Below are 57671 nucleotides of genomic sequence, written 5' to 3'. Positions count from 1 at the left end.
CTTTTTGCCTGCTCGCGTGCCAGATACTTGGTTGCCACGCCGCTGCTCGCGCCTGTCCGCAGAACGGTCAAATAGCTGGCATCCATCATCGCGACATGCTGGCCGGTCTTGGCTTCGGTCAACAGGATGACGCTCTGCAGCGCCTTGATCCCGGCCGCATGGTTTTCCGGAAAAATACTGATCACCTTTACCGCAACGTAATCAGCCGCTTCCAGGTAGGAGGGCATGTACAGGCTGGTCGCCCCGTACTTTGGATGGTCAATGGCAGTACGCACCGGGGTGTGGACGAGGCCGGCGGCATTGTCCCGGAATACTTGTTCGACATCCCGCAAGCAATCCTGCATCGTGTAGAGCTGGCGAATATCCTTCTGGGTCAAAACGAGCATGTGGATCATCCTTTCCTGGCGAAATAGGGGAGGACCTCCGGGAGGCTGCAGAGCGGGGCTCAGAAGTGTCGGTGCGGTCCTCACGAATCAGTGGCTTTTCAGCTATATTTTTCTACGGATTATCCAGGTCCAAGTCCTTTGTCTCCTTGGTCGCTCCGATGGCGATCAGGGAGATGACACCTGTCAATACAATGTAGAGGGCCACCGGTACCCATGAGTTATCGAAAGCGGCCAGCAAGGCGGTAGCGATCAGCGGAGCCGTCCCTCCGGCCAACGCGGCTCCTAGCTGATAGCCGACAGTCACACCGGTGTAGCGAACATTGGTGCTGAAGATTTCCGAGAACATCGTCCCCAGAACGGCCGTGACCGGCGCCCAGAGAATGCCCAGTCCGATAATGGTCGCAATCGTCAGTATTACGCCGGACTTTAGCGACAGCAGGTAAAAATAAGGGAAGGCGTAGAGGATGATCAGAATGGTTCCGCCGATGTACAACGGCTTCCGGCCGAGTTTGTCGGACAGCTTGCCCATATAGGGGATCATGATCGTCGTCACCAGAGTGGCAATGGTCACGGCATTTAGCGCAGTCACGCGGTCATACCCCAAATACCCTGTCGCATAGGCGATGACAAAGGTGGAGAAGATGTAGAACGGCCCTGTTTCCACGACTTTGGCGCCGACAGCGATCAAGACGGACTTCCAGTGATAGCGGAATGTGTCGATGATCGGGACCTTGGCGATATTGCCGCTTTCTCTCGCCGCCTGGAAAGCGGGTGTCTCATCCAGCCCGTTGCGAATCCACAAGCCGAGAAATACCAGTCCGGCGCTCAGGATAAACGGTACGCGCCATCCCCACGACATGAATCGTTCATCCGGCAGAGAGCTCATGACCGTGACGGCCAGTGTTCCGAGCAGCATTCCGATCGGTACGCCCATTTGCGGGATGCTGCCAAAGAAACCGCGTCTCCCTTTTCCCGAATATTCCACGGCGAGCAATAGTGCGCCGCCCCACTCTCCGCCGATGCCGAGGCCCTGGATCAGGCGCATCGTGACCAGCAGAATGGGAGCCCACACGCCGATCGCGTTGTAATCGGGGAGAAGGCCGATCAGGACAGTGGCTCCGCCCATTAGGGACAAGGTGAGAACCAATGTTTTCTTCCGTCCGATTTTGTCGCCGATATGGCTAAAGATGATTCCGCCCAGCGGCCGAATAAAGAAAGGAAGACCGAATGACAGGTAAGAAAGCAGAAGCCCTACGGTTGGATCTGTGGATGGAAAGAACAGCTTGTTGAATACGAGCGAGGCCATCGTACCGTAAAGAAAGAAATCGAACCATTCGATGGAGCTTCCGACCAGGCTTGCGACTAACGCTTTGTTTTGCAACCGTTTGGAAACCTCCGTTTGAACGTGTGCCATCTTGACAGCTACCTCCTTTGTACTGTAATCGCTACTGAATGAGGTCAGAATGAGCGGCCATCTCTTGCTGTACAGACTGAGAAGCAATAAATTGAAGTGTCACTTCAATTCGGCGTTAAAAGAATTATAAGACTTGTTGATATATGTTTCAATAATCAAAATATTTTATCGAGAGAAACTTTTGTTTCTGAGTTGTGAAAAAGGAGAACGATCTGTCGGGCACCCGTTTTCTTGCACTGTTTTCAAGAGTCAGGTGTGATAGGATAGGGATAACTCAGTAACCTTGCGAGGGAAGTCTATGGAACAAAACATCGGAAAACGAATGAAAGCGCGTCGTCTGGAACGAAAGCTGACGCTCAAGCAGGTGGCGGAGAAGACAGAATTGTCCATCAGCTTTCTGTCCCAGGTGGAGCGATCCAAGTCATCAGTCACTTTGGAGTCTCTCACGAAAATCTCGGAAGCGTTGGATGTGAGCCCCAGCTATTTTTTCCCGCAGGAAAAGAGTCCGAAATCATACATTTTGCGCAAGGGAAGCGGGGACGAGCTTCACTCAGAGCAATCGCGTTTTATGTACAAAGACTTGTCAGCCGATCTTCCCGCACCTTTGTTTGAGCCGATCTTGGTCACGCTGCTTCCGGATGACGAAAAAGGGGCCCCTTTTGCACACAAAGGGCAAGAATTTCTTTATGTGTTGGAGGGCATACTTACGCTCCTGATGGGAAGCGAAGAACACGACTTGTATCCGGGCGACAGCGTCCATATGGAATCATCCACGCCGCACAATTGGTACAATCGAACGGACAAACCGGTCAGATTTCTGATGGTCAGCTCGCCTGCCAGGTTTCTGAAAAATAGCGGGAAATGATAGCTTGCAGTCATAAATAGATATCCCCGGTTCAAAATATTTCGCCATCTGTAATAATTGTCGCGGCTCTCGCCGATATAAAAAGATAATACAATTTTTCATTACTTCACGGAGGGGACATCCAATGAAAAAACTGGTTTCCGCAAGTTTGATCCTGGCTCTGCTCGTTGCAGCTCCTATCGGCGCGGTGCACGCTGATAAGCCGGTAAAAGAGGAAAAAGAGAAAGCTGAAAAAGAGAAAGAAAAAGCAGAGAAGGAAAAGGAAAAAGCACAGGAAAAGGCCGAGAAGGAAAAACAGAAGGCCGAAGAAGATAAACAAAAGGCAGAAGAAAAAGCGAATAAGGAACTGGAGAAAGCCAAGAAGGAGCTTGAAAAAGCTGCCGAAAAGGCTGCTGAAGATGCCAAGAAGGCACAGGAAAAAGCTGCTGAGGATGCAAAAAAAGCACAGGAAAAAGCAGCAGAGGCTGTGAAAAAGGCTGAGGAAAAGGCCGCAGAAGCAGCAAAAAAAGCCGAAGAAAAGGCGGTAGAAGCTGCCAAGAAAGCAGCGGAAAAGGCAGCCGGTGCGATCGATCCGGCCACAGGGCTTCCGAGCAGCCAAGCTGGCAAAAAAGAAGCGATCCAGCAAGCGGTAAAAACAAAAAAAGAGCTGATCGAGCTGCGGGTTCAACTGAAAAAAAGCCAGGAAGTGACCGAAGAGCTGCGAGCGAAATACGAGGAGCTGACCAAGCAGCTGGAAGCACAGTCTGAGCTGAAGCAGGCGCTTGAGGTCCAGAAGGAGCTGCTCGACCGTTTCTACAAGCCCGGTGACAAGGAAGTCTATCAAAAATTGGGCGAGCTGTACCAAAAATCAGGTGAAGCGGGACTGAAGACGTTCATCAACGGCAAAGAGGTCGTAATGGATACAGCTCCTTTCCTTGAAAAAGGACGTGCACTGGTGCCGGTACGCGCGATTAGCGCTTCGCTGAAGGCAGAAGTGAACTGGAGCCCGGAAACCCGCACAGTCGAAGTAGTGCGCGGCGAAAACAAGATCGTTCTTCATCTCGACTCGGGAGAAGCAGTCGTAAACGGTGAGAAGATCAAGCTGGACACCAAGCCAATCGTGAAAAACGGCCGCGTCTTCCTGCCGCTGCGGTTCATCGGTGAAAAGCTGAACGCGAAAGTCGACTATCAAGAGACAGGCGACATCATCATCATCGAAGATCAGCAATCGACTGAAACGGCAACGGGTACAGAAGCGCCGGCTGCAGAAGGAACCAAAGCCCCATCAACTACAGAGTCTTCCGCTGGACAAACTGCCGATGGTTCTGCCGCTGCGACAGGAACGGCTGCAAGTGCTGGAACGGTCGATATCGAGAAGCCGGCAGGCGATGCGGCAGCGACAATCTCTGGAAGCAGTACAACGACCGTGAATGCGGAAGCTGTGCAGCAGTAACTGGTAAAACTGCTCTTTCGCTGATCACCTTTTGAAAAGAGGGCATGTCTTGTTTTGAGACAGCCCTCTTCTTCATACCAGTCAAAAGTCCATCGGGCATTGTCAAAAGCCGTGCTGAACCAAGCTGCGGATATCGTGCGGCGAGCTGCTGTCATTTTCTGTCCGGTTTTCCGCGACTCTTTTGGCTTTGATGCGTCAAATAGTATATTGGAAGAATTATCTACTATGCAGCTGGATACCAAGTTTTCGATGTTGCATTGGGGTTTCACTGTGCTATAGTGGAGAACGAGTAGAATCTCTATATAGATGTAGAGAAAAGTTGGGAGCGAAGATATGCTATCCTTTTTGAAAAATCTGATGGGGAAAACACCGACACCGGAAGAAATAAAGGAACAGCTGCGAGAGGAGTCGATCCTCTCCGCTCAGGATACAGGCCTGCCTGCTGACAAACCGGCAAGCGCCGCCAAGAAACCGGCAGGGGCTGTCGGAATAACAAAGCTGTCCTTGCATGAATCTTGGGAGCAGCGCCTGAATGCATCGGAAAAGTACGCATTGTCCTTTACGGCACAGGAACTGCCGCCGTTGGAGCCCGGCAATATATCGCTGGCAGGCATTTCTCTCGTGCCCCATGAACAGGGGGTTGAGGTAACGGCCTTTCTGCGCAACGGTACGGATCGTCCTGTGCGATTGCAGAATATGACGCTCGTGATCCTGATTGGCGAAGAAGAGCTGTTTACCCGTCAGACATTTGATTTGTCCGAAGCAGGAGAAATACCGGCTCATTCGGCACGTCCGTGGTCGTTTGTATTCCGTAGTGAATATTTCCTGAAAGTGGATGTCCTGCTGCAAAACTGGAAAATTGCGTTTGAACTGGCCCAGAAAAAGATGGTGCTTCCGCAGCAGCTTGAATTGGAGGAGTCCTGGATTCGGACGCTTTCCGACGAGCAGAAGGAAGGCCTGATCGAGCTGGCGAAACGTCTGCCGGCGCTGAAAGAAGGAGAGGTCAACATTCAAAGTGTGCAGGTCCAACGTTCCAAAGAAGGCTCCCTGCATGTGATTCTGTTGATCCGCAATGGTTCCGTGCAGTCGCTCTCTTTCGAAAAGCTTCCGCTCGCGCTCTACGATGCCAGCGGACAAAAGGTTGCCGTCGGCTTGTTTGAGCTCGGCGGTCTTACCGTCAACGCAAATACGAGCAAACCGTGGATGTTCATCTTCCCAAAAGAGAGCATACTGATAGAAGAGCCGGATCTGTCCCGCTGGAAGGTGAGTATTCCCCAAGAAGCACAAATAGAGTAAAACTGGATTTGACCCCGTTTGGGCAAAACCTTTATCATAGAAAAAAGTCATCGTTCGTGCTTCGGACAGGTGAGGAGGATGTACATGTTTTCTTTTTTTAAAAACTTGGTGAACAAAGAACAGGGCCAAAACCTTTCCGAGGAAGAATTGAAGAAAGAGCTTCGGGAAGAGGCACCTATTCATCTCGATGAGCTGGATGAACAGGAGATCGAGAAAGAAACTCCAGTACAGCCAGAAGCTGCAGGGGTTTCGGGAGAAGTCAGCACAGAGCTCTCTCTGCATCCATTATGGGAAGAGCAGCTTGATAACGAGAAAAAGTATACGCTCCGTTTTCAGCAGGCTGAGCTGCCAAAGATAAAGTACGGGTCTGTCAGTGTTATCGGATTTAGCATGATTCCACAGCCGACTGGCGGCGTCAACGTGGCATTGTTTTTCCGCAACGGGACTCCGGCTCCGGTCAAATTTAAGAACATTCGGCTGGCTATCTACTTCGATGACACTCCGTTTGCGCGTCAGCGGATCAATTTGTCTGACATGGGCACAATTCCTCCGTTCTCAAGCCGTCCGTGGGAAGTGCACTTCCCGCCTGAAAGCTTCCTGCATGACAACTTCGATTTCAAGAACTGGAAGGTTTTGATGCGGGCGAACAAGAGCCCGTACGTATGGCCCAATGAGCTTGAGCTCGACCCGCAGATGGAAGCGCGCATGACAGAGCGGCAAAAAGACCGTTTGGAGTATTTCACGAAAGTCTTGCCGCCAATCAAGGCTGATACGGTAGAGATTACCGGTTTTGATATCGGAAAGACAAAGGATGGGCGTCTGGTGGCCGGTCTGTTGTTCCGCAACGGAATCCCGTTTGACTTCACTCCGAAGGCCTTGAGGATTACCATATCCGATATGGAAGGCGATGTGGTAGCTACCGGCTTGGTCGATGCCAGCACGGTTAAGGTTCGCCCCAAAACGAGCCGTCCATGGCTGGTCGTGTTCCCGGCGGAAATGGTGAAAAAGCCGGATGCCGACATCCGCAGATGGGCTTTGGAAGTTACTACCACGTAAAGCGAACAGATGGCAAGCAGATTGCTGTGGTATGAGGAGGATACTGCATGAGTTGGTTATTGGAAAACTGGTTTGGCTCCAAGGAAAGCTTGGAAGCGGTGCGTGAGGAAATTCAGGAGAACCTGCACAAGGAGATTTATCTCGGAGTGTCCGGTATTGAGAATCCTGAGCAATCCTCCAACCGTGTGCCATCGAAGGAGCTGTTTCTCAGCCTCCACGGCCCGTGGGACACCCTCGATGAGCAAGAAGCGGAGCTGCTTCGTTTTGTTCACGATGAGCTTCCAGCAGTCGTTCGGGATGAAGTCGGGATTTTCCCGTTCTACACCCAGGTGACACAGGAAGGCTACCTCGTGCTCACTTATATTCGCAATTCGACGCAGCAAAGCATTTTGTTGGATCGTCTGCGCCTGAACCTGGTGACACCCGAGGGGAAGGTTGTAGCCACCAAGAGCTTTGAAATGATGACCTTTGGACCGATTGGCGATGAGTCCAGCCGTCCTTGCGAGTTTTTGTTCCGTTGGGATGAATTTGACGATCTTCCGGAGAAGGAAGTTCCGCTTACTCTCGGTTATCAAAGACCGAGTAAACAATCGGGTGAATCTGTATTGGCAGGAGGAGAATTGGAAATGGATGAAATCGAATACTACCGCCAGCAAGTCGCGGACAATCCAGTAGAAGAAGGCAAGGTAGACCTGAAGGCATTGGGCCTGAAGGAAGGGGAAAAAGGCGGTTTGAAAGTGGTTGTGCTGTTCCGCAACGGCTTGGATAAACGTCTGGAATTTACCGAAGTTCCGATCATTGTCCTTGATGCAAACGGCGATGATATCGCCCGTGTCAGCTACACATTGGAAAACATGAAAGTAGAACCAAAGGATTACCGCGTTATCGCGTTTGAGATCCCTGCTTCTTCGATCAAGAAACAAGGATACACTTTGGACGAATGTACCGTCTTTATTCCGAAGGCGCATCAACAACAGAAGGAATCTAAGGTATTCGACGCAACCAAGTCGAAAGGATTCCTGCAGTAGGAAGCTCCCCCTTTTCGTGCCGCGAAAAGGGGGTTTTCTATCGTTTTTTTCAATCCCAGCAATTTCCTGAATAGGGTTGCGTTTCTCACTTTCGTTCCGCTATGCTAAATGAATAGAATAAGAGTGTAAGGGAGCGGGGCTTTTTCTTTTTTACAAGGACAAGCGTTGAACAACCTGCATTCCTTTTTTCGGTCGGAAAAAGGGAGGAAGGACTGTAGTTCATGAAGAGATTAATTATGGCGGCTCTCGCCGTCACAGTGGGAATATCGGCTGCGTTTGCAGGGGGTCAGACAGCAAAGGCGGCGCTTCCCTCTGACAGATATATCAATAACCAAAGCCACCTGAAGAAGATCAAGGCTGATTTGGCCTGGACAAAAGTCACCGGAAACGACAATATTACCATCGCCGTTCTCGATACCGGAGTGGATTATAGCCATCCCGATTTGAAAGGAAACGTCCTTCCAGGAGTCAATCTGGTGCAGCCCGGAAAGCCTGCCCAGGACGACAGCGCGAACGGACATGGCACAGCTGTTGCGGGGGTTTTGGCCGCCAGGGGAAACAATGGGATCGGAGTCTCCGGCGTGTTGTGGAATGCGCGGATTATGCCGATAAAAGTGTTGGACAAGTACGGGGAGACAGATGTGGAGCTGCTCGCAAAAGGGATCAATGCAGCGATTGACCGAGGAGCTAAAATCATCCTGATGTCAGTCAGCAGTCTGTCCTATTCGAAAACGTTGACAGCGGCCATCCAGCGGGCGGAAGCGAGCGGGGTAGTCGTCGTCGCCGCCAGCGGGAACGAAGCGAACCGCGTCGCCTATCCGGCAGCGTATCCGACGGTAATCGCCGTTGGAGCCGTCAAAGAAAACTTAAAGCCGCTCTACGATTCGAACTCAGGACCGGAATTGAATCTCGTCGCCCCAGGGTTCAATATCTACACAACCAAGCCAAAGGGGAAATACGGAATGTTTAGCGGCACCTCAGCAGCTGCGCCCCAGGTAGCGGGTGCTGCGGCATTGGTGCTTGCGCGCAATCCGAATATGACGCCCCTGGATGTGCGCCAATTGTTGTACCAGACGGCTGCAGACCTTGGAGAGCGCGGCTGGGACAGGCAAACGGGATACGGGCTGCTCGATGTCAATCGAGCCGTCAGTGAAAAGCTGTCGATGGATTTTCATGAACCAAACAATACGCGAAATCAGGCAAAGGCATTTCCGATTGAATCACAGCTGAGAGCGAAATTATCAGAGTCAGACAAAACCGACTGGTATTATATGGATATCCCTTACGACGGAAAAGTCACACTGGTCTCAACCGTCACTTCAACGAATACAACTGCGCTGGCTGCTACTTTCTTCCCTGAAAATCGCGAAGCTTCTACCTATTACATAGGGAACGGAGACACGCTGACTGTACCGGTGAAAGCTGGTAGAATGTACATCAGGATGGAGCGAAGCTTCGGTGTGAAGGGCTTTACCTATCTGTTGACCAGCCGGTTTACGATCAATCCGGACAAGTATGAGCGCAACAATACAATGGATACGGCCCGCCCGCTGGTAGGCAACCAAATTTCCGTAATCGGGAACTTCCATGAAGAGGGCGACGAGGACTGGTTTTCTTACTATGTCCGCGAATACGGCCGGCTAAACGTAACAGTCACTGCCGATACCAAGCGGATCGACCTGAACATGAAGATCGGCAAAGAGGGACAAGCCTTTGAAGAATTTGACAAAGGCGACCGGAATGACCCGACCGAGCGCGCCCAAAAGGAAGTATCGCCGGGCAAATACTACATCAGGCTGACCGAGTACTGGCGAAATCAGGTGAACGGCGAGTACAAGCTGGACGTGTCCTATACGCCGATTCGGAAGGATACCAATGAGCCCAACGATACATATCGCCAGGCGTCACCTTTGGCCAACGGAACGCTGATGACAGGAACCTTGCCTACTCATACCGATCAGGACTGGTTCCAATTTACGGTCGATTCCGAATCCTACGTCAGCATACGCGCTCCGTTCGTTCCCGTATCGACAGGGATGCGGCTGGAGCTGTACGGTTCGGATACATTGAACTACTCGCTCTTTGCCACGAACGACGTAGCGCAGCTGTCCGATCTGGGCAAAGAGGTGCTTGGCATGAAGCTGAAGCCGGGCAAGTATTATATCCGTCTGACAACCACATTGCCGTTTAAATACGATTCGTACCGGCTGACTTTGACCAAGCAGCCTTTGATCGCGGGTTATCGTGATATTTCCACGCACTGGGCCCGCAACGAGATCGCCAGACTCAGCACGAAGGGAGTCGTCAAAGGCTTTGATGATTCGACCTTCAAGCCTGACCAGTCGGTGACTCGAGGCCAGTTTGCGACGATGCTGATCCAGTCCATGCGGGCCAAAGGGATGAATATCGTTACGTATACAGGCAGAAATCCGTTCAAGGATCTTTCTAAAAATCACTGGGCCTATGGCAATCTGCTGACTGCCCACCAGCTCGGCATCATCAGCGGCTATCCAAACAGCACCATGCTGCCGGATCAATCGATCACACGGGCAGAAATGGCACTGATGGTAGCCAGAGCAAATAATCTCGTGCTCTATAATCGCAGCAGGTCATCGTTTACCGACGTGCCGACAAGTCACTGGGCGTCTCCCGCCATTGAGGCGCTGACGGCGAAAAAGTGGATAAGCGGTTACGGACGGACGTTCAAGCCGCAGGGAAGAGCTACACGTGCAGAGGTGGTCGTCCTGCTGGCGAAGGCTTACAGTTTGTAACTCTATGGAAAAGGAGAGAACATAAATGAAAAAAGCAACCAAGGGAATCCTCGCCATAGCAATTGTCGGGATGGGGGTCTTTGCTTCGCAGGCGATGGCAGACGGCGTTTCCGGTGTCCCGGGCTCAGCGGATGATCCGGTCGTCACCAAAAGCTATGTGGATCAGCAAATTCAAAAAGCTCTTGGCGGAGGCGCAGGCACAGGCGGTGCATCCGTCTCGACGGGGTTGACAGTGGTTGAGCTGCACCCGGGGCAGACGCTGTACGGTTTTGAGGGTACGGAATTTATCGTCCGTACGGGAAAAGTACAAGCAGTAGCCGGCGATAAAGGCGATGGCTTGACAGATATTACCGAGGGCAAGGACCTGCGAGCGGGAGCTCAGGTGGCTGCCAATCATCTGCTCTTGATCGCCCGTTCGGACAATCGCGGATTGCGCTTGAATGCAAACTACAATGGTGTCGCGCACATTATGGTTCGCGGCAAATACGAATTGCGCTAAGCGCTTATTGACACCGGCTATAAAAACGATTATTCTATTATCCGTAATGGATACTCTTATCCAGAGCAGGCGGAGGGACTGGCCCCATGAAGCCCGGCAACCGACTCGAGCGGTGCTAACCAGCAGAACGGATACCTGTTCTGGCCGATAAGAGGGTAGGGAACGCAAACACCAAGCACCTTTTCCTCTAAAACAGGAAAAGGTTTTTTTTTGCTTGTGCCTTCGTCTAATAAGAACCTGTTTCGGCTACCACACTATTTGTATGAGGTCAAAGGAGGTAGTACACATGTCTTTGCAAAAAGGTCGTCGTCTGTTTACTTCTGAATCCGTCACCGAAGGTCATCCGGATAAGATTTGTGACCAAATTTCCGACTCTATCCTGGACGCCATTTTGTCCAAGGATCCAAATGCTCGCGTAGCATGCGAAACTTCCGTTACCACTGGTCTGGTACTCGTGGCAGGGGAAATCACCACGAACACGTACGTGGATATTCAAAAGCTCGTCCGTGACACCATCCGTGAAATCGGATACGATCGCGCCAAGTTTGGTTTCGATGCCGACACTTGCGGCGTTCTGACCGCTATCGGCGAGCAGTCTGCCGATATCGCCCTCGGTGTAGACCAGGCGCTGGAAGCCCGCGAAGGGAAAATGACTGATGCTGAGATTGAAGCGATTGGTGCCGGCGACCAAGGTCTGATGTTTGGTTTCGCCTGCAACGAGACTCCTGAACTGATGCCTTTGCCGATCAGCATGGCTCACCAGTTGGCTCGCCGTCTGACCGAAGTGCGTAAAAACGGCACTTTGAGCTACCTGCGCCCAGACGGTAAAACACAGGTGACTGTAGAATACGACGGCGATAAGCCGGTTCGTATTGATACGATTGTTATTTCTACCCAGCACGCTCCGGAAACCACTCTGGAACAAATCAAGAACGACCTGATGGAGCACGTGATCAAGCCTGTCGTGCCAACAGAGCTTCTGGATGCCGAGACCAAATACTTCATCAACCCGACTGGCCGTTTTGTTATTGGCGGACCACAAGGGGATGCCGGTTTGACAGGCCGCAAAATTATCGTCGACACCTATGGCGGATACGCTCGTCACGGCGGTGGTGCTTTCTCCGGAAAAGACCCGACAAAAGTGGACCGCTCCGGCGCATATGCAGCCCGCTATGTAGCGAAGAACATCGTCGCTGCCGGCTTGGCTGAAAAATGCGAAGTACAAGTGGCCTATGCAATTGGTGTCGCACAGCCAGTGTCCATCAGCGTAGATACATTTGGGACCGGCAAGATTGCCGAGGACCAATTGGTAACACTAATCCGCAAGCATTTTGATCTTCGTCCTGCAGGTATCATCAAGCAGCTTGACCTGCGTCGTCCTATCTACAAGCAGACCGCGGCATACGGCCATTTTGGCCGCAACGATCTGAATGTGCCGTGGGAGCGCACAGATAAGGCAGAAGCGCTCAAGCAGGATGCAGCAGGGCTGTCCAAGTAAAGACCAAGCGCGAGAGCCTAGTGATACACACTAGGCTCTTTTTCTGTCATTGAAAACGGATTTCCTCTATATTTTTAAGAAGACTAGGCCTTAAGACTTGCGGCAAACTGCTGGAATTCAGTTCATAAAGGAATCCGTTCGTATATGTCGAAATTCCTATATAGGCATAAAGGAGGGAGTTTTTTGTGCCGAAGAGGTGGCCCTTCTTTCTCGTATTTTTCATTGCGCTAGGGCTCGTTGTGACTGCCGGACTGCCCGATACTGCCTCTTTTTTTAAAGAGGAGGCTCCAAAAGTGCAACCTTTCCCCCATGTCACTACGTCTATAAGCACAAGCGAGGAGCAATCGGCTGCACCACAGACAGAAAAAAACCGGGAAGAAGCAGCGTCCTCCAAGCTCTGGTATAGAGATCGGGTAGTCGTATTGACGTACCATCATGTGACCGACGATTCTGACCAGCGCTATGTTATTGGGGCGGAGCAGTTTAGAGAGCATATGACGTTTTTATTCGAGAACAATTTTCATCCGATATCACTGGCGGAATTTGTGCGTTTTGTCGAGACAGGAGTTTTGCCCACTGAGAATGCAGTCTTGCTTACATTTGATGATGGGTATGAAAGTTATTACACACATGCTTTTCCCGTAATGCAGCAGTATCGGTTCCCATCGGTCAACTTTGCCATACTTGGACGATTGCGGGATACCGAGGAGCGAAAGAGAGAAAAAATGACCACGCCGCTATCCCGTCCGCAAGTGAAGGAAATGCTGCAGACCGGGTTGGTGGAGATCGCTTCTCATACATACAGTCTTCACGACGAGAGGGCCCGCAACGAATGGGGAGATCTGGGACCGGAGACAGCACCTGTGTACATGGAGGAGCTCAAACGGCTCGAAGACGAACAAGAATACCGCAATCGCCTTTACGTAGATTTTACGATGTCGCGGGTCGGCTTGAGCGATCTGGTGGGCAAGCAGGTGCAAGCTATTTCCTTGCCGTTTGGATACAGCAATGACATCGTACTGGACATAGCCAAGCAAGCGGGCTACCGATTTGTCTTCAATTCAAATCGAGGTGTGGTAACGGCCCAGGTGAATCCGCTTTCCATCCCCAGATACGATGTCGGGATCAGGGAAATGGATGTGCCCAAGCTGCAGGCGCTGTTCCAGACGGTCAAAAACGAGGTAGAAGGAGATCAATAATGAATCAGGCGATCAGTATTACCATGTTGGATGGTGTGATCAATCGCACGATCGAGACGGTAGAGACGAGCAAATCGCAAATATTCGAGATCGCCGAAAATGCCAGGCAAGAAGGAAATTCCTTAAAACATGATTTGCATGAATTGCGGCAGGAAATAGCGAAAGTGATAAGCAAGGTAGATGAACTGGAGCTCTCCTACCGAAGGGCGCGAGCGCGCCTGGTGTTGGTTAGCCGTAATTTTCAGACATACACAGAGGAAGACATCCGCATCGCTTATGAAGAAGCCAACCGTATTCAGGTAGAATTGTCCATTTACCGGGAACGGGAAGACAATTTGAAAAAGCGGAGAAACGATCTGGAGAGGCAGCTTCGCACGCTGGAGGAAACAATCGAGCGAGCAGAAAAGCTGGTTACGCAGATGGGGGTTGTGCTGGGGTACTTGACCGGCGACCTGAGCAAGGTAGGGGAAGCTCTGGAGGAGGCCAAACAGCATCAGCTGATGGGTCTGAAAGTAATCCAGGCGCAGGAAGAAGAGCGGAAGCGGGTAGCGCGTGAAATCCATGACGGGCCCGCTCAATCCATGGCAAACGTCGTGCTGCGGTCTGAAATTGTCGAAAAGATGCTGAAAAATGAACGCATTCTGGAAGCGCAGATGGAGCTGCACGAATTGAAGGAAATGGTCCGCCTCAGTCTGGCTGACGTCAGACGGATTATCTTTGACCTTCGGCCCATGGCATTGGATGATCTGGGGCTGGTCCCGACGCTGCAGAAGTACATTCAGACGTATGAGGACCGCACGAAAATCTCCGTGGATCTGGTTGTCTTTGGCGTAGAGCAGCCGCTGAAAAGCTCTGTAAAGGCTGCGATGTTTCGACTGGTGCAGGAGTGCTTGAACAATGTTGAAAAGCACTCCGGGGCCAGTATGGTTCAGGTAAAAATTGAATTTCAGGAAAATACGTTGCGCCTAGTGGTCAAGGATGACGGAATCGGCTTTGATCAGGCAGCACAAAAGGCCAAGGGAGGCTCCTACGGGCTGCTCGGCATGAGAGAACGTGCCCAGCTGCTTGAGGGAACGATGGAATTGCAGTCTTCCCCTGGAGAGGGAACAAAGGTCATGTTTCAAATACCAGTCAAATTCTGAAGCAAGAGTGTACAGGGAGGATGAAATATGGAGAAGGTACAGCAAGAAATTCGCATCGTTATTGTGGATGATCACCAACTGTTCCGTGAGGGTGTCAAGCGTATTTTGGAAATGGAAAAGGACTTTCAAGTCGTGGGAGAGGGCGCTGACGGAGAAGAAGCTTTCCGTCTGGCCGAGGACCACAAGCCCGACGTAGTCCTGATGGACATCAACATGCCAAATGTGAGCGGTGTTTCCGCTGCGGAACAAGTTATTTCCGTAAGTCCCGGCACTCGCGTCATCATGCTGTCGATCCACGACGATGAAGGATACGTATATCGTACGCTTCGCTCGGGGGCGTCAGGCTACTTGCTGAAAGAAATGGGCACGAACGATCTCGTCGAAGCGGTGCGTGTCGTCGCTTCGGGTGGAGCATACATACATCCAAAGGTAACCGGCAAGCTGATCGAGGAATTCCGCCGGTTGAGCGAGCAGGAAGGAACGAATGATCGCGGTATAGCCGTGGATGATGCGGAACCAATCGATCCGAAGGTAATTGAGTCGCTCACCCGCCGTGAACGCGAGGTTCTCCAGCTGATGGCGGAAGGGAAGAGCAACCGTGCGATCGGGGAGTTCCTGTTTATTAGTGAAAAGACGGTGAAAAACCACGTCAGCAGCATTTTGCAAAAGCTGAGCGTGCAGGACCGTACGCAAGCTGTAGTTATTTCCATCAAGAATGGCTGGGTAAAACTGTAGAGCAGCTTCTTTTCTGCTTGTGATTTGCCGTTTGGCAGCACCGTGTCCAAGCTATCCCGCATACCTTGATCGTAAGAGGAGGTATGACCGTGATGGAAGAGCTGGTCGTGTGGTTGCTGGCGGCATATGGGTGCTCCTCTTTACTTGTGGGATTGGCGAATTTCTGGATCAGGCGGACGACAAAAGATGTCCCTCCGACTTACGAGCACTATCGATTGCTGCTGTTCAATTCGGGGGATGTGGTGGAGCAAGCTGTCAGGAAGCTTCAATTCCACTCGTATTTGCGAGGAACCCCTATTTGCATTTCGTATCAAGATGATGGATCGGTTGACGATACCATCCGGATCATGACGGTGTTGGAACGGACAGACTACCCGTGCAGGGAAGATCGGGAAGGCGCGTTCGGCGAGCCCGTCATGACCATAGATCTTCGCCAGAAGGGCGAACAGGAGCGCGCGCAATAGCGCGCTTTTTTGCGTTTTCAGAGGGCTCTTGCTTTTCTATGAGAGTTCCAATGGGATTTCCGTAGAGATTTCTTTGCATCCCCTGCAGTCTTTTTGCAAACTGTCCATAACAACAATCGGCGGGGGTTGAGTCTATGCGGGAATACTTGCTCTACATCAAAGTGTCGGGGGGAGCGGCGCAAGCCCATATCACGCCGTGCTTTCAGGTAGATCAGGCATTTTGGCGGGAAAGGGAGGGGGCACAGCTGTATGTGATCGGCAAAAGCAAGTCACTGGCTCTCGCTTTTTCCCTGCGCGGAGAATTGAACAATGCGCTTGGAGATCATGCGTTTACGGAAAAAAGCGTGGACAGCTATCGCGCTCTCGCCTCCGCTCACGTGAGAGAGGCTACTGTATTATACGGCAAGCAGGCAGCAGGCATGACTCCGATTGAAAAGGAATGGTTATCGCTTGAAAGTGTGGGGGGGAGCGGAGAACAAGCAGACACGCTTCCTTTGTCGCCTTCAAGCAAAGATACTTTGGAAGACACCGATGAACTGAAACGCGAATCCGAACGGCTGCTTGCATGGATGAGCGGGCGCGCTCTTTTGTGGGACGAGGTCGGTGTTCTTTTAAACAAAAAGGGATGGGCACCAAGGTCGCTGGAGTACTGCTTTCAGTGGATCGTCTTATCGGGAAAAGCAGAGCGGAGGCCGGGAATTGAGTGGAGAATAAGGAGGAGCTGGCTGCGACATCGCATGCTGTTCACGTGTGCGAGGTGCGGATCGGAGCAAACGATCGTGCTGACGCGCTGCCATTCATGCAGACAGGGGTGTGCCTACTGTACAGAGTGTCTGGATATGGGGCGAAGCAAATGCTGCACACCGTATTTCTGTGTCCCGAGGCAAAAGGCAAGCCAAGCTTATGAAGCTGTAAGTCCCGGAAAACTCTGTGAGCGGACGGTAAATCGTGGTTTCACCGGAGAGCGAATGGCGGGCACAAGCTATGAACGGAGAGCAGCTCTTCTCGACTGGCAAGGCACCTACTCGCCGATGCAAAAGATGGCTGCGGAAAAAGCGCGCCAGTTCGTTGCCTCGGACAGGCCGGGCCTCGGCGAGTTCTTGCTCTGGGCCGTATGCGGAGCGGGCAAGACGGAGCTGCTGTTTCCGTCAGTGGCTGAGACCTTGCGAGCTGGTGGACAGGTATTGATTGCTACTCCGCGAAAAGATGTGGTGCTCGAGCTGGCTCCACGGATCGCGAAAGTCTTTCCAAATGCCCGGGTGATTGCCGTCCACGGTTTCAGTACAGAAAAATGGGAGGACAGCGACATTACGATAGCGACCACCCATCAAGTCATGCGGTTTTATCATCGATTCCCGCTCGTTGTGCTTGACGAAGTGGACGCCTTCCCCTACCACAATAATCCGGTCTTGTACCGCGTCGTATCGCGAGCGGTGCAGCCCGGCGGCAAGATTTTGTACTTGAGCGCGACACCTCCGCGCTACCTGCAAAAGCGCTTGGTGCCCAAGCGAGCTCAATCGCATATGCATTCCCGGACGCATGTTCTTTTGCCGGGCAGGTATCATGGCTCGCCGCTGCCCGTCCCACTCGTTTGTACGGTCAGGGGATTGCATAAACATCTGTCAGCCGGCCGCTCCATTCGGCCTTTGCTAGAGACGCTGGCTGCGTCGCTGGATGGCGGACGCCAGGTCTTTGTGTTTGTCCCGCGAGTCGACCAGGTGCCCGTTGTTCTCGGTTATTTGCAACGGAGACTGCCGGGATACAGCCAAGCGATGGCAGGAGTCCATGCGGCAGATCCGGAGAGAGAGGAGAAGGTTCGCCTCTTTCGGGCCAAGCAATTGCTGGTAATGGTAACGACGACGATTCTGGAACGAGGGGTGACCATTCCACGCAGCGATGTCATTGTCGTCGGTACGGAAGCTCCTGTCTTTGATGAGGCATCACTCGTGCAAATTGCGGGTCGAGTGGGCAGGTCTAGCGACGCGCCAAGCGGTACAGTGCTTTTTATCGAAGAATACCGGACATCCGCATCCCGAGCGGCGATTCGGCAGATCAATCGGATGAACCAGCTTGCTGCCAGTCTGCAGCAGGCAGGAGGACAGTCATGAGCGGGGCCGCCTGTGTAAGCTGCGGTGGAATCGTTTCGGGACGACGCCGTGAAGAGCTCGTCGGGCGATGGAGTCGCGCTCTGTCACGGCCAGCCACATACCCCCGGATCTATCGGCTGGTCGACAGTCTGCCGTTGTGCAGCAGTTGTCTGGCAGAATGGCAAGTGATTGGCACTCTCATCTGTGAGTGTTGCGGTCGGGATATGGTTAATCAGGTGAGAAACGGGGAAAAGATGTATCAGTCCCCAATAGGAGCTGACTTCAGTCAGCAGGAGAGGAGGGTGTGCAAGGATTGCCTGGCTGTTCAGGAGAAAGGGAATTCTCTTCTGCGAAACAGAGGGCTGCTGCCCTATGACGAGTGTGGAAAGGCAATGCTCAGTCGCTTTAAATACCGCGGAGACGAGCGGATGGCTGCTTTCTTTAGCGCCTTGCTGGCCATTGAATACTATCGCAGCTATCATTCAGCGGGATTCTCCTGCCTGTCGGAAGTGCCTCTGCATGAAAGCAGGCTGTCTGATAGAGGGTTCAATCAGATGGAGCTGGTAGCGGATGGACTTTCAAAACGGATTGGCATACCGTACATTCCCCTGCTCAAACGATCAAAGCAGACGGCCAAGCTCAGTCAGCAGCGCGGCAAGAGAGAGCGGGAGGAGAATATGCGCGGGGCTTTTACCTGTATGTATTCAGGCAGCCAAATCAGTGGGATCATCAGAAAACAGGTTCGCGAAATCTTGATTGTTGACGATATTTATACGACTGGTTCCACGTTGCGAGCGTGTGCCGCAGCGATTCAGGAAGCGCTGGGTCATGCCTGTCAGGTGTCTGCTCTTACCTGCTTTCGATAACCCTGCAATTTATTTGACCTTTTTCGAACAATCAGCGTTTCTTCTTGTACATTCGTCATTTTTCGATATGATGGTAGTATATCCAGTTTTTATCACAAATGAGACTTGGATCGGTTAAAGGAGTTGTCTTTATGTCCTTGGGCAAGCTTTCCAACTGTTCGCGCTGCGATGCCCTGTTTGTACAGACTGTCCGTGATATTTGTCCCAAATGCTATCAGGCAGTGGAAAAGGAATACGAAGAGTGTGCCAGGTTTTTGCGGAAACGAGAAAATCGGGGAGCCAACATTCATCAGGTAAGCGAGGCAACAGGTGTCAGTGTCAAACAGATTACCAAATTTATCAAAGAAGGGCGCATCTCCATCGAGGGAAGCCCCAATCTTGGCTATCCTTGCGAAAGCTGCGGGTTCTTGATCCGCAGTGGAAACCTCTGCGATTCTTGTGTTCGCAGTCTGCAGCACGATATTACCCAGCAAAGTGAAGTAGACCGCAGATTGGAAGAGGAAAGACGGGAGAAACTCGCACAGGCCGCTTATCGAAGAAGGGCGAAACCTGGCGAATAGTTTTCGCGAAAAAACCTAATCGACCAAAGGGAAATTGCCGATGATACTACTAAGAGACAGTATCGTCGGTTTTCTTTTTTTCGTTCTCCCTATAGATGAAACGGCAGCGATGCGGAGACGAATGGATTGCCAAGTTTTTTCGGTTTGAGAGGATGGGTAATAGATGCGAATTAACGAACCTAATCGCACAGGCATGATCAATGCATACAACAACACGGGAAAGGCTCCGGCGGCCAAAAACGGGCGTATCCCGATGGGCAAGGACGAGGTCAACATCTCGAATGAGGCGCTGGAAATGTTGAAACAGGTGGAAGACCCCCAGTCTCCTGAACGGAGAGAAAAGGTAAACAACCTGAAGAAGCAGGTGGAAGAAGGAACGTACAAGGTCCCAAGCGACAAGATCGCAGAGAAGTTCCTCTCCTTCTGGCGCAAGCTGTAGGGACCATCAGACCACTTGGGTGGAGGGAGCAGCATGACGAAATGGAGCAACCTCTACGAGCTGCTCGACAACTTGATCGAGCTGCATAAGGCGTTGCAGACGTTGGCGGTGCAAAAAAAGGAAGTCTTAATCAAAGGCGACGTGGATCAACTGCTGGCCATTACCACTCAGGAGAAAAAGCTGATCAAAGCCGTGAGTGCGGCCGAGGACACGCGCCAATCTCTCGTTGCCCAAATGTTTGCCGAGCAAGGCATTCACCGCGACAACGGCACCCTGGCGGAATTGATCAAGCTGACGACCAGCCCGGAAGAGAAGGCCCGCTTGATGAAGGCTCGGGATGAGTTGACGCGGATTGTTTCCGAACTGCGAAAAGCGAACGAATTGAATCAGCAGCTGCTCGAGCAGTCTCTTTCATTTGTAACTATGACCCTGGATCTGCTTACGGACTCGCCGGAGGATGACTTTATCTACGGCAGAACAGCAAGGGCGGATGGGTATCGAAACCATGCACGGACGTTTTTTAACAAAAAGGCATGAGGAAAATAAAGTAAAGAGGTGCCGATATGCGCTCTACCTTTCACGGAATAGAAGTAAGCAAGCGCGGATTGTTCGCGCAGCAATCTGCCCTGAATACGACGGGACACAACATCTCAAACGCGAATACGGAAGGATATACGCGTCAGAGAGCCAATATGCAGGCGACAACGGGGCTGCCGTACCCTGGCATGATGGCAACGATCGAACCCGGCCTGCTGGGAACAGGGGTTAATGTCGTAAGCTTGCAACGATTGCGGGAAGATTTTCTTGATGCGCAATTCAGAAATGAGCACAAGCGTCAAGGCTACTGGGACGGCCGCCTGGAAACGTTGGAAAAGCTGGAAGGCATTATGAACGAGCCATCCGATACCGGACTTCAAAAGGTAATGGACCAGATGTGGCAGGCATGGCAGGATCTTGCCAAAGACCCGACCAACACGTCGGCACGAGCTGTCGTCAGGGAGCGGTCGAAGGCGGTTGCCGATACGTTTAACAGTCTGTATAAGCATCTGGAGGAAGTGCAGAGGGATCTTAATAACGTGGTAGGCGTTAAGGCTATGGAGATCAACTCCCTCGGACAGCAGATTGCCAGTCTGAACCGGCAAATCGGAGATATCGTACCGCATGGCTATACGCCGAATGACCTTTACGACCAACGGGATGTTCTGCTCGACAAGCTGTCCAAGCTGGTCGAAGTGAAAGTGACGCCGGCTGCCAACGGGATGGTAAACGTTACGATCGAGAACCGAAACTTCGTGAACGGCATCCAGTCCCTGCCGGTAGCGACACAACAGAATGCCGACGGGATGCTCGATATGACGCTGGAGGGCGGCGTATTTGTGCCAACGACAGGGTATATGGCTGGCGTGTACGAGTCCCGGAATCAAATCGTTCCCAATCTCATGCACCGTTTGGACGTACTGGCGATCAACCTGACCAAAGAAATTAACGATGTCCATCGAACAGGCGTCAGTTTAAACGATATGAAAAACGGGGGACCGCAAGACTTGCCGTTTTTTGTAGATGCATCCACTCCGGCAGGAGGAAAGGACTATCCAAAAGGGGCGGGGACGATCACCATTAATCCGGCGATCCTGGCGAGCCTGGATGCGATTGCAGCCGCACAGCCGGAAACCGGCGGAAATGCAGCCGGAAACAACAAAAACGCTCTCGCAATCGCGGCAATCAAGTTCAAGGTGCTCCAACCCGGTCCAGGACCCAATGATTTGAAGGAAAGCTCTTCTTTAGACGACTATTACCGTTATACAATCGGCCAGTTGGGCATCGACGCCCAAGAGGCGGTGCGGAATCAACAAAATGCGGAGATGATTGTGGGAACGATTGACAACCAGCGCCAATCCGTATCCGGAGTATCCATCGACGATGAAATGGCCGAATTGGTGAAATACCAGCACGCTTACACCGCTTCCGCACGTGTCATGACAAGCATGGATGAGATTTTGGATAAAGTGATCAACGGTATGGGTCGAGTGGGCTTGTGATTTTTACAGCTTAATTGAAATGAGGGAATGAACATGGCCTTGCGTGTCACGCAAAACATGCTGAACAGCAACATGCTCCGCAATTTGCATAAATCGATGCTGAATATGGACAAGATGCAGCAACAGCTTGCATCCGGAAGGAAGATCAACCTCCCATCCGATGACCCTGTAGTGGCGACCAGGGGAATGTTCTATCGTTCTTCCCAAATGGAAAATGATCAGTATAAGCGCAATGCCAGTGAGGCAATGTCCTGGATGGATTTGACTGACAAGACGCTGGATGAAGTGGGAAACGTCATGAAGCGTGTCAGCGAGCTGCTTGTGTATTCAGGGAACGGAGCCACTTCGCCGGATGATTTGAAGACCATGGGAGCGGAAATAGCGGAGCTGAAAAAGCATCTGGGGACGCTTGCAAACCAAACGATCAACGGCAAGTACATCTTTGCCGGTACCGAAACAGACAAAGCCCCGTACGATGAAAATGCAAATGGCGGAAAAGGGGATTTTATCAACAAAAACAGCTCGGAAGTGCTTCTCGAATTAAGTCAGAATGTATTTGCTGCTGCCAATATCAATGCCCAAAAGATATTCAATTATCCGGATAATGCGGGGAACATGTTTAAAGTATTGGACAATATAATCGAAGAGTTGAACAATGGAAGGTCAGCAGCCCAATTCCAGGACGAAATCTCCCAGCAATACGACAATCTGCTGGCGGAACGAGCAACACTCGGAGCGCGTGTCAATCGCATCGAATTGATTGGAGAGCGCCTGAACGTACAGGAAGTTAACATTAAAGAATTAATGTCCAAAAACGAGGATGCAGACATCGCCGAGGTCATCACCAACCTGAAAACACAGGAAGGCGTACACCGATCTGCCTTGGGGGCTGGTGCACGGATCATCCAGCCGACATTGTTGGACTTCCTGCGTTGACCTGAGTGAAGGGAGGTTGGAAGGATGCAGTTGCCGTACATACGGATGCAGAGCACCTTCGTCCAGCTTGGATTGAACATACGAAAGCCTGTTCAGGAAATTGAACAGCCTCGCGCCGAGATGAATTTGCGCCAAGAGCCCGCAGTTCTCACAATCCAGCAAGGCCGAATGGAGATGTCTCTCGATGCGAGTCAGGCCCGCAGCAACATCGGCATCATGACATGCATGGAATTTAGCGACAACATCGCTTCCTACGGAAGGTCAAAGCTCCTGGAAGCGATCGGCCAAATCAGCTACGAAGGCGATACGATGATGCGGATCGAATCCGGGGGAAACCCCATTGCCGATCTGGCTTTGGACAGAGGAATTTTGCTGAGAGACGGCTACACACCTCCGGCTGCTTCCCTGGATGAGGGTGTGCACGTACAGTTTGAAAAGAAACCGGTCGTGATCGATGTAAAGCGAAACGGGATGAGGATGGATCCGGTCCTGAAGCCGCCGGTCCATACGTATACGCCCGGAAAAGTAGAGCCTTATATCTTGAAATGGCCAAGCCTCCAGATGGAAGCGGTAGGCATTTTTGTTGATCGAAGCGTATAAGCGAGGGACGATTATGAATGCAAACCAACAGGTGGAATTGGGCAAACTGTTTTTTGAGGATGGAATACCAGGGTTTGGCGATCTGCAGTTTTTCCTGCTGAAGCAGGAGGAGGAAAGTCCGTTTTTTTTGATTCAATCTGCCGAAGAAGAAGAAGTCGGATTTTGGGTAGTCAATCCCTTCGTCTTTTTTCCGGAGTATGAGTTTTCCCTGACGGAAGCAGCGAAAACGGCGCTCAGCATCGAAGAGGATACACCAATCGGAGTATTTGTCATTATTACCGTTAGAGAAAATCAGGTAACGGCCAACCTGAAGGCTCCGATCGTCGTCAATCTGGGAAAACGCATGGCAAGACAGGTGATTTTGCAAGATGACCGTTATTCCATTCGCCAGCCGTTGCTAGAACCCAGAGCGGCCGTGACAGAATAGGTGGTGAGCCCATGCTCGTTTTATCCCGCAAAAAAAATGAATCGATCATGATTGGCGACACCATTGAAATCAAAGTGATCGCCGTAGAGGGCGATACAGTCCGCATAGGGATTGAGGCCCCACGCAACGTCGAGGTATACCGCAAGGAGATTTACGAGGCAATCCAGGAAGAAAACAGACTGGCCACCCAGCACCAAACGGACTGGGCCAAGATGAAAGAAGTACTCAGGAAAACACAACCGGGTGATGATCAATAAAATGATCGTCACTTTTTTTGTTTTTCCGAAGAAAAAAGTAGAAAAAACACTAAAGGTCCTACGACCCTATTCCGATAATAAAAATGTAGGGAAAAGGTCGCAAGCGCGCGATTGCGATGGTTCCCAATTACTTGCAGCAGTCACAGGGACGTGACTGCCGAAAATCAAGGAGGAAACAGAAATGATTATCAACCACAATATTTCTGCAATGAACACTCACCGTCAACTGGGCGTAAACACTGGCTCTTTGGCGAAAAACGTTGAGAAGCTGTCTTCCGGCTACCGCATCAACCGCGCTGCTGACGACGCTGCTGGTCTTTCCATCTCCGAGCGTATGCGTGCACAAATCCGTGGTATGGAGCAAGCTTCCCGCAACTCCCAAGACGGTATCTCCCTGATCCAAACTGCTGAGGGCGCTCTGCAAACTGTAAACAACATGCTGGTTCGCATTAAAGAAATCGCTACTCAATCTGCGAACGGTACCTATGGTGACGATGCTGACCGCGCTCGTCTGCAAGAAGAGCTGTCTGAACTGACCAAGGAAATCAAAAATATTAAAGACAACACTACTTTCAACGGAATTCATTTGCTCAACGGCAACAGCGGCAAAGATATCAAGCTGCAAATTGGTGAGGCTGCAGGTCAAGTTCTGACTCTGACTGTTTCCAGCTTCAACCTGAGTGCTGTAGCTACAGCTGTAAGCGGCTGGGACATCGGCAGCCAAGGTGGAGCATCTGCTGTATTGGGTGCGATCGAAACTCAAATCAATAATGTAAGTAAAGCCCGTTCCTATCTGGGTGCAAACCAAAACCGCTTGGAAAACACTATCAACAACCTGAACATCACTTCCGAGAACCTGACTGCAGCTGAGTCCCGTATCCGCGACGTAGATATGGCGAAAGAGCAAATGCAGTTCACGAAGAACAACATCCTGACTCAAGCTTCTCAAGCGATGCTGGCTCAGGCTAACCAACTGCCGCAAGGCGTATTGCAACTGCTTCGTTAATCAGCAATTTAAAAAAACATGGACTACTGCTTGGTGAACTGTGACCTTAAATGTAGACAGTTTAAAAAGTCCATTAGCTAGGCAGTCAAAAGATGGCTTCTGAATTCATCAGGAGTCATCTTTTTTAATGACCATTGGTAGCGACCCGAGTTGTAATATGTGATATAATCGTCGATTTGGTCCCGTAACTCTTGTATCGTCTGGCACTCCTTGTAATCCAGATCATCCTTCATATGACCGAAAAACGATTCCATCGAAGCATTATCCCAGCAGTTTCCCTTACGGGACATCGACTGCTTAAAACCTGCTTTCCTAACGAGGAGACGGAATTTAGGATGTGTATAATGCATGCCTTGATCAGAGTGGAGAATGGCATCTGGATGGATATTTCCATCAAGTCGTTCAAGCAGATTCTCTAGTGTACGCTCTACCAATGAAAGTTCTAAGGAAGAAGAAAGATAGTGAGCTAGGATCTGTTTTGTCGTCCCATCTTTGACTACCGAGAGGTAGGCACATTGACCATTACCGTAGTGCATATAAGTAATATCCGTGAGCAGTACTTTCTCTGGCTCCCCTTGGTCAAACCGGCGATTCAACAGATTAGGGCATGTCTGATGCTGTTGTGTTGCTTTCGCCATTTTGCGATAAGGATTAGCACGTCTAATTGTAGCTGTAAGATTATATTTACGCATTAATCGACGAATCTTTTTATGGTTCATGATTATGCCATCTACACGTTCAATCCGCATTTTAATCACAAGAGCTCCTGCCTTGCCACGCAGAGCATCAAAGTGCTCTTTGATAAGTCGGAAGTCGTGTTGATCAGCATCCTCACGGAGCTGGCGAACCTCTTCGGCAGTACGCCAGCGATAATAACCGCTCGCGCTCACGCAAGCAAGCTTACACAGATAACGTGTCATTCGCTGCAAGTTGTGTTGACGGATGGTTTGGTTAATCAATTGGTAGCGCTCGGAAGGCGTCAATGTTTCCTCTCCATCTTCTGCGTTTCGAGCGCATCGAGCTTTTTTAGAAAGTCGTTCTCCGCCTCGAGCAGCTTGATACGAGCTTCGGCACGTTTTAGCTTTTCCTCCATAGACAGCCTTTCTCCTGTTGGTCTGCCAGTACTGCCTTTCTGTCAACTGCAAATGAAAATTCCCCATTATCTGCACTTGAATTTTCCCCATATTAGGCAATAGGTTTGTTTGAATAATGCCCCCGAGGGGGCTGGCGGCGGGAAAATTCCGTTCATTCGGTTTTATCTACAATTGTCTCTGGTCGAAAGAAACCAGCTTTTTTCTTCTCCTTTATGCGATAACTTTCTCCTTTAATGTTGATGGTGTGGGAGTGATGCAATAATCGATCAAGGATGGCGGTGGCAAGTACCGTATCTCCAAATATCTCTCCCCACGAACCATAAGACTTGTTCGAGGTAAGAATAATCGAACCAGATTCATAACGCTCCGAAACTATTTGAAAGAAAAAATGAGCTGCCGTTTCATCCATCTTGCGATAGCCGATTTCATCAATGATCAGTACATTTGGCTTAATAAAAGCCCGCATTTTTTGTTTGATACTATTGTTTTGATGGGCAATCTGAAGGGTCTGTACCAAATCGTGAGCAGTTGTAAAGTAAACTGTCAAACCTTGCTTAATGGCTTCCAAAGCCAATGCAACAGACAAGTGGGTCTTTCCGACTCCTGGCGGACCCAGCAAAATGAGATTCTCCTGTTGGTGCACAAACCGGAGGGTTGCCAAATCACGAATCCGTCTTTCATCTACGGAAGGCTGGAAACTGAAATCGAATTGCTCTAATGTTTTATGGTAGGGTAAATGAGCCAATCGTGTCTTCATTCGAATAAATCGCTCCCTCTTGGCCTTGATTTCCTCTTGCAAAAGCTTGTCCAAGAACTCCAAATACGATATATTCTGAGCAGCAGCTTCTTCTGCGTGGTGGTGAATAATTTCCGGGATTCGTACCCATCCCATTTGCGAAAAGGCTTCTTCTAAACGGGACTGGAGCATCATTGTACGATCACCTCCTCGTCAGCAAACTGCTCGTAGACTGATAAATCACGTTCCACCACTTCGGGGCTTGGATTTGAAACCAGACGCGGCATAGGTTGGGGAGCCTTCACGCGACTTTGGGTTTGAATCCCCTCGAAGTGTTTTTTATTGGTTACGACTTGTTTGGAACGAACTGCTTTTTGATGTTCAGCGATAATCGTGTTGCCCTGATAGATCCGGATAAGACCATTCTGGAGATCTTGTACCTGTACCGTATGACCAATATAGGTATAGGGTACAGAATACCTGCTTCCTCCGTAAGAAACGAGCAAATCGTTGGATACTCTTCGAGTATGCCGTTCTACTTCTTCGAACGGAACCGGGTTAAGCGGCTTCAACTGTTCATGTTTCCATCGATCTACCGGCTTTTCATGTGTGGTGCCGTGAATCCGTACATTGGCTACCGTATCCAACCAATGGCGTACTTGTTGATTCAAGTCACTCAGGCTGGTAAACGACTGTACGCGAGGCCAAAAATTCTTTCGCACATAGCCAACACCATTTTCTACTTTCCCTTTTGTTCGTGCACGGTAGGGGGCACAACGCCGGAGGGTAAAGCCGTGATGACTTGCAAACTGAGAAAAACGTTCATTCCACAATACATGGCCTTGGTCGTCGTAACCTGCAATGACGGTTTTCATATTGTCGTACAAGCATGTATCCGGTCTGCCGCCAAAGTATTGCATGGCACGTAAGTGACAGCCGATGAGGGTATCCAGCCGTTCGTTCTCCGTAAATTCCACATACAACATTCTCGAGTATCCCAAAACCATGACAAAGGCGTATAGTCGTTTATATCCACCATTCCATTCAACTTTGAAATGTCCCCAGTCTACTTGCGCTTGCTTACCAGGTGTGGTTTCATAACGGATCGTTGCCTTGGAGGTAACGACGGGGCGCAATGGTTCCATGAAGGAACGAAGGAGTCTAATTTGTCCTGAGTATCCCTGGGCTCTAATTTCATCAAACAAGACAACAGCATTTAAGCAGCCTTCTTCCATTCTCGCTTTGATATAGGGTTTAAATGGATCGAGGATGCTTGCTTTTTTGACGGTTCGCTGGTATTTCGAAGGTTCATCCCTCTTCAACCACTTACGGATTGTTTTTCGATCCCTCCCTAATTCGTTCGCAATTTGCGTGGTACTCATTCCTCTTTGTTTCATGTCTTTAATCAAGTAAAACTCCCCATTCTTTAGCATATTTCTCTCCTCCAGGGAGAGATTTTCTGCCGAAAGTGGGGAATTTTCAAGTGCCGTTATTGAGGATTTTAACAGTGCCGTTCACATTCCCTCGTTGTTCCTCTAAAAGCCCGTTCTCTCCAAGATCTGAATACGTGTTGCGCCAACGTTTTAAGCACTGATGGGGTTTGTCATGACCAATGACATCTACGTCAAAACCTGCGTTACGAAAGATCTCCATAGGTGTTTGCCCGCTAATGTATGCTTTAACGGCAGCTAGTATGAATGCTGGAGCATACGTAATACTTTTATCCGTTACATGCAAGACATTTGGATTCGACTCCAGCTGCTTTATTTCATGCTCCGAAAAAATCTTTGAACTGCTCCTTTTTTTGCCCATAAATTTTCCCCCGCTGTTTTCGAATTAGGTTGATTAAAACACAAAATGACCCACAAGAGGGTCACTTTTTTAAAGTGTCCATCTTATGGGTCACAGTTCATGGTCAGTAGTCCATGTTTTTTTCTTTCCAAGAAATGTGGCTAACTAGTTTGGAGGTGATTGTCGATATATTAAATAAGAACGGAAATGGGGGCAAGGCATATGCGATTAGTGATCTCCGGACAAGAATACTATTGTGACAACAAGGAATTAACAGCTGCGCAGATCATGGGGAAAGTGTTGGAAATATCCCAATCAGATAATCTCGTACTCAGTCATATGAAGATTGATGGTGTAAATGTATACAACAATGTGGAAAGTTATTTGGAAGAGCACTTTTCAACAATTGAATGTGCAGAAGCGGTATTAGTAACGATTCCGGAATTGCTTCATGATATTTTCGATACAACCTGCCAGTATCTAGATCGTGCAATCCCTGAACTTCAAGGGTTATCTGAGGAATGCTATAAAGCACCAAATACCGAGACATGGAACAAACTTGGTCAATTGGTGGAAGCTATTCAATGGTTCCAACAAACAGCAATATTCATCGAAGAGCACAGAGAAAGGATTCCAGATCCATTCATTCATGAAAAGACTTTTGATTTCACAAATGAAACAAGCATGCTGCAAGAAGCTGTAGAACAACAGGATTTTATTCTGTTGGGAGATATTATTCAGTTTGAAATCTTGACTAAATTTCAAGAGATCGCTGATCAATTGCAAAAAATGACTTCTGTTGAGGTAGACAGACATGATCTTAATTGATAATGTTGTGTTTTTAAAAAATAAATTTCCTACTGCCTGGAATATGGTAAAAGAAGCGGAAGCACAGGATATTTCGGAAAAAGTAAAAGTTGAATCAGCTCGAACAGGAGCTGAGACTCTGTCTGTTCAGACGGAGAAGGGTATCAACTATATACATAGCAGGTACGATCCCGTATCCGAAGCAGAAAAAATCATGGCTGAGTACTCGGATATAGAAAAAAATACTCATGTATTTTTTTATGGTGTTGGAATGGGGTACCATATCGAGTGGTTCATAGAGAAACACCCTGATGTCTCTTTTTCTGTGTATGAACCGGAGATGGACTTTTTTCGGTTGTTGACAGCTGAAAAGAAACTGGAGAGTTGGAACCCGAAATTTTTACGGAATCTGTACCTTGGGGATAGTTCCGAAACGATTTCTAAAAACCTAACCCACTTTGTGGATGTGGTAAAAGAAAAAGTTATGTTGATCATTCTCCCTAGTTACGAACGTATATTTACAGAAAAAACGAGGAAATTTGTAGCCGAATTTCGAAATGTCGTGTATACAAATGCCGCCTACCAATACGCGAACGTAGTTTTTTCAAAACGCCAACCGATAAATAGTATTGTCAACTTACCCACCACTCTGAAGACGCCGAATATCCTTAATGAGAAGCCTCAGAGTTTTCAAGGGAAGCCGGCGATATTGGTTGCGGCAGGGCCTTCTCTGGACCTGGAATACGAAAACCTTCGCTATATAAAAGAAAACGGATTGGCCTATATCTTTTCTGTAGGTTCAGCCATCAATTCTTTAATTGAAAACGGGATTTTTCCTGACGCCGCATGTACTTATGATGGAAAAGAGGCTAACCACCTTGTATTCTCAAAAGTAGTCGAAAGAGGAATTACTGATATTCCTTTGTTTTACGGGAGTATGGTAGGTTATGAAACTGTCCAGAAATACCCCGGACCGATGATGCATTTCATGGTTGGAGGAGATTATTTTTCTAGCTTTCTATTAAAAAGACTGAATGACACTCCGGTGGACTTTGTTAATCCCGCAAAATCAATTGCCATTATTACTCTTCAACTCCTTTACAAGCTCGGCTGCAATCCTATCATATTAGCTGGCCAGAACTTTGCATATTCACAAGACCGTACATATGCCCAAGGTATGGCATTTAATAACGAGCTATCAACTACCCATATGGAGCAGGCTATTGTTGTCAAAGATGTAGAAGGCAACGATGTATACACGAACCGGGGGTTGAACAGCTTTAGAGAGGAAATGGAATCTCATATTGCCAAGCTTTCCGACCGGGAGGTAATCAATACGACCAAGGGTGGAGCACGAATAAAAGGAACGGTATATGAACCTCTTGAGAAATTAATTAACGAGAGGCTACAAAAGCAAGTCGTTGAACAGGAGTGGCTAACTACCCTTGGAAATGATTACGATCTAGAACATTTGATTAAACAAACACAACATCTGCTATCCGAACAAGAAAAGTTTATCAACTTGTGTGATTCGTTTACAAACTTGTTTGCAGAAATGGAACGAAATATCGAAGCCTTTAATAGCAAAAGTGTCGGAAAATGTTTCGTTAAATTTGACAAGCTGTTTGACAGATTACAGGATAACAAGTTTTATCGATTGTTATTACAGCCGATGAATCAGCTTTTGTTTGAAGCAATATTGTTATTGTTTAATCAGATCAGATTTGAGCATGATAACTTTGCAAAGGCAAGAAAATTAATAAAAGATTTTACATCATTTCTAAAAAACTGCGAATCAGACATGAATACAATAACACCTTTGATAAAGAATTCCTATCAAGAGGCTTTGTTGCTTCAAAAGGAGAGCACAACTCCATAACAACGACCAATATGAACGGGTGATCCTATGAATGAATTGATAATTGGCAACAGAAAGATTGGCCCAGAACATCCCCCTTTGGTAATCGCGGAAATAGGCATCAATCATGAGGGAAGTTTTGATAAAGCTATACAAATGATCGACGATGCTGCTTCAGTAGGATGCGAGTGTGTCAAATTTCAAACTCACGTCGTCGACGACGAGATGATCCCCAATAATGTAATACCGGGAAACGCAAAAGAGTCGATTTGGGAGATTATGAATCGTTGTGCTTTAACCAAAGAAGAAGAGCGAGAGTTGAAAAAGTACACAGAAGCGAAAGGCATGATTTTTCTAAGCACCCCCTTTTCCAGAGCAGCAGCGGTGCAATTGGAGGAATTGGGCGTTCCCGCATACAAAATTGGTTCAGGGGAGTGTAACAATTACCCCCTGATTGAACATATTGCACGCTATGGAAAGCCTGTTATTTTAAGTACAGGTATGAATAATCTGGAGAGCATAGAGAAGGCTGTAGCGATCCTTCGCAAACATAATACGCCTTTTGCGTTATTGCATTGTACAAGCATTTATCCGACGCCTTACGATAAGGTACGCTTGGGAGCATTGGAAGAACTGGCTCAGGCTTTTCCTGATGCGGTTCTCGGATTATCCGATCACTCTTTGTCGAACTATCCTAGCCTTGGTGCAGTAGCTTTAGGTGCAAGAATTCTTGAACGTCACTTTACTTCCGATAAAAGCTGGCCTGGTCCTGACATATCCATTTCAATGGATCCGACAGACTTAAAAGAGTTAATTGAAGGAAGCAGGGCCATCTTTCAAGCGCTCGGGGGCCGAAAAAACGTACTGAAGGAAGAACAGCCGACGATCGATTTCGCGTATGCTTGCGTCGTGGCAATTCGTGATATTCATGCTGGCGAAGAACTGTCCATGGAAAACATCTGGGTAAAGCGACCTGGAACAGGGGAGATAAAAGCTGAGCATTTCAACAGCCTTCTTGGCAAAAAGGCGTTATCCCCAATAAAACAAAATGAACAAATTCGGTGGGCGCATGTGAATGGGTAAAAAAATATTGTTTCTTACGGGGACACGAGCTGACTTTGGAAAATTAAAGCCTTTAATGCGAGCTGTTGACGAATCTCCTTTGTTTGAGTGTGAGATTTTTGTTACCGGCATGCATACTCTCTCTCGATATGGACTGACAGTTGAAGAGGTATACAAAGCGGGCTTTACAAACATTCATACGTTCAGAAACCAAATCCATGGGGAGCCCATGGATTTGGTATTAGCCAATACTATTGGAGGACTTTCACGATTCATTCATGAGGATCGGCCTGATTTAATTGTTGTGCATGGAGATCGAGTCGAAGCTCTAGCAGGAGCGATTGTCGGCTCGCTAAACAATATTTTGGTGGCGCACATCGAAGGGGGAGAATTGTCGGGAACCATTGATGAATCCATACGCCATTCGGTTTCCAAACTATCCCATATTCATTTTGTAGCGAACACGCAAGCCGCGGTAAGGTTGGAGCAGCTGGGGGAGAAGACCAGCAATATTTTTGTGATTGGTTCCCCTGATATTGATATTATGCTGTCTGATCAGTTGCCAACTATTGAGCAGGTCCGAAAGCGATACGAGATCGATTTTGAAAAGTTTGGTGTCGTCTTGTATCATCCTGTAACTACCGAAATTGATTGCATAAGAGAAAATGCGAATCAATTAGTAAAGGCATTGATCTCCAGCGGCCTCAATTACGTTGTCATTTATCCGAATAATGATTTGGGAAGCAATGATATTTTAGCGGAATACAAAAGACTGGAGAATAATAACCGTTTTCGAATTTTCCCTTCTCTACGATTTGAGTTCTTTTTAACTTTGCTAAAAAATGCTGATTTTATTATCGGGAATTCCAGTGCAGGCATTCATGAGGCTCCCGTGTACGGTTTGCCGACAATCAATATTGGCAGCAGACAACAAAACCGATTCTTCCATAACACGATTTACCACGTAAGCAATGATTATGATGAAATCATGGACGCAATAAAAAAGGTTGCCGGTATGACAAAAAAGGAGCCATGCTTTAATTTTGGCCATGGCAATAGTACTTCATTATTCATGAATGTACTGGAGGACGGAAGTATATGGGCAGTTTCGAAGCAAAAACAGTTTCAAGATATTTTGATCAAATAGCCAAAAATAGGATTCTGGCGATTATTCCGGCGCGGGGCGGATCTAAAGGGGTACATCGGAAAAACATCCGAAAGCTGCTGGGAAAACCCCTCATAAACTACACGATCGAAGCAGCAGCACAATGTCCCTTGATCGATCGGTGTATCGTAAGCACAGAAGACCAGGAAATAAAGCAATTCAGTCTGGAAGCCGGAGCTGAAGTGATTGACAGGCCTATTGAGCTTGCAACCGATACGGCATCGTCAGAAGATGTCGTTCGGCACGTTCTGGAAGACTGCTTGAAAAAAGGAGAATTGCCGGAGTTTTTTGTGCTGCTACAACCGACATCTCCGTTGCGCGACGAGAAGGTCCTTACAGATTGCATTGAGAGCAGCCTTAAAGCAAAGTCGCGGTGCACGATCAGTGTGACAGAGGTCGAACATCATCCTTACAAGGCATTTTATGCGGAAAATGGAATGCTGACCCCGTTAAAAGACAGGCAAAGCTTAAGCAAACCAAGGCAGCAACTGCCTCATGTCGTCCGTCAAAATGGTGCTATCTATTTTTTGGAAAGCGCCAGTTTTTTGGAGCAGAATTCCTTTTATATTGAACCGGCACTACCGTTTTATATGGATGCAGACGCAAGTATCGATATAGATCATGAAAGAGACTTTCTTTTGTGTGAGGCACTTCTTTTGAATAAAGCAACAAAAGGCATATAACGGATGCAACTTAAACAATTGTGAATTCTCTGCTTTAGCAAAAGGGAAGTAAAGCTTTTTCCTCGAAAAACCGATAACTATGATAGGAAAATATCCTAAGGAGGATTGTCAATGGACGTCGGTTCAATCCATGGCTATGGTAAGTTGAAGTCGTATTCTGACATAACCGCGAATACTTCCATTGCTCAGCCTGCAGAAAAGACGCCACCGTCCCTAGATAAACATCAAAGTATCGGCGAAATTGAATCAGAGATTGCGGGTATAAACAAATGGTTGCAAATGACCAGCTCCCACATTAAATTTACGCTTCACGAAGACTTAAACGAATACTATGTTCAAGTAATCAATGACCAGACCAATGAGGTCATCAGAGAAATCCCGTCCAAAAAAGTAATGGATATGGTCGCAAAAATGCATGAGATGATCGGACTGCTTATAGATGAGAAAAGATAGGAGGATTTGCCCATGTCTCCCATTCGATTTACGGGAATGGCTTCCGGTTTAGACACAGAGAAAATGATCAAAGATTTGATGAAGGCTCAACGCGAGCCTGTCAATCGGTTGATCAGAAAAAAGCAAACGGACGAGTGGAAGCGCGATACCTATCGCGAAATGAACAAGCTGCTTGACGAACTGAGAAAATCGGTTGAAGCGGTGCGGTATTCTTCTAACTTCAAAAAGAAGGTCGCTTTTTCCGAAAATGACGGGCTTGTGTCTACCAAGATTTCAGGTATTCCGCAATTCGCCACGTATTCCGTGAACGTTGAAAAGTTGGCTAAAGCAGAGAGTCCGGCTGGCGTATCAATTGAACTTGATAATGTAGTTGACAAGGGTCAAGCCCTTGGTGCAAAAGGCACCTTAACAATTAACGGGGTAGACATTGCTATCGATGTCAATGATTCGATTACCAGTATTAATGAAAAGCTAGCAGCACAAAGTACGGATAAGCATGCTCTAATTGAAGCGAGCTTCGTGAATGGATCGTTAGTTTTTACCTCTAAGTCCGGTGCGGAACTGACCGGTGTTGATCCGAGTGATTCCAGCAAAGACAATAAGTTTTTCTCCGTAAATTTTACTGCCGATCCAGATGGAACAAGCGGAAAATTAAAGATTAGCGGCAGCGTAGATTCATCACTGAGAACGGATGGAGAAAAGGGTATCGTTTACATTAACGGAGTAAGGATGGAAACGGCCACAAATACGGTATCTTTTGACGGCATTGATTTTACCATTAAGGGAACCAATGGCGGTTCTCCTGTCATCGTCAATACAAAAACGGATGAGGATGCCATCTTTAACCAAATCAAAGGGTTCGTGGACAAATATAATGAAGTGATCGAAAAGATCAATGCAAAAATCTCCGAACCTAAGTACAGAAGCTACAAGCCATTACTGGATGAAGAAAAAGAAGAACTGCCGGAAAAAACGGCGGAAAAGCTGGAGGCGATGGCCAAGAGCGGTATTCTGCTGCGTGATCCGATTTTAAAATCGGGCCTGGATCAAATGCGTTACGCCATCAGTGCGCCATTGAAGGTTGCTGGAGTCAATGAAAAATTTGACACATTGTCTGAGATCGGCATTGGTGGTCCGCCTAGCGGCAAATATGCTTACCAAGAGAACGGGAAGCTTTACATTAACGAAACAAAATTGCGTGAAGCGATCAGCAATAATGGGGAAGATGTATTAAAGCTGTTTACCAATTACAGTTCAAGCAACGATCCTGCAACCAAGTTCAACGAAAGCGGTATTGCCGAGCGGCTCTATACTCAACTGACCAAAGTAATAGACAGAGTGACGAATGAAGCAGGCAGTTCAACTTTTCTTGTTGATGACAGCGTGATTGGCCGTGGAATCAAAGAGACAAATAAAGAGATCAATATGTGGGAAGACCGCCTAAAAATGATCGAGGATCGCTATTGGAAACAGTTTACTGCGATGGAAAAAGCGATGTCCAAGTTCCAGTCCCAAGGCAACTGGTTCGCGCAAATGCTTGGTCAACAATAGCAGGGAGAGATGCAGATGTTACATAATGCTGCTCAGACCTATCAGTCCAATCAGGTGACGACAGCTACTCCTGGGGAATTGACGCTCATGCTTTACAATGGGGCGATCAAGTTTATTAAGCAAGCAAAAAGTGCCATAGATGAAAAGAATGTCGTAAAAGCACATGAAAATTGTTTGAAAGTGCAAAACATCTTGTACGAGCTACTGTCCACTTTAAACAAAGACTATCCCATTTCCGGGGAACTTGAAAAAATGTATGACTATATGCTCCACCGGATGATTGAGGCTAACATGCGGAAGGATGCTTCTATTTTAACAGAAGTGGAAGATTATTTTGTCCAATTCCGGGACACCTGGAAAGAAGCTATGTTGTTGGCGAAGAAGCAAAGATGAGGAGCAGTAGCATGGTTTTCCAAATGGATGGAATTGTGGAGGAAATGCTCCAGCTGACTATTCAGCTGGAGCAGGAAGTCATGCAATCAGATAGTGATCCAGACAAGTGGTTGTTATATTTAGATGAGCGGGAAAAAATGATGAGGAAGATTGATACGTTGATTTCCGCCGGTTCCCCACTCTCAGATGCGAACAAGATATCATTGGCCCAAATACATGACATCAACCAGCGTATCATGCCGATCATTTCAAATCGTATGCAAGCGGTACAAAAGAAGCTTACTGAAATACAACGGAGTAAAACAGCAATGAATACTTACCACGATGCTGGACCGAATGCTTTTGGCGCGTTTTTTGACTCCAAGAAGTAAAAACTCTATCTCTTCTAAATCACTGGAGACGGTGAGCTTATGGAGAGATAGAGTTTTTTATAGTAACAATGCAGATTGGAAACTTATGAACGCAGTTATATGTTGAGACCTCCGCATGTGGGAACAGAGAGTTTTTCACGCTTAGACAATCTTTACGTACACCTCTAATTTACCTTTATTTAAGGAGAATCATAATGTCAAAGGACTATGAAATCACAATTGATGCACATCCAAATATATACAATGACTTCTCACCGAGAAAGTTGAATATATATTTTTCTGAGCCGGACAAAGGAATTAATAATGAAACAGGACTTTTCCTGTTCATTCCAGGATTTGGGGCAAATGCGAATTCGAGAGTCTACAAAAAAATGCGTTCTGTTTTTTCTGATAAATATAATGTCGTTACGATACAATGTGACTATTTTGGCTGGGAGTTTATGCAACAGGAGAATTTGGAGGAAACATCCAAAAATTTTAATGATATGGGGATAATGCAAGCTCTTGACAACATAACTGCGGTAATCATTGTTTCTGAAATCATCAAGGATAATAAATACACCTTTAATAATAGTAAAATAATCGCTTACGGACATTCGCACGGTGCATATTTAGCGTATTTATGTAATGTTTTTGCACCTAACTTGTTTTCTTTAATTGTTGATAATTCAGCATGGATATTTCCTGCTTATTTAAAGGCAAACAGAGTCTTGAACATGAACGGAAAGATGATTTTATTTGATTACTATGCAAAGTCTATAATAAAAGATTTTGAAATACTGAATTTATCATCGCTATATAAAGATTTTAAAAACAATTGTATGATTCATTCGTTTCATGGAGAAAGAGATAGTTTAATATCCTTGAAAGAAAAGAGGAGCTTTTGTTCCTCGCTAAATAATTGTTTTTTACATGAGATAACGGAAGATAAAATTGATAATCATATCTTCAAATCTACCTTTCATGGTCTTAATGCAGACTTTTTATTGCTTTTCGATTACCTCTTATCCAATTTCAGCATTAGCTTTAATTACAAGAATGCTATTACATTGAAAGATCATCGATTAGACACAAAACTATATAGTTATGTTTTTGACTATAGTGGATTTGTACCAGTCTTGAACATATTTTCAAAATAAAAGGCAAAGGACATATCTGAGTAACGGAGCAAAGAAAGGAGGGCAGTTTCACGATGGAGGCGTCTGTGAAAGCTGTCCTTTGTTATTTACCAAACGCGGTCGAGGTTGAAACACTAAACGCCCTATTTTCATGGTTTTGTAAACTCCCTCTCGCATTCTGACGATAACAAAAGAGAGAAAGCTTCGTGCGATCCCGAGGGAGAGATGAACAATGAGAGTAAACTACCCCGCCTCTGCCAACCAAATTCAGCCCAATAGTGGTGTTCAGATACAGGAAAATAAAGGTGAATCCCAAGGGAGGACATTGGCGAACCGGCCTGCTATAGCCGGAGGGCAGCCTGACGTATCCAGCGTCTTGCGCGGCCTTGGAACCGATCCTACACCGGAAATGAAGCAGTCTGCAAAGATTCTGCTTGATGGCGGAATCTCTCTGAACAAGCAGGCAGTCCAGGATTTAAAGGAATTCATGGGGAAAGCTCCGGGAAGTCTGGATCAAAAGCTGGAAACAGTCCAAGCCTTGGCTGATAAAAAGCTGGATGTGTCGCTTGGGCAGCTGAAGGCTGTTCACGAAGCGCTGCACGGAAAGTCCGTGACCGGGGCTCTGAATGAGCTTGTTCAAAAGGGTGCTGGAAGTACGGATACCGAGATGGAATTTCAAGAAAGCTCTTTTCGTGAAAAAAAATCGGACTTCGACAAGACTGTGCAAAGGATACGCGAGCAAATGGCTGGCAGTCCGAAGGGAACGGCCGAAATGGGCGAGAAGCTCGGGAAAGTCCTGTATGAAGCGGTTCAACTTCATCAGTCGGGAAGAGAGCAGGAAGCCCGGCTGCTGCTCATGAACGCACTTGCCCAGCTAGGTGATGCGGAGAGTGTCTTGAAGGTGGGACTGCCGGGAAATGCCTCTTTCGCAGCAAGCCCCGCGGAACTTCTTGCCCAGATGAAGGCAGCGTTGAATCAAGAGATGTCTTTGGATCAGTTGCTTGCAAAGTTTGGCGATCGCCTGCTCGATCTTTTGCAGAAAAACCAAGTGGCAGCCGGAACGCTTGAAAAAGGGCTTGATCAGGTGCAAAACCACATGTCCGGACATGCTGCATCGCCAGAGGAAACAGGCAATCCCGCTCCTTCTGCCGGAATTGCTTACGATGATCAAGCTGAGATGCACATGGCCTCATTTCTGACGACAAAGGATTTGGTCGTCACGGAAATTACGCAAAAGCTGAGTCAGGCCGCTGCCAACTTCCAAAGCGTAAAAAGGGAGATAGTCAGAAACATCGACAACATGCTGAAAGTTGCGGAAACCAATAAAGGGAACATTTTAGCCGGGGTAAAGCCTTTGTTGGAATCAACCATCGATGCGCTTGACAAAGCGATTTTGAAAAGCGAAATGATGATGCTGACGGACATGGAGACAGAAAAGCAGCTGATAAAGGCAAGCAGTGAATTGGCCGAAGCCAGAAGGTTCTTGGCGAAAGGGGAAAACAGCCAGGCGGCAGCAGTGTTAAAAGGAGTCCAAGCAAAGCTGGACGCACTAAACTGGAAGCCGTCCGATGTACGAATCCAGCACTTTGCGACTGGCCAAAGCATCTTTGCAGAAAAAGTCCCGCATGCTTCCCGTCTGTTTAGCCAGATTGCAGAGACGGTTCAGCACTTTCAGAATCATCCGCCCTCTGCCCGCAATACGTTCGAATTTGTCCGTTCGCTCGGATTGAATTATGAAAGCGAGCTGGCGCAGTCGTTTACAGAGCGTCATCCGGGCGAACGGGGCCAGGGCCAGGGGCACGCTCAGGAGAATCTTCACAAGAACCTGAAGCATGCGCTTCTGCAGCTTGCCAAAGCGGGCGAAAAAGGCACGACCTCTGTCAGTGGCGGTCAAGCGGTAGAGCAAGCGCTGCAAAGCATAACGGGCCAGCAGCTGCTGAGCAAGCCGGATGCGGGCAACCAGCCCCAAAGCATGTTTATGCAGTTGCCGCTTTTGCTCCAAAACGGACTCGAAAATGTAAAGCTCTACGTTCAGTCAAAAAATGAGGGGCAAAAAGTCGATTGGGAAAACTGCAGTCTGTATTTTTTAATCGAGACAAAAAAACTGGGGCCGACAGGGATTCACATTACAGCGGTGGAGCGCAATCTGTCCATTGCGATTAAAAATGACCAGCCGCAAATCCGGGAGCGTTTGGATTCTATCATAGCCGGATGCAAGGAAAATTTGGCCCAGATCGGTTACAATGTAGTAGGTGTGTCATTTGCCAAGTTTACCGAGCAGAAAAAAGAAGAGCAAGTACCGGCAGGACAAAATACCGCTGCAAATACGATGCGACCAAATGAGCCTAACCCAGCCGCGAAAGGGTTTGATCTGAAGATATGATCCGCAAGTCTTTCAATCAAAAGCAGAGACAAGCTATAAATGGTCCCATGGCAGCAGTTATCCGCTATGATCAGGAAAACGATTTCGTTCCTGCCGTCATCGCGCAGGGAAGAGGCCACCTGGCTGAAAAGATCATCTCTATGGCCAAAGACAACGACATCCCTCTCCAGGAAGATTCTTTGCTTGTAAAGAATCTGATTGATATAGACCTTGGGGAAAATATTCCGCCGCAATTGTATTCGGTAGTAGCCGAAATCCTTTTGCTCATCGAGGAAATGGAAAGATACAATGGACGATAATGGGCGAGACAGACCAGATGCTGACAGAAAGGTACGGATATAAATGGAAGTAAACAAGATCGGGCAAATATCCGTTGAACAACGAAAGTCCAAGCAGGATGTACCAGCGGATCGCGTGGCTTTTTCAGAACTGATGAACAAGGGCCGGCAACAATTGAATACCGAACGTCTTCAAAAAATGATTTCAGAAATCGAAGAGCAGGGAAAAATCCTTGCCGATACACGTACGGTAGGAGATCTCCGAAAATTTAAATCACTGGTAAAGAGCTTTCTCGACGACGCGGTTAAAAACGGACTCAGCCTCGAGGAGCAGCAAGGCTACAACCGGAGGGGACGGTCTCGTATTTTCAAGATTGTCAAGGAAGTTGACAAGAAGCTGCTTGAACTGACTGATTCCGTCTTGAAAAGTCAGGAGCCCGGTTTGCGAATTCTGGAACGGGTTGGAGAAATTAAAGGATTGCTGATAAACACGTATGCGTAATGTCTTTCATAGGTAGAGAAGAGGGATCTGGCAGGTTATCCTCAGCAGGGGGGTACTCGTGATCCGCTCAATCAATGTACATTTCTGCATGTAGTGAAAAACGATCGGCAAGTCGGGGCTCCAAGCTGGGGGCGGCTAGAAGAAAGCAGTATATGGCCGGATGCACCAGAAAAATAGTGACAAAATCAGATATAGATAACAAGTCGCCTAAAACCAACCTCGCTTGCAAAAAGTAAAGGTTGGTTTTTTTGTATATAGTCGGCCCACAACCTGTTATTTGGCTTCTCCAACTTCCCACCCAAACAACCTATTCAAAACAGCATAACTCCATTACAAATTGAATAACAGCAAGACTCGGAAAGTAAAAGCTCATTTCATTTTTGTCTGCGCTTGTATTCACTATTGAATAAAAAGAAAAACCGCATATGGTTCAACAACGGCCATGCACCGCTGCAACCGCACCTATACCGTGAGAAAGCAACAAGCCCACTGCAAATGGCACAAAAATTGCAAGATAATTTGAAAAAATCAAAAATACGGAGGGGTCCATCTGATGAAAAAGAGCTTTTTTTCATTCTGCTCCACACTTCTGCTCATCGCGGCACTGGTCGGATGCAGCAGCAGTCCGCCTGCGCCGGCCGGTTCATCCCAGCAACCGGAAGCGTCCACAAAGCAAGAGGGAGGAAGCGGAGCGGAACAAATCCTGCAGATGAATGGCCGGGAGCCCAAAACGCTGGATGCGGGTCTTTCCAACGACGTCGCCTCGGGTGCCTACATCCGGGCCATCTACGATGCATTGGTCCGGTTGGACAAGGACGGCAAGCCGGTCAATTCCGTCGCATCCGACATCAAGATCTCGGAGGACAAAAAGACCTATACCTTTACCCTGCGAGAGTCGAAATGGTCCAATGGCGAGCCGCTGACGGCCAAGGATTTTGCCTACGCCTGGTTCCGGACACTTGATCCGAAGACGGCCAGCAGCTCCGCGTACAAATACTATCCGATCGTCAATGCAAAGGCCTTTAACCTGGGCAAAGCAAAGAAAGAGGATGTCGGGATCAAGGTCATCGACGACAAAACGATCGAAGTGCAGCTGGAAAACCCGACGCCTTACTTTTTGACGCTGGCAACCTTTTACTACCCCGTAAACCAAAAGGTCGTGGAGGGGAACGAGAAGTGGGCCAATGAAGCCGCCACCATCGTCACCAACGGTCCTTTCAAAATCGAGACCTGGGAGCACAAGAGCAAAATCGTCCTGGTGAAAAACGAGCATTACTGGGACAAGGAAGCCGTGAAGCTGGACAAAATCGAATTTTCTATGGTGGAGGATGCCAATACCGAGCTGGAGATGTTTAACCAGGGCGAGCTGGACTGGGCTGGCGGGCCGATCAGCAGTCTGCCGGTAGATGCGATTCCGGCGATGAAAGAAGAGGGCAAGCTGCAGGCGATGCAAAAGGCGCAGTCCTACTACCTGCTGTTCCAGACGGAGCAGGCGCCGTTTACAAACGAGAAGATCCGCAAAGCGTTTGCGTATGCCATCAACCGCCAGGAGATCGCGGACAATATTTTGCAGGGCGGACAGACAGCTCTGACCGGGCTGGTGCCGCAGTCGGCTTCCCTCAAGCCGGAGGGCTATTTCAAGGACAACGATGCGGAAACAGCCAAGCAGCTTTTGGCGGAAGGAATGAAGGAGCTGGGGATTGAAAAGCTGCCGGAAATTACGTACCTGTACTTTAATTCCGACGCCCAGAAGAAAATTGCCGAAGCTCTGCAGGGCCAGTGGAGAAAAGTGCTCGGCATTGAAGTGAAGCTGATCAACAAGGACATGAACGTGATGTTTGACGAGCAGGCCCAGGGGAAATACATGATCTCGGTAACAGCGTGGACGGCCGATTACAACGACTCTGTCAATTTCCTCGAGCTGCTGATGGAAAAGTACAGCGACAACAACTGTACACTGTGGCACAGCGAAGCCTACAACGACCTGATCAACCGCTCCTACAAGGAAACGGATGAAACCAAGCGGAATCAGCTTTTGCAGGATGCGGAGTCGATTTTGATGAACGAGATGCCAGTCACGGGACTGTACAGCAATGTGAACGTCTGGGTGCAAAACGACAAGCTCAAAGGCGTGACCGTAGACCCTCTTGGCTATATCGACATGAAGTGGGGCTACAAGGAATAGAGGTGTAGAAAGCAGTGACAGAGAATGTTTTCCCTGACCAAATAGCTGCAAATAGAAGTGCAGAAAGGAGGTTTTCGATATGAATCATCAGGAGTGGAAACAGGAGTTTGAACCATTTGCCCAAGCTCGAATGGAGCAAGCCCAGGTGCCTGGAGGGGCGATCGGAATCTGCAAGGACGGAGAGCTGGTCTATTTTGGCTCGTTTGGCTTCAGCGATGTGGAGAAGCAGCAGCCGGTCACGCCGGATACGATATTTGGCATCGCTTCCGTGACCAAGTCGTTTACCTGTATGGCCATTATGCAACTGCAGGAGGCAGGCAAGCTGTCTGTTGACGATCCTGTCGTGGACTATCTGCCTGAGTTTCGAATGCCGCAAGACCAATTCACACGGGATGTGACGATTCATCACTTCATGACCCATACGCCGGGAATGCCGCCTTTGCCCTTTTTGACATCCGCCATGAAGCGGTCGATGGAAAAAGACCCCGCGGTTCTGGAGACGGAGCCGGAGTGTGTAGACGAGTCGGTCCCTGTCGTGGATACGTACGAGGAACTGATGGAGCAAATCGGCTCGTTTCCGGAGGAGGTACTGGGGCGGCCGGGAGAGGCGTTCAGCTACAACAACGATGTGTACGGGCTGTTGGGAGCTATTGTAGAGCGCGTCAGCGGCATGTCCTTTGAACAGTATGTGACGGAACACATCCTGCTCCCCGCGGGGATGAACCGCAGCGTGTTTACTCCGGAGCAGCTTGCAGCACATAGGGACGTAGCAGAGCTGTTTACCCGCAAGACGCGGAACGGAGCCAACGAGGTATTCCACGCCCCAGTCCTGCACGATGCTCCGGCGATGCGGGCCGCAGGCTTTTTGAAATCGAGCGTGGCCGATTTGCTCCGGTATCTGGACATTTTCCGTACAGGTGGAATGGCAGGAGAGACGCGCATCCTCTCTCCGGAGAGTGTGGCCGAGATGACGACTCCCCATGTGAAATGCGATGCTTGCTGGCACTACGGGTACGGCTTGCAGATCGTGCCCGACTTCGTTGGCGGGCCGCTGATCGATCACGGAGGGTCGCTAAAAGGGGTCAGCTCGCAGATTTTTGTGTTGCCGGAAAAGGGCATCACCGGAGTCATCTTGACCAATGTCGACGGCGTGGAAGTGCGCGAGATAGCCGTAGGAGCGCTCAACCTGGTCCTGGATAGACCGCTTGAGACTCCGCTGTTTCGCTTTGCGGACCAGCCGCTGGCGGCAGAGAAGCTCGCTGATTATGCCGGAGAGTATACTTGTCAGGAATGGATGGAAATGAGTGTGGAAGCAAAAGACGGAGTATGCCAGATGACAATGGACGGTACGACTTATGCGCTGCGGCCGGTCGGGAATGATCTGTTCGTATTTCGCCGCAGAGGAGCGGATATCCCCGTGCTGTTCGTGCGAAATGAAGCAGGTGCGGTCCACCGGGTCGTATACGCGAAGCGCCAGCTGCGCAAGAAAGCGCAATGACTTTCGTTCTATTCAAAAGCATAACATGAAGAAAAAACGGACGCGGAGAAGATCCCTGCGTCCGTTGCTCTTTTCCTACACGCTGATGTCAATCGTTTTTCCGGCTGTCGGATGAGGCGCTGCTTGAGCGGCTTGCTGCACGCTTTGCTGCGCATTAGAAAAGTCCTGGATCATCGCTGTCGCACCTGCTGCCATCGTGTTCTGCGCCATTTTCATGACGCTGAGGCTGACAGTGTGTCTCAACTGGCTCAGTTGCGCGCTCATCATAGAACTCATATCCATTGTGGTTTCCCTCCTTTTTCATTTGGGTCCCTTCACTTTTTTATCGGATTGGAAAAGCTTTGGTATTATAATCAAACTGAACATTTCCGATAAAGGAAGAGAAGAAAGCAAGTGGGAAGGTGACAGGTTTGTCGACGAAACGACGCTCGCTCCTGCTGGTGGGAGCAGTAGTGCTTATTTTTACACATGCGGTTTACCTGAAAGGAAACCTGTCCGATCTGTTGAACCTGACGGCTATCGAGCTGGTTGGGTTGTCAGTGCTTATCTCGTATGCGATCAAGCGCAAGCATCTGGAGGTGCGCAAAATCGTTCGTCTGTTGATCCATGGGCGCGAGGGAAACGTGGAGGAGACGATCAAGCGGTTTTATTACTACGCACTGGTTCAAAAGGAACAAGGGTATCTTGAGCTGGAAAAAGAGCTGCAAAATGAAAAAGATTCCTTCGTCCGTCGGGGCAGTCTGCTTGCCATCGAAGGAGTACCGGAGGAGGAGCTCCGCATGATTCTCGAAAACGAGCTGAAGGGCGAACAGCATCGCTACCAGCAGGCGGCAGGCTTTTTCCGCCTGGTCAGCCTTTTGGCCCCCGGCATGGGTCTGGTGGGAACGCTCCTCGGAATGACGGGTGTTCTAGAGACGCTGAATGATTTGACCCAGACGGGATACAGCCTCAGCTCGGCGGTCGTAGCGACGCTGTACGGGGCCCTTTTGGCCAACATGTTTGCCCTGCCGTGCTACTACCGGCTGATGGACTTGTATGATCAGGAAATGTTTGAAAAGCGGCTCTATCTGGAAGGCTGCATCGGTTTGCAGCGAATGGAGACGCCGCGTGTCCTGTTTGAAAAATTGAACTCGTTTTTGCCCGGAGACAAAAAGCTTGTTCTCATCAAAACCCCTGGCAGCATGAAAGGGACGATCGAAAGGCAGGATCTCCATGCATGACGATCGCTTGTACGACGAAAAAGAGCTGGAAAAAAGCTGGCTGATCAGCTATAGTGACTTGTTTACCCTGCTGTTCGTGATCATCCTCATCGTTGCCGCCGCCCATTCGGCCAAGCTCAAGACCGATATGCAGGAAATCAAGCAAGAGGAGGCCCGCCAGCAGGAAAGTCTGCAAAAAGTGCACGAAAGCCTGGACCTGTTGAACATTCAGAAGCTGGAGCTTCAGCGCCAGGTCCACGAGCTGGAAGCAAGACGCGGAGTGCTGGAGGCTGCAGTAGGTGGAGAGACAGGGGAGACGGTGCCCAAGCCGGCCGTTCCGGTAGATATGGAGGACAAGAGTGACCGGGATATGGAGACAGTGCGAACAGCGCTTTCCGCGGCTCTGGAGGAGCAGAACATCGACTATGAAGAGACGGAAGAAGGCTTGAGGGTCCGCCTGCCGGAGAAGATTCTGTTTTCCAGCGGCTCCGCGGATTTGCGGGAGGATGGAAAGCAGGTGATCGATCATGTCGCACAGGTCCTGGAGCGCTTTTCTTACAAGGTCCGGATCGAAGGATATACGGACGACGTGCCGATTACGCACAGCTCTTTTAGGTCCAACTGGGAGCTGTCCTCTGCCCGGGCGATTGCGGTCATGCGGGAAATGGTGGACGGGCATGGGCTGGCCGCAGATCGATTCACCGTTGCCGGTTGGGGAGAGTATAAACCGCTTGTAGATAACACATCTCCCGAGAATCGCAGTCGCAACCGACGCGTAGAAATTGTCATTCTGGCAGACAAGAGCCAATAAATAAAATTTTCTGTAAATAAAATGAGTCTTCGGAAGGATTCCCGTGCATCAGAGAGAAGTATTTCTGATAGGAATCCTTCTTTCTTTTTGTACGAACCCTTGTTCTATTTTCTTGCCAAAAAACATATTTATTGGGGAGAACGAGCATAAGGGTGAGTTATGCCCAGCTTGTGCACAACGGCCTGTGGATAATGTGGACAACTCTGTGGATGACGCAAAATAAAAGGTGTGCCGATGTGGACAAAGGCTGGGGAAAAGGTTTTCAAGGTAGACACAGATAAGGGGGACATGAACAGATGAAGATGAAGATGAAGAAGAAATGGTTGACGTCGCTTGTCTTGACTGTCGGGGTAGGGCTGTTGGTATCCGCCTGTGGAACGGGAGGGAATCAGGCTTCGTCCGGCAGCGGCACGGCAGGAGGAGGTACGGCGGAAAAGGTGTACGTGGTTGGTACCGACGCAGCGTATCCGCCGTTTCAAATGCTGGAGGCCGACAACAAGATCACCGGCCACGACATCGATGTGTTAAACGCGATTGCCGAAGCGGGCGGCTTCAAGGTCGAATGGAAGAATACCGGCTGGGACCCTTTGTTTGACGGTCTGGACAGAGGGACCGTAGACATCGGAATCTCGTCGATTACGATCACCGAAGAGCGCAAGAAAAAGTACGACTTTTCTGAACCGTATTTCGAAGCCAACCAGTTGATTCTCGTTGCCGAGGACTCACCGGTAAACAAGCTCGATGACTTGAAAGGCAAGAAAATCGGCGTGCAGGGCGCAACCACGGGCGGAGAAGTGGTAAAGAAAGCATTTGGCGACACGTATCAAGGGCTGAAGGAATACGACGACATGCCTTCCGCTGTGGATGATTTCTTTAACGGGCGCGTGGATGCCGTAGTCGGCGATAATGGCGTCATTCAATATTACGTGAAAAAAATCAAGGACAAGAAATTCAAACTGATCAAAGACGATTCTTTTGAAAAGGAGTATTACGGCATCATGGTCAAAAAAGGCAACACCGAGATCCTGAACAAGATCAACGACGGGTTGAAGAAGATCAAGGAAAACGGTAAGCTGCAAGAAATCTACAACCAGTATTTTAATAAAGAGTAAGAGGGAAGCGCGGACGGGTACGTCAACAGGCGTACCCTGCTGCTTTTTTCGTCCACAGCCAAACAACTTGGAGGGAGGATACAACTCTGGACTGGAGTGTCGTTTACGATTATCGGGAACTGTTCATTCGCGGAATTCTCAATACAATCCTGCTGACGGCCATCGCTACTGTCGTGGGAACGCTTCTGGGGCTGTTTATCAGTTTGGGGAAGCAATCGAGCAAGGCCTGGCTGCGGATTCCCAGCGCGATTTACGTCGAGCTGTTTCGGGGAACTCCGATGCTGGTGCAAATTTTGTTGATTCACTTTGCTGTTATCCCCTCCATTTGGGAGGTATTCTTCCCGGGCCAGAGCAGCCCGGAAGCCATTTATTCCGGTATGATTGCATTGTCCTTGAATGCAGCAGCGTATATCGCTGAAATTTTTCGCGCGGGGATTCAGTCCATTGACCCCGGCCAGATGGAGGCGGCCCGATCTCTCGGGATGACCAAAGGGATGGCTATGCGGCTGATCGTCATTCCTCAGGCGTTCACCCGCATGCTTCCCGCACTGGGAAATGAATTCATCTCGCTGTTGAAAGACTCGTCCCTGACTGCGGTCATCGCCACGCCGGAATTAAACTACGCGGCGATGAGCGTAGCCAAAAGCACCTTGGAGCGCTACCCTCCGTATTTGACGGAAGCAGCCGTCTATCTGGTGCTTACGCTGTTCTTGTCGAGAATCGTCGTCAGAGGACTGGAGAAGAAATATTCAACCAAATGAGGGATGATTTGACTCTCGTTTTGGCGGATGATATAGTCATTCACATGGGATTTGAAATCCCAAGTTTTTACAAAAGAAAGGAATGTGCATCAGCATGCAAGGCAAAGTAAAATGGTTTAATGCAGAAAAAGGTTTTGGCTTTATTGAGCGTGAGGACGGCGGAGACGTTTTCGTACATTACTCGGCTATCCAAAAAGAAGGCTTCCGTACATTGGAAGAGGGACAAACCGTAGAATTTGATATCGTGGAAGGGGATCGCGGTCCCCAAGCAGCGAACGTAGTTATCGCGTAGCTACTGATTGCAAACGCCAGCCACCGATAAAAGCAAATCCCCCTGTACCAAATGGTATGGGGGATTTTTTCATGTACGGCCTGTTGTCAGCCGATGATGCTCTGGATGTGCAGGGAACGGTGTTGACGCAAATCGAGGTACTCCCCTCTGCGGCGTACGAGAGGCCGCAGCGGCTCATCTGTATGAATCATGATGACTTCCACGCGATCACCTGAATTGAGGTAAGCTTCTGCCCCTACATACAGCATCACGACATAATGGATAAAACGGGTGACAACCTGGGCGTTTAACTTGCCTGAGTAGGCCAAATCTTGTAACACGGATGCAGCTTCGAAAGGGGAGGTTCCCTTGCGATACACCCGGTCCGTGCAAATGGCGTCAAATACGTCTGCGACACTGACGATTTGGCATTCGATCGGAATGTGCTCCTGTGTGCGTCCTTCGGGATAGCCGCTGCCATCCAGCCGTTCGTGATGAAGAAGCGCACAGAGAGCAATCAGCTCGTCTGCTCCCTCCATTTGGCGAAGCAGATGCTCCCCGAGCCGGGCATGCTGCTTCATCACTTCGTATTCCTCGTCGGTCAGCCGCTCCGGTTTGAGCAGGATTTCTTCCGGTATCAGCATTTTGCCTACGTCATGCAAAAGGCCCGCCTGCCCCAGCAACACAATGTTTTCCTGCGTGTGTCCCATCAGCTTGCCGATTAATGCAGCCAAAATGCCCACATGCAGGGAGTGGCGGTAGGTGTATTGGGCGGTTCCTTCCTTTACGTAAATAAAACGCTGAACTCCGCAACGCTGCAGAATTTCGTCCAGCAACGGATAAAACACATGATTGAATTGATGCAGAGGAGGAATGGAACCGGTCGCGATCCGGATGAACAACTCCTCTGTTTGTTTGACAGCTTCCATGTATTCACGAGCTGCTTCCACTTCATTCCAATGGAGCAGGGGAGAAGGTGGGTCTGGTAAGTCGCCATCCTTGGCTACATATACCCGTTCGACCTGGTGTGCACAAAGCAAGCGGATATCGCTTTGGTGCAAGACCGCGCCAGCCGGCAGGAGCAAAAGCCCCTTCTCGTTGTATACGTCTTGTGCCAGCGTCTTTCCCGTAATGGAATGCGAAGGGTTTACCTCTTCCATGAGGATTCCTCCATTCAGTTGTCTTGCGCGGTAATTATTCCCTAATGATCGTAGTATATCATAGCTGTTTTTGAAAGCTTTACTAGAAAATTGTCGTAACTTGTAGAGATGTAAACATTTTGTAAAGGTTTTTTTAAGCTGGCGGGGAGGATTTTTTACATATGTAAGGAATAGGTATTAGGAAAGACGGAAGGAGGTTTGAACCATGAAATTTCAAATTCGTGGAGAAAACATTCAAGTTACCGCAGCACTTCGAGAGTATGTAGAAAAGAAAGTGGGCCGTCTTGCAAAGTACTTTGAAAACTCTAGCCCTGCAGATGTACAGGTTACGATGAGAGTTCTAAAGGGAGAAGGGACCATCGAGGTGACGATCCCTCTCAGCGGAGTAATCCTTCGCGCCGAAGAAACGCATGAAGATATGTACGCCTCCATTGATTTGGTGGTAGAAAAGCTGGAAAGACAGATTCGTAAGCATAAAACCAAATTAATACGCAAGCTCCGTACCGAATCGACCAACAAGGCAGCGGGGAATAGCCGCCAGGCGGTCGCCGTATTGACAGAAGACCTGGAGGAGGGGGAAGATGTCGACATCGACATTGTTCGGACCAAACGCTTTAACTTAAAGCCGATGGACGCCCAGGAAGCAGTCATGCAAATGGATATGCTAGGTCACAGCTTCTTCGTTTTCCAAAACAGCGACACGAACGACGTCAACGTCGTTTACCGCCGAAATGATGGTCGCTACGGATTGATTGAACCGAAATAAAGCCCGTCAAACAGGGAGTTGCTTATTCTGGCAACTCCCTTTACTTGTGCACTCCTATTCTCATTTGATAAAATATCAATTTAGGGAAGACGCATATGTAAAAGTGTCTTTTTATGGAAGTGGAAGTAGGAATCGCCCCTGAAGGCCTATAATGGTTTTTCGGCGGGAGGGTACATGAAATAGAAAGCAGATTGCCACTGGGAAGCCTCCGTTCGAGGACCCTGATGTGGCTGCGCAAGGGAAGCATAATCGAGGTAGTTTTGCCACTAGGAAGCCCCCTGACGGGGACTGCAGATGTGGCTGCGCAAGGGAAGTTATTCGAAGCAGTTTTGCCACTAGGAAGCCCCCTGACGGGGACTGCAGATGTGGCTGCGCAAGGGAAGCATAATCGAAGCAGTTTTGCCACTAGGAAGGGGTGTCCTTATGCTGGGACTCGTAAAAAAGATTTTTGGCGACAGCAACGAGCGTGAAGTCAAAAAGATGTTTAAGCGCGTAGAAAAGATCAACGCGTTGGAACCGACTGTACAAGCACTGTCCGATGAGCAGTTGCGGGCGAAGACGGAGGAATTTAAAAATCGGCTCGCGAAGGGCGAGACACTGGACGACATTCTAAACGAAGCGTTTGCGGTCGTCCGTGAAGCATCCAAGCGAGTTCTGGGCATGCGTCACTTTGACGTGCAGCTGATCGGCGGTATGGTCCTCCAGGAAGGACGTATTGCCGAGATGAAGACAGGGGAAGGGAAAACCCTCGTCGCGACGCTGGCGACCTACCTGAATGCGCTGCAGGGCAAGGGCGTACACGTCGTAACCGTCAACGAATACTTGGCTGAACGCGACTCTACCATCATGGGTCAGCTCTACAATTTCCTCGGACTTACAGTCGGTCTGAACAAAAACGGTCTGACTGCGGAAGAAAAGCGTGAAGCTTATAACTGCGATATTACGTACGGTACCAACAACGAGTTTGGCTTTGACTATTTGCGCGACAACATGGTGCTGTACAAAGAACAGATGGTTCAGCGCCCGCTTTACTTTGCGATTATTGACGAGGTGGACAGCATTCTGATCGACGAAGCGCGTACGCCGTTGATCATTTCCGGTGCTGCCAACCGCACTACAGAACTTTACTACATCTGTTCGCATTTTGTGAAGCGTCTGGAGGCGGAAACAGACTATACGGTGGACGAAAAATTAAAAATCGTTTCATTGACCGATGAAGGCGTGGCCAAGGTCGAGCAGGCATTCAACATTGAAAACCTGTACGATACCGCGCACATGACGCTCAACCATCACATCACAGCCGCCCTGAAAGCGCAAGTGCTCTTTAAGCGCGACGTGGACTACGTGGTGCAGGATGGCGAGGTTGTCATCGTCGATGAATTTACCGGCCGTCTGATGGTAGGACGCCGCTACAGCGAAGGTCTGCACCAGGCGATTGAAGCCAAGGAAGGGCTCCGTGTTCAGAGCGAGAGCATGACGCTGGCGACGATTACTTTGCAAAACTACTTCCGCATGTACCAAAAGCTCTCCGGTATGACCGGTACAGCCAAAACAGAGGAAGAAGAGTTTAAAAAGATTTACGGCTTGGATGTAGTCGTGATCCCGACCAACAAACCCGTTATCCGTCAAGATTTGCCGGACCTGGTTTTCAAAACCGAAGCGGCCAAGTACCGTGCGGTCGTGGCCGATATCGTCGAGCGTCATAAAAAAGGCCAGCCGATCCTGGTCGGTACGATTTCCATCGAAAACTCCGAGATGCTCTCGCAGCTGCTCAAGCAAAAGGGCGTACCGCATAACGTGTTGAACGCGAAGCAGCATGCGCGCGAAGCGGAGATTATCGCTCGTGCGGGTCAGTACGGCGCTGTCACCATCGCGACGAACATGGCCGGCCGCGGTACGGACATTCAGCTGGGCGAAGGCGTAGCCGAGCTGGGCGGTCTGCACATTATCGGTACCGAGCGCCATGAGAGCCGCCGGATTGACAACCAGCTCCGCGGACGTGCAGGACGTCAGGGCGACCCGGGTTCTTCCCAGTTCTTCCTCTCCATGCAGGATGAGCTGATGAGACGCTTCGGAGCGGACAACATCATGAACATGATGGACCGCCTCGGAATGGAAGAGGACATGCCGATCGAAAGCAGACTCGTTACGCGTGCTGTCGAATCCGCGCAAAAACGGGTGGAGGGCTCCAACTTTGACGCCCGTAAAGTGGTTCTCCAGTACGACGATGTCATGAACCAGCAGCGCGCAGTAATTTACAAGCAGCGCCGCGATATTTTGGAGCAATCGGATTTGAGCGAAGTTGTCCTGCCGATGATCTACAGCGTCATCGACCGCACTGTGGAAAACTTCTGTCCGAAGGAAGAGGTACCGGAAGAATGGAACCTCGAAGGCTTGGCCGAAGCAGCCAACAACGGCTTCCTGCACGATGAGATCATGACTGCGGACAAACTGAAGGGCAAAGAAGCCGAGGAAATCGTCGAGCTTCTGAAAGAAGAGGTCCTGAAGCAGTTCAAGCAGCGCGAAGTGGAAATCGGCGAGATGATGCGCGAGTTTGAAAAGGTCGTTGTACTCCGCGCTGTCGACAGCAAGTGGATGGATCACATCGACGCGATGGAACAGCTTCGACAAGGTATCCACCTGCGCGCTTACGGACAAAACGATCCGCTGCGCGAGTACCAATTCGAAGGCTACGAAATGTTCCAGTCGATGGTCGCTGCCGTCGAAGAGGAAGTGGCCATGTACATCATGAAAGCAGAGGTCAGCCAAAACCTGGAGCGTCAGGAAGTGATCCGCGGTCAGGCTGCAGATCAGTCTCAACTGAAAACGTCCGGTCCATCCGAGCGTCCTGACAGCGAGACCTCCGGTGACGCCGATCCGAAAAACCGCGCTCAGCGCCGCGCCGAGGAACAGGAGCGCCGCCGTCAGATGAAACGGAATCAATAAAAACGATAGATTCACTGTCATTTTTGCTAGAAAACAACGAAACCCACTCTTTTCCGAAGCCGGAGAGAGTGGGTTTTTTTCGTTATTCTTCCTGACCGTCAGACAGGCTTCGTCCCTTTCCCGCTTTCTTCGTTGGAAAAATGATCGCTGTTTGTCTGACACTGCAGGATTGTATCGAACGATTTTGATAGAAAAAATAGGGAAAATCTTTACAATCGGTAGTACAACAAATTTTCGATGGAGGATGATAGCGATGAATAGAGCAGTGAGAATGGTACTAAGCACAACACTGGTATTGGGCTTGGCAGCTTCCGCCCTCTCTGTGGTACAGACCCCGGCTTCGGGGAAAAGCAAGGAAAGGGCCTATCTCATCGCTTATAAAAACAACATCCCGAGTGATTTGGAAGAGAGAATCGAAGAATCGGGAGGATCAGTGGAGACTGTCATCGATGAAGTCGGCATCGTATCCGCCACCTCTGATGATCCGGACTTTTTAGAGAAGATCAGGGAAGACAAGGAAGTGCTGGCAGCGGAGGAGGAGCTGGAAATCTTCCTCGACGAGGAGGAGCCGGAAGCGGCGGACGGACAGCCGATTACGGATATACCTCAGCCAGACTGGGATGATCCCGATCAGAATTATTACGATTTGCAATGGGATATCAAGCGAATCACCAATAACTTCAAATCCCATGAGATCAGCAAAGGAAACTCAAGAACGGTTGTCGGGATTATCGATACCGGATTGGACTTCGACCATCCGGACCTGCGGGACAATGCGGATGAAGAGGGCAGCAAGACATTTGTGCCGGGGACGAAGGACGCATGGGACCAAAACGGACATGGCACGCATGTTGCCGGTTCCATCGCAGCCAATGGCAAGATGCTCGGGGTGGGCCCCAACCTGACTGTGCGAGCCTACCGGGTGTTCGGGGCAACAGGCGGCGCCCAGCAGTCCTGGATTACGGACGCATTGGTGGAGGCAGCCAATGATGGGGTGGACGTTGTCAATATGAGCCTCGGCGGCTGGAGGTGGATGGCTCACAACTACGGTGAAAAAGGAGACTCCGCCTCGATGGTGGCTTACCACAGGGCTGTCCAGTACGCGGTGAAAAAAGGTGTCACAGTCGTCGTCGCTGCCGGCAACGACTCAAGAAACCTGGGAAGTCTGCACGATATGCAGGAATATTGGAAGGAAACCTACGGCCTCGATATCAAAGGGCCATCCCGGGTAGTACCGGCACAAATCCCAGGGGTGATCACCGTATCGTCGTCCAATGAATGGTCCGAAGACGAAATCGCCTTTTACTCCAACTACGGCAACCCGATCGATATAGCTGCACCGGGCGGAGACAATGGACCGGAATACGACAGACTGTACCGTCAAGACCCGAAAGGAGACTATCTGGATAAACGCGACTTCCGCTATCGCGCCTTCTCCACCTATCCGACGTACTTGCCGCCTTACTTTACCTCTAATCTGAAGGGGTACGCATTTATGCACGGCACGTCGATGGCAGCGCCCAAGGTGGCCGGAATTGCAGCCGTGATCAAATCGGAACATCCGGATATGAAGCCGTCCCAGGTGGCAGCGTTGATCAAGAAAACAGCGGAGGACTTCGGGAAGCGAGGACAAGACAAGTACTTCGGGGCTGGGGAAGCAAATATTTACAACGCGCTGACGGAGTAAACAATGGTTTACATCAGCTTGAAAAACTAGATGCTGAACGGGGGAATGAAGCATGAGAACGACAGGAAACGTAATGGGTGTTCAGGCGCAATTCATCCTCGAGAGAATCGACGAGACGTGGAAGATACTAAAGCGGAGAATGCAGGACGCTCAAGGGGGGTACCTGTTTACAGACAAAGCGCATGCGGCTGCAACAGCAGCAGAGGCTGCTTCGGCTGAGGGGGGCGGGGAAGCAGATGCTCACAATCAGGTGCTGGTCGGTGTCCAAAGCCCGGTCTTTGACGATCACAGGCTGACAACCGAGCTTCCCGAGCCCAACTGGGGCATTGAGCTGCCTTTGCAAGCTGCATTCATCACGGACACGGGAAGAGGCAGCCAGATGGGGAACGGATTATTCTCCCGCAGCACAAACAGCGTGAGAACAAGGCAAAAGAAGAAGCGTGCAGGGTTGTCGATCCTCCATTTGCTAGGCAGGATGGCTCGACCGGAAAAAGCGTCTGCAAGCCCGAACGAGCCGCAAGAGACAAGATCCGCTCCGGCACCGCCAAATCTGCCGGGAAGCCAAGGCTTCCGTTATTTGGGCCCCAATTCGTGATCACCGGTCATGTTGCGAATCCGCCGAATTACGGTACAATGATACATAGCATAATGAAGAGTAGGTGATTCGCACATGGCATTAATTGATATTGCGGACATCAAGCAAGAGATGTCGAGCATGGCTAAACGTTTAGCGGATATTAGGGGGTCTCTTTGACCTCCCAGTCAAGCAAGAGAGGATCGGTGAGCTGGAGGAGCGCATGCTGGCTCCGGACTTCTGGGACGACAACGACGCTGCCCAAAAGACGATCAGCGAGCTGAACGCCTTGAAGGGTCTGGTCGAGACCATGGGCAAGCTGGATGCCCAATACGAGGATTTGCAGGTCATGCTGGAACTGATCATCGAAGAAGGCGACGATTCGATGATTCAGGATGTGTACGACAGCACCCAGGCGCTGAAAAAGGAATTTGAAAGCTTCGAGCTGGAGCTGCTGCTCAGCGACCAGTACGATAAAAACAACGCCATTCTCGAGCTTCATCCGGGTGCAGGCGGTACGGAATCCCAGGACTGGGCGTCCATGCTGCTGCGCATGTACACACGCTGGGGGGAATCCAAGGGCTTCAAGGTGGAGACGCTGGATTACCTGCCAGGGGATGAAGCGGGGGTTAAAAGCGTTACGCTCTTGATCAAGGGGCATAATGCATACGGCTACCTCAAATCGGAAAAAGGCGTCCATCGTCTGGTCCGAATCTCCCCGTTCGATTCGTCGGGGCGCCGTCACACCTCCTTTGTTTCCTGCAATGTCCTGCCTGAGATCGAGGATGACACAGAGGTGAACATCCGTACGGAAGATTTGAAGATCGACACCTACCGTTCCAGTGGTGCGGGAGGTCAGCACATCAACACGACCGACTCCGCTGTCCGGATCACGCACCTTCCGACCGGCATTGTCGTGACCTGCCAGACGGAGCGCTCCCAGATCAAAAACCGCGAGCGGGCGATGAAAATGCTGGCAGCCCGTCTGTTTGAAAAGAAGCGGGAAGAGCAGGAGAAAACACTGCAGGCGATTCAGGGGGAGCAAAAGGATATCGCCTGGGGCAGCCAGATTCGCTCCTACGTGTTTCACCCATACAGCCTGGTCAAGGATCACCGCACCAATGTGGAGGTTGGAAACGTGCAGGCTGTCATGGACGGGGACATCGATTCGTTTATCGATGCATATCTCCGTTCGCAAATCAACCGTCCGGAACAGGCATGACTCTTTTCGGACAGCAAGAAGCGGGGGAGGCTTCCATGAAGGGAAAGCCGTTGATTCTCGGTCATCGCGGGGCATCACATGATGCCCCGGAAAACACCTGTGCTGCCTTTTCCATGGCCATGGAGCAACAAGCAGACGGGGTAGAACTAGACGTCCAACTGACAACAGACGGGCGTCTTTGTGTTATTCACGATCACACTCTGGAGCGGACCACCAGCGGCTTTGGCCCCGT

57 protein-coding genes and 1 riboswitch (2 of these 58 cut by a window edge) are annotated in these 57671 nt (G+C 49.4%); of the genes, 49 read left to right on the top strand and 8 right to left on the bottom strand.

Features of this window, described 5'->3' with window-relative positions:
* Both NSQ24_RS23885 and NSQ24_RS23880 read right to left on the bottom strand, forming a co-directional pair.
* Window positions 1-386: the beginning of an ornithine cyclodeaminase gene (locus NSQ24_RS23885; protein ID WP_024984143.1), read on the bottom strand. It extends 604 nt beyond the left edge of the window; 386 of the gene's 990 nt are visible here — the first part of the coding sequence; its start codon is at window positions 384-386; its stop codon lies off the left edge, out of view.
* Between the two features lie 112 nt (window positions 387-498).
* On the bottom strand, window positions 499-1800 hold the full coding sequence (locus NSQ24_RS23880) for an MFS transporter (RefSeq protein WP_122958762.1): 1302 nt from the start codon (window positions 1798-1800) through the stop codon (window positions 499-501).
* Between the two features lie 298 nt (window positions 1801-2098).
* Here NSQ24_RS23880 and NSQ24_RS23875 point away from each other — a divergent pair, with 298 nt between their 5' ends.
* From NSQ24_RS23875 to NSQ24_RS23765, 23 genes are all read left to right on the top strand, one after another.
* On the top strand, window positions 2099-2665 hold the full coding sequence (locus NSQ24_RS23875; protein ID WP_003388354.1) for an XRE family transcriptional regulator: 567 nt from the start codon (window positions 2099-2101) through the stop codon (window positions 2663-2665).
* Between the two features lie 124 nt (window positions 2666-2789).
* Complete coding sequence (locus tag NSQ24_RS23870; RefSeq protein WP_243014850.1) at window positions 2790-4097, top strand: copper amine oxidase N-terminal domain-containing protein; 1308 nt, start codon at window positions 2790-2792, stop codon at window positions 4095-4097.
* A 333-nt stretch (window positions 4098-4430) separates the two neighbouring features.
* Window positions 4431-5393 (top strand): accessory Sec system S-layer assembly protein, encoded by a 963-nt coding sequence (locus NSQ24_RS23865; protein WP_031932653.1) that lies wholly within the window; start codon window positions 4431-4433, stop codon window positions 5391-5393.
* 84 nt (window positions 5394-5477) lie between these two features.
* On the top strand, window positions 5478-6449 hold the full coding sequence (locus NSQ24_RS23860; protein WP_339166758.1) for an SLAP domain-containing protein: 972 nt from the start codon (window positions 5478-5480) through the stop codon (window positions 6447-6449).
* Window positions 6450-6496: 47 nt separating this feature from the next.
* Complete coding sequence (locus NSQ24_RS23855) at window positions 6497-7477, top strand: SLAP domain-containing protein (RefSeq protein ID WP_031932651.1); 981 nt, start codon at window positions 6497-6499, stop codon at window positions 7475-7477.
* A gap of 221 nt (window positions 7478-7698) precedes the next feature.
* Window positions 7699-10248, top strand: a complete 2550-nt coding sequence (locus NSQ24_RS23850; protein ID WP_031932650.1) for a S8 family serine peptidase — start codon at window positions 7699-7701, stop codon at window positions 10246-10248.
* Window positions 10249-10273: 25 nt separating this feature from the next.
* A complete protein-coding gene (locus tag NSQ24_RS23845) occupies window positions 10274-10747 on the top strand; it encodes a hypothetical protein (protein WP_003388342.1) in 474 nt (157 codons plus the stop codon).
* 53 nt (window positions 10748-10800) lie between these two features.
* Window positions 10801-10901: riboswitch (SAM riboswitch) on the top strand.
* A gap of 138 nt (window positions 10902-11039) precedes the next feature.
* Window positions 11040-12245: a methionine adenosyltransferase gene (metK, locus tag NSQ24_RS23840; protein ID WP_003388340.1), complete on the top strand. Its 1206-nt coding sequence runs from the start codon at window positions 11040-11042 to the stop codon at window positions 12243-12245.
* A gap of 185 nt (window positions 12246-12430) precedes the next feature.
* Window positions 12431-13444 (top strand): polysaccharide deacetylase family protein, encoded by a 1014-nt coding sequence (locus NSQ24_RS23835; RefSeq protein WP_003388339.1) that lies wholly within the window; start codon window positions 12431-12433, stop codon window positions 13442-13444.
* Window positions 13444-14586 (top strand): sensor histidine kinase, encoded by a 1143-nt coding sequence (locus tag NSQ24_RS23830; RefSeq protein ID WP_003388338.1) that lies wholly within the window; start codon window positions 13444-13446, stop codon window positions 14584-14586. Before NSQ24_RS23835 ends, NSQ24_RS23830 begins: the two co-directional genes overlap by 1 nt.
* A gap of 27 nt (window positions 14587-14613) precedes the next feature.
* The gene (locus NSQ24_RS23825; protein WP_003388337.1) at window positions 14614-15321 is read left to right on the top strand and encodes a response regulator transcription factor; all 708 of its coding nucleotides are present in this window, start codon (window positions 14614-14616) and stop codon (window positions 15319-15321) included.
* 89 nt (window positions 15322-15410) lie between these two features.
* On the top strand, window positions 15411-15785 hold the full coding sequence (locus tag NSQ24_RS23820; protein ID WP_141334254.1) for a glycosyltransferase family 2 protein: 375 nt from the start codon (window positions 15411-15413) through the stop codon (window positions 15783-15785).
* Between the two features lie 134 nt (window positions 15786-15919).
* Window positions 15920-17893: a helicase-related protein gene (locus NSQ24_RS23815; protein ID WP_339166754.1), complete on the top strand. Its 1974-nt coding sequence runs from the start codon at window positions 15920-15922 to the stop codon at window positions 17891-17893.
* Window positions 17890-18738 (top strand): ComF family protein, encoded by an 849-nt coding sequence (locus tag NSQ24_RS23810; protein ID WP_024984136.1) that lies wholly within the window; start codon window positions 17890-17892, stop codon window positions 18736-18738. Before NSQ24_RS23815 ends, NSQ24_RS23810 begins: the two co-directional genes overlap by 4 nt.
* A 131-nt stretch (window positions 18739-18869) precedes the next feature.
* Entirely contained in the window at window positions 18870-19298 is a 429-nt protein-coding gene (locus NSQ24_RS23805; RefSeq protein WP_003388331.1) for a TIGR03826 family flagellar region protein, read from the top strand.
* Between the two features lie 163 nt (window positions 19299-19461).
* Window positions 19462-19737 (top strand): flagellar biosynthesis anti-sigma factor FlgM, encoded by a 276-nt coding sequence (flgM, locus tag NSQ24_RS23800; RefSeq protein ID WP_003388330.1) that lies wholly within the window; start codon window positions 19462-19464, stop codon window positions 19735-19737.
* 33 nt (window positions 19738-19770) lie between these two features.
* A complete protein-coding gene (locus tag NSQ24_RS23795; protein WP_024984134.1) occupies window positions 19771-20274 on the top strand; it encodes a flagellar protein FlgN in 504 nt (167 codons plus the stop codon).
* A gap of 26 nt (window positions 20275-20300) precedes the next feature.
* Entirely contained in the window at window positions 20301-21776 is a 1476-nt protein-coding gene (flgK, locus tag NSQ24_RS23790) for a flagellar hook-associated protein FlgK (RefSeq protein ID WP_003388328.1), read from the top strand.
* Between the two features lie 33 nt (window positions 21777-21809).
* A complete protein-coding gene (gene flgL / locus NSQ24_RS23785) occupies window positions 21810-22712 on the top strand; it encodes a flagellar hook-associated protein FlgL (RefSeq protein ID WP_003388327.1) in 903 nt (300 codons plus the stop codon).
* 24 nt (window positions 22713-22736) lie between these two features.
* Window positions 22737-23312, top strand: a complete 576-nt coding sequence (locus NSQ24_RS23780) for a DUF6470 family protein (protein WP_251246998.1) — start codon at window positions 22737-22739, stop codon at window positions 23310-23312.
* A 13-nt stretch (window positions 23313-23325) separates the two neighbouring features.
* Window positions 23326-23739: a flagellar assembly protein FliW gene (locus NSQ24_RS23775; RefSeq protein WP_024984131.1), complete on the top strand. Its 414-nt coding sequence runs from the start codon at window positions 23326-23328 to the stop codon at window positions 23737-23739.
* 11 nt (window positions 23740-23750) lie between these two features.
* Window positions 23751-23996 carry a carbon storage regulator CsrA gene (csrA, locus tag NSQ24_RS23770; protein WP_003388324.1) on the top strand — a complete coding sequence of 82 codons (246 nt, stop codon included), beginning with the start codon at window positions 23751-23753 and terminating at the stop codon, window positions 23994-23996.
* A 181-nt stretch (window positions 23997-24177) separates the two neighbouring features.
* Window positions 24178-25002 carry a flagellin gene (locus tag NSQ24_RS23765; protein ID WP_003388323.1) on the top strand — a complete coding sequence of 275 codons (825 nt, stop codon included), beginning with the start codon at window positions 24178-24180 and terminating at the stop codon, window positions 25000-25002.
* Window positions 25003-25079: 77 nt separating this feature from the next.
* Here the strand turns inward: NSQ24_RS23765 and NSQ24_RS23760 are convergent, their stop codons facing one another.
* The 4 genes from NSQ24_RS23760 to NSQ24_RS23745 form a co-directional block, all read right to left on the bottom strand.
* Window positions 25080-26147 carry an IS3 family transposase gene (locus NSQ24_RS23760; RefSeq protein ID WP_339166747.1) on the bottom strand — a complete coding sequence of 356 codons (1068 nt, stop codon included), beginning with the start codon at window positions 26145-26147 and terminating at the stop codon, window positions 25080-25082.
* Between the two features lie 100 nt (window positions 26148-26247).
* On the bottom strand, window positions 26248-27027 hold the full coding sequence (gene istB / locus NSQ24_RS23755; protein WP_338462886.1) for an IS21-like element helper ATPase IstB: 780 nt from the start codon (window positions 27025-27027) through the stop codon (window positions 26248-26250).
* Window positions 27024-28265: an IS21 family transposase gene (gene istA / locus NSQ24_RS23750; protein WP_339166746.1), complete on the bottom strand. Its 1242-nt coding sequence runs from the start codon at window positions 28263-28265 to the stop codon at window positions 27024-27026. The genes istB and istA overlap by 4 nt, the downstream gene beginning before the upstream one ends.
* Before the next feature lie 46 nt (window positions 28266-28311).
* The gene (locus tag NSQ24_RS23745) at window positions 28312-28644 is read right to left on the bottom strand and encodes a hypothetical protein (RefSeq protein WP_339166744.1); all 333 of its coding nucleotides are present in this window, start codon (window positions 28642-28644) and stop codon (window positions 28312-28314) included.
* Between the two features lie 201 nt (window positions 28645-28845).
* Here NSQ24_RS23745 and NSQ24_RS23740 point away from each other — a divergent pair, with 201 nt between their 5' ends.
* The 15 genes from NSQ24_RS23740 to NSQ24_RS23670 all read left to right on the top strand — a co-directional run bounded on the left by NSQ24_RS23740 (window position 28846) and on the right by NSQ24_RS23670 (window position 44930).
* Complete coding sequence (locus tag NSQ24_RS23740; RefSeq protein WP_122958755.1) at window positions 28846-29451, top strand: hypothetical protein; 606 nt, start codon at window positions 28846-28848, stop codon at window positions 29449-29451.
* Window positions 29438-31309 (top strand): 6-hydroxymethylpterin diphosphokinase MptE-like protein, encoded by a 1872-nt coding sequence (locus NSQ24_RS23735; RefSeq protein WP_122958754.1) that lies wholly within the window; start codon window positions 29438-29440, stop codon window positions 31307-31309. The genes NSQ24_RS23740 and NSQ24_RS23735 overlap by 14 nt, the downstream gene beginning before the upstream one ends.
* Window positions 31310-31336: 27 nt before the next feature.
* Complete coding sequence (locus NSQ24_RS23730) at window positions 31337-32371, top strand: N-acetylneuraminate synthase family protein (protein ID WP_122958753.1); 1035 nt, start codon at window positions 31337-31339, stop codon at window positions 32369-32371.
* The gene (gene neuC, locus NSQ24_RS23725; protein ID WP_122958752.1) at window positions 32364-33497 is read left to right on the top strand and encodes a UDP-N-acetylglucosamine 2-epimerase; all 1134 of its coding nucleotides are present in this window, start codon (window positions 32364-32366) and stop codon (window positions 33495-33497) included. Before NSQ24_RS23730 ends, neuC begins: the two co-directional genes overlap by 8 nt.
* Window positions 33449-34198: an acylneuraminate cytidylyltransferase family protein gene (locus tag NSQ24_RS23720; RefSeq protein ID WP_003388315.1), complete on the top strand. Its 750-nt coding sequence runs from the start codon at window positions 33449-33451 to the stop codon at window positions 34196-34198. Before neuC ends, NSQ24_RS23720 begins: the two co-directional genes overlap by 49 nt.
* A gap of 111 nt (window positions 34199-34309) precedes the next feature.
* Window positions 34310-34651 (top strand): flagellar protein FlaG, encoded by a 342-nt coding sequence (gene flaG, locus NSQ24_RS23715; protein WP_003388314.1) that lies wholly within the window; start codon window positions 34310-34312, stop codon window positions 34649-34651.
* 12 nt (window positions 34652-34663) lie between these two features.
* Window positions 34664-36202 carry a flagellar filament capping protein FliD gene (gene fliD, locus NSQ24_RS23710; RefSeq protein ID WP_003388313.1) on the top strand — a complete coding sequence of 513 codons (1539 nt, stop codon included), beginning with the start codon at window positions 34664-34666 and terminating at the stop codon, window positions 36200-36202.
* Window positions 36203-36217: 15 nt separating this feature from the next.
* Window positions 36218-36595, top strand: a complete 378-nt coding sequence (fliS, locus tag NSQ24_RS23705; RefSeq protein WP_003388312.1) for a flagellar export chaperone FliS — start codon at window positions 36218-36220, stop codon at window positions 36593-36595.
* A gap of 11 nt (window positions 36596-36606) precedes the next feature.
* A complete protein-coding gene (locus tag NSQ24_RS23700) occupies window positions 36607-36966 on the top strand; it encodes a flagellar protein FliT (RefSeq protein WP_122958751.1) in 360 nt (119 codons plus the stop codon).
* A gap of 194 nt (window positions 36967-37160) precedes the next feature.
* On the top strand, window positions 37161-38105 hold the full coding sequence (locus NSQ24_RS23695; RefSeq protein WP_003388310.1) for a DUF2920 family protein: 945 nt from the start codon (window positions 37161-37163) through the stop codon (window positions 38103-38105).
* 211 nt (window positions 38106-38316) lie between these two features.
* Entirely contained in the window at window positions 38317-40467 is a 2151-nt protein-coding gene (locus tag NSQ24_RS23690; RefSeq protein ID WP_339166740.1) for a hypothetical protein, read from the top strand.
* The gene (locus NSQ24_RS23685) at window positions 40464-40766 is read left to right on the top strand and encodes an EscU/YscU/HrcU family type III secretion system export apparatus switch protein (protein WP_003388308.1); all 303 of its coding nucleotides are present in this window, start codon (window positions 40464-40466) and stop codon (window positions 40764-40766) included. The genes NSQ24_RS23690 and NSQ24_RS23685 overlap by 4 nt, the downstream gene beginning before the upstream one ends.
* Window positions 40767-40809: 43 nt before the next feature.
* A complete protein-coding gene (locus tag NSQ24_RS23680; RefSeq protein WP_003388307.1) occupies window positions 40810-41247 on the top strand; it encodes a YaaR family protein in 438 nt (145 codons plus the stop codon).
* Between the two features lie 553 nt (window positions 41248-41800).
* The gene (locus tag NSQ24_RS23675; RefSeq protein ID WP_339166738.1) at window positions 41801-43432 is read left to right on the top strand and encodes a peptide ABC transporter substrate-binding protein; all 1632 of its coding nucleotides are present in this window, start codon (window positions 41801-41803) and stop codon (window positions 43430-43432) included.
* Window positions 43433-43511: 79 nt separating this feature from the next.
* Window positions 43512-44930 (top strand): serine hydrolase domain-containing protein, encoded by a 1419-nt coding sequence (locus NSQ24_RS23670; RefSeq protein ID WP_339166736.1) that lies wholly within the window; start codon window positions 43512-43514, stop codon window positions 44928-44930.
* Window positions 44931-45005: 75 nt separating this feature from the next.
* Here the strand turns inward: NSQ24_RS23670 and NSQ24_RS23665 are convergent, their stop codons facing one another.
* On the bottom strand, window positions 45006-45212 hold the full coding sequence (locus NSQ24_RS23665; RefSeq protein ID WP_003388303.1) for a hypothetical protein: 207 nt from the start codon (window positions 45210-45212) through the stop codon (window positions 45006-45008).
* Window positions 45213-45340: 128 nt separating this feature from the next.
* Here NSQ24_RS23665 and NSQ24_RS23660 point away from each other — a divergent pair, with 128 nt between their 5' ends.
* The 5 genes from NSQ24_RS23660 to NSQ24_RS23640 all read left to right on the top strand — a co-directional run bounded on the left by NSQ24_RS23660 (window position 45341) and on the right by NSQ24_RS23640 (window position 49105).
* On the top strand, window positions 45341-46150 hold the full coding sequence (locus NSQ24_RS23660) for a MotA/TolQ/ExbB proton channel family protein (RefSeq protein ID WP_003388302.1): 810 nt from the start codon (window positions 45341-45343) through the stop codon (window positions 46148-46150).
* Window positions 46143-46940, top strand: a complete 798-nt coding sequence (locus NSQ24_RS23655; RefSeq protein WP_024984023.1) for a flagellar motor protein MotB — start codon at window positions 46143-46145, stop codon at window positions 46938-46940. The genes NSQ24_RS23660 and NSQ24_RS23655 overlap by 8 nt, the downstream gene beginning before the upstream one ends.
* Before the next feature lie 302 nt (window positions 46941-47242).
* Window positions 47243-48052: a basic amino acid ABC transporter substrate-binding protein gene (locus NSQ24_RS23650; RefSeq protein ID WP_003388300.1), complete on the top strand. Its 810-nt coding sequence runs from the start codon at window positions 47243-47245 to the stop codon at window positions 48050-48052.
* 86 nt (window positions 48053-48138) lie between these two features.
* Window positions 48139-48813, top strand: a complete 675-nt coding sequence (locus NSQ24_RS23645; protein WP_024984022.1) for an amino acid ABC transporter permease — start codon at window positions 48139-48141, stop codon at window positions 48811-48813.
* A gap of 94 nt (window positions 48814-48907) precedes the next feature.
* Window positions 48908-49105 carry a cold shock domain-containing protein gene (locus NSQ24_RS23640; protein WP_003388298.1) on the top strand — a complete coding sequence of 66 codons (198 nt, stop codon included), beginning with the start codon at window positions 48908-48910 and terminating at the stop codon, window positions 49103-49105.
* A gap of 86 nt (window positions 49106-49191) precedes the next feature.
* Here NSQ24_RS23640 and NSQ24_RS23635 read toward each other — a convergent pair whose 3' ends face one another.
* The gene (locus tag NSQ24_RS23635; protein ID WP_122958874.1) at window positions 49192-50244 is read right to left on the bottom strand and encodes an HD-GYP domain-containing protein; all 1053 of its coding nucleotides are present in this window, start codon (window positions 50242-50244) and stop codon (window positions 49192-49194) included.
* A gap of 205 nt (window positions 50245-50449) precedes the next feature.
* On the opposite strand from NSQ24_RS23635, the gene raiA reads away from it, so the two are divergent.
* The 6 genes from raiA to NSQ24_RS23605 form a co-directional block, all read left to right on the top strand.
* Window positions 50450-51010 (top strand): ribosome-associated translation inhibitor RaiA, encoded by a 561-nt coding sequence (gene raiA / locus NSQ24_RS23630; protein WP_003388296.1) that lies wholly within the window; start codon window positions 50450-50452, stop codon window positions 51008-51010.
* Window positions 51011-51433: 423 nt separating this feature from the next.
* Window positions 51434-53956, top strand: coding sequence for an accessory Sec system translocase SecA2 (gene secA2 / locus NSQ24_RS23625; RefSeq protein ID WP_003388295.1), 2523 nt, complete (start codon window positions 51434-51436; stop codon window positions 53954-53956).
* A 253-nt stretch (window positions 53957-54209) separates the two neighbouring features.
* Window positions 54210-55643: a S8 family serine peptidase gene (locus NSQ24_RS23620; protein WP_339166731.1), complete on the top strand. Its 1434-nt coding sequence runs from the start codon at window positions 54210-54212 to the stop codon at window positions 55641-55643.
* Between the two features lie 52 nt (window positions 55644-55695).
* Complete coding sequence (locus tag NSQ24_RS23615) at window positions 55696-56238, top strand: hypothetical protein (protein WP_024984020.1); 543 nt, start codon at window positions 55696-55698, stop codon at window positions 56236-56238.
* 75 nt (window positions 56239-56313) lie between these two features.
* A protein-coding gene (gene prfB / locus NSQ24_RS23610) for a peptide chain release factor 2 (RefSeq protein ID WP_122958876.1) occupies window positions 56314-57439 on the top strand; the annotation gives its coding sequence in 2 pieces (ribosomal slippage) (window positions 56314-56394 and window positions 56396-57439; 1125 coding nt in all).
* Between the two features lie 35 nt (window positions 57440-57474).
* Window positions 57475-57671: the 5' end (the start) of a glycerophosphodiester phosphodiesterase family protein gene (locus NSQ24_RS23605; protein ID WP_039070252.1), read on the top strand. The gene runs 556 nt beyond the window's last position; the window shows 197 of its 753 coding nt (coding positions 1-197); it begins with the start codon at window positions 57475-57477; the stop codon falls past the right edge of the window.

Source organism: Brevibacillus sp. FSL L8-0520 (assembly GCF_037963895.1).
Lineage (GTDB): Bacteria > Bacillota > Bacilli > Brevibacillales > Brevibacillaceae > Brevibacillus > Brevibacillus borstelensis.
The sequence above is the reverse complement of the archived record's forward strand: the minus strand, read 5'-3'. Positions and strand labels throughout refer to the sequence as shown.

What these genes read in the sequence shown, in the direction of transcription:
- NSQ24_RS23880 (WP_122958762.1), bottom strand. Translation starts at nt 1,800, where the DNA reads ATGGCACACGTTCAAACGGAGGTTTCCAAACGGTTGCAAAACAAAGCG.
- NSQ24_RS23875 (WP_003388354.1), top strand. Translation starts at nt 2,099, where the DNA reads ATGGAACAAAACATCGGAAAACGAATGAAAGCGCGTCGTCTGGAACGA.
- NSQ24_RS23870 (WP_243014850.1), top strand. Translation starts at nt 2,790, where the DNA reads ATGAAAAAACTGGTTTCCGCAAGTTTGATCCTGGCTCTGCTCGTTGCA.
- NSQ24_RS23865 (WP_031932653.1), top strand. Translation starts at nt 4,431, where the DNA reads ATGCTATCCTTTTTGAAAAATCTGATGGGGAAAACACCGACACCGGAA.
- NSQ24_RS23860 (WP_339166758.1), top strand. Translation starts at nt 5,478, where the DNA reads ATGTTTTCTTTTTTTAAAAACTTGGTGAACAAAGAACAGGGCCAAAAC.
- NSQ24_RS23855 (WP_031932651.1), top strand. Translation starts at nt 6,497, where the DNA reads ATGAGTTGGTTATTGGAAAACTGGTTTGGCTCCAAGGAAAGCTTGGAA.
- NSQ24_RS23850 (WP_031932650.1), top strand. Translation starts at nt 7,699, where the DNA reads ATGAAGAGATTAATTATGGCGGCTCTCGCCGTCACAGTGGGAATATCG.
- NSQ24_RS23845 (WP_003388342.1), top strand. Translation starts at nt 10,274, where the DNA reads ATGAAAAAAGCAACCAAGGGAATCCTCGCCATAGCAATTGTCGGGATG.
- NSQ24_RS23830 (WP_003388338.1), top strand. Translation starts at nt 13,444, where the DNA reads ATGAATCAGGCGATCAGTATTACCATGTTGGATGGTGTGATCAATCGC.
- NSQ24_RS23825 (WP_003388337.1), top strand. Translation starts at nt 14,614, where the DNA reads ATGGAGAAGGTACAGCAAGAAATTCGCATCGTTATTGTGGATGATCAC.
- NSQ24_RS23815 (WP_339166754.1), top strand. Translation starts at nt 15,920, where the DNA reads ATGCGGGAATACTTGCTCTACATCAAAGTGTCGGGGGGAGCGGCGCAA.
- NSQ24_RS23810 (WP_024984136.1), top strand. Translation starts at nt 17,890, where the DNA reads ATGAGCGGGGCCGCCTGTGTAAGCTGCGGTGGAATCGTTTCGGGACGA.
- NSQ24_RS23805 (WP_003388331.1), top strand. Translation starts at nt 18,870, where the DNA reads ATGTCCTTGGGCAAGCTTTCCAACTGTTCGCGCTGCGATGCCCTGTTT.
- flgM (WP_003388330.1), top strand. Translation starts at nt 19,462, where the DNA reads ATGCGAATTAACGAACCTAATCGCACAGGCATGATCAATGCATACAAC.
- NSQ24_RS23795 (WP_024984134.1), top strand. Translation starts at nt 19,771, where the DNA reads ATGACGAAATGGAGCAACCTCTACGAGCTGCTCGACAACTTGATCGAG.
- flgK (WP_003388328.1), top strand. Translation starts at nt 20,301, where the DNA reads ATGCGCTCTACCTTTCACGGAATAGAAGTAAGCAAGCGCGGATTGTTC.
- flgL (WP_003388327.1), top strand. Translation starts at nt 21,810, where the DNA reads ATGGCCTTGCGTGTCACGCAAAACATGCTGAACAGCAACATGCTCCGC.
- NSQ24_RS23780 (WP_251246998.1), top strand. Translation starts at nt 22,737, where the DNA reads ATGCAGTTGCCGTACATACGGATGCAGAGCACCTTCGTCCAGCTTGGA.
- NSQ24_RS23775 (WP_024984131.1), top strand. Translation starts at nt 23,326, where the DNA reads ATGAATGCAAACCAACAGGTGGAATTGGGCAAACTGTTTTTTGAGGAT.
- csrA (WP_003388324.1), top strand. Translation starts at nt 23,751, where the DNA reads ATGCTCGTTTTATCCCGCAAAAAAAATGAATCGATCATGATTGGCGAC.
- NSQ24_RS23765 (WP_003388323.1), top strand. Translation starts at nt 24,178, where the DNA reads ATGATTATCAACCACAATATTTCTGCAATGAACACTCACCGTCAACTG.
- istB (WP_338462886.1), bottom strand. Translation starts at nt 27,027, where the DNA reads ATGATGCTCCAGTCCCGTTTAGAAGAAGCCTTTTCGCAAATGGGATGG.
- istA (WP_339166746.1), bottom strand. Translation starts at nt 28,265, where the DNA reads ATGCTAAAGAATGGGGAGTTTTACTTGATTAAAGACATGAAACAAAGA.
- NSQ24_RS23745 (WP_339166744.1), bottom strand. Translation starts at nt 28,644, where the DNA reads ATGGGCAAAAAAAGGAGCAGTTCAAAGATTTTTTCGGAGCATGAAATA.
- NSQ24_RS23740 (WP_122958755.1), top strand. Translation starts at nt 28,846, where the DNA reads ATGCGATTAGTGATCTCCGGACAAGAATACTATTGTGACAACAAGGAA.
- NSQ24_RS23735 (WP_122958754.1), top strand. Translation starts at nt 29,438, where the DNA reads ATGATCTTAATTGATAATGTTGTGTTTTTAAAAAATAAATTTCCTACT.
- NSQ24_RS23730 (WP_122958753.1), top strand. Translation starts at nt 31,337, where the DNA reads ATGAATGAATTGATAATTGGCAACAGAAAGATTGGCCCAGAACATCCC.
- neuC (WP_122958752.1), top strand. Translation starts at nt 32,364, where the DNA reads ATGGGTAAAAAAATATTGTTTCTTACGGGGACACGAGCTGACTTTGGA.
- NSQ24_RS23720 (WP_003388315.1), top strand. Translation starts at nt 33,449, where the DNA reads ATGGGCAGTTTCGAAGCAAAAACAGTTTCAAGATATTTTGATCAAATA.
- flaG (WP_003388314.1), top strand. Translation starts at nt 34,310, where the DNA reads ATGGACGTCGGTTCAATCCATGGCTATGGTAAGTTGAAGTCGTATTCT.
- fliD (WP_003388313.1), top strand. Translation starts at nt 34,664, where the DNA reads ATGTCTCCCATTCGATTTACGGGAATGGCTTCCGGTTTAGACACAGAG.
- fliS (WP_003388312.1), top strand. Translation starts at nt 36,218, where the DNA reads ATGTTACATAATGCTGCTCAGACCTATCAGTCCAATCAGGTGACGACA.
- NSQ24_RS23700 (WP_122958751.1), top strand. Translation starts at nt 36,607, where the DNA reads ATGGTTTTCCAAATGGATGGAATTGTGGAGGAAATGCTCCAGCTGACT.
- NSQ24_RS23695 (WP_003388310.1), top strand. Translation starts at nt 37,161, where the DNA reads ATGTCAAAGGACTATGAAATCACAATTGATGCACATCCAAATATATAC.
- NSQ24_RS23690 (WP_339166740.1), top strand. Translation starts at nt 38,317, where the DNA reads ATGAGAGTAAACTACCCCGCCTCTGCCAACCAAATTCAGCCCAATAGT.
- NSQ24_RS23685 (WP_003388308.1), top strand. Translation starts at nt 40,464, where the DNA reads ATGATCCGCAAGTCTTTCAATCAAAAGCAGAGACAAGCTATAAATGGT.
- NSQ24_RS23680 (WP_003388307.1), top strand. Translation starts at nt 40,810, where the DNA reads ATGGAAGTAAACAAGATCGGGCAAATATCCGTTGAACAACGAAAGTCC.
- NSQ24_RS23675 (WP_339166738.1), top strand. Translation starts at nt 41,801, where the DNA reads ATGAAAAAGAGCTTTTTTTCATTCTGCTCCACACTTCTGCTCATCGCG.
- NSQ24_RS23670 (WP_339166736.1), top strand. Translation starts at nt 43,512, where the DNA reads ATGAATCATCAGGAGTGGAAACAGGAGTTTGAACCATTTGCCCAAGCT.
- NSQ24_RS23665 (WP_003388303.1), bottom strand. Translation starts at nt 45,212, where the DNA reads ATGGATATGAGTTCTATGATGAGCGCGCAACTGAGCCAGTTGAGACAC.
- NSQ24_RS23655 (WP_024984023.1), top strand. Translation starts at nt 46,143, where the DNA reads ATGCATGACGATCGCTTGTACGACGAAAAAGAGCTGGAAAAAAGCTGG.
- NSQ24_RS23650 (WP_003388300.1), top strand. Translation starts at nt 47,243, where the DNA reads ATGAAGATGAAGAAGAAATGGTTGACGTCGCTTGTCTTGACTGTCGGG.
- NSQ24_RS23640 (WP_003388298.1), top strand. Translation starts at nt 48,908, where the DNA reads ATGCAAGGCAAAGTAAAATGGTTTAATGCAGAAAAAGGTTTTGGCTTT.
- NSQ24_RS23635 (WP_122958874.1), bottom strand. Translation starts at nt 50,244, where the DNA reads ATGGAAGAGGTAAACCCTTCGCATTCCATTACGGGAAAGACGCTGGCA.
- raiA (WP_003388296.1), top strand. Translation starts at nt 50,450, where the DNA reads ATGAAATTTCAAATTCGTGGAGAAAACATTCAAGTTACCGCAGCACTT.
- secA2 (WP_003388295.1), top strand. Translation starts at nt 51,434, where the DNA reads ATGCTGGGACTCGTAAAAAAGATTTTTGGCGACAGCAACGAGCGTGAA.
- NSQ24_RS23620 (WP_339166731.1), top strand. Translation starts at nt 54,210, where the DNA reads ATGAATAGAGCAGTGAGAATGGTACTAAGCACAACACTGGTATTGGGC.
- NSQ24_RS23615 (WP_024984020.1), top strand. Translation starts at nt 55,696, where the DNA reads ATGAGAACGACAGGAAACGTAATGGGTGTTCAGGCGCAATTCATCCTC.